Raw genomic sequence first — 56,967 nt, 5'->3', positions numbered from 1 at the left:
ACAAAGCGCTCGTCCTGACTGGCCCCAAAGCGAATCGCCCAAGACTGGTGAATACTAGACTGCAATAATGCGAAATTAGTGTCTGCACTATCAGAGGTCAATACAATGAGCCTATTTGAGAAGACTGTATCAGCATTCACTTTCGCAAATGCTATATGCGTGGTCACTTGTGAAATGGCAAGCACTTTGGTCTTGTTATTAATCGCTTTGTAAAGTGCAGGGGTGTATGACCCATATTGCCACCAGTACTCCTTGCGTCTTTTGGCAATTGAGTATACACCCTCAATCGAATCGCGCATGGGCTTGACTTTGGTTCTGACTACCTCAAGCAATTCTGGCCAAGCTGAGGCCTCATCAAGAGACATCTCGCCAAAACAGATGGCGTATCTCTCGTGACTGACTGACGGGCTCGTAGTTAGCTCCTTGCCGCCAATTAGAGGTTTCAAGACTTGCGCATGCCGGGGGTCTTCTTGTAGCAGGCGCAATGCATCGCTTTGGGTGCCAGCATTCTCCTCGGAATGCTCATCTCTATAAATGAAGCCATCACCGTAAATTACGCAACCTCGAAATGCGGTATCCTGGTTTGATGCCAACTTTTGTGGATCCTGCTCGATAGGTGATGAAAGAAGATAGGAGTTGAAGCTTGCAGGGCACTGTCCGCTGACATTCTTGCAAATATGGACGATGCTAATACTCACGGCCGCGACTCCCGGCCATGGCATCTTCTTGACTGCGCTGTAAATAGCGCCCTGGCTTGTGGTAATTTGCTTGAGCCCGGCTATTCTTGTATCACCTTCCGCGATTGTGCTTGTTGAGATTAGGCCAAGGCAACCATCGGGAGCAAGCAGCTGATATGCGGCTCTAAAGAAGTAGCAAACAAGGTCCACCCCTTTGCCACCTGAGTTTGCGAACCTGCTTCTTAGCCAATCCGGGTAAGTCTCTCCCATGATGGGATATATCTTGTTCCCTCCCAGGAAAGGTGGGTTGCCAACGAACACATCGAAGCCTGGCTGATCTCGCGCGAACACGTCCGGGAAGGCCAGCTGCCAATGCAATGGCTGAATCCCTTTTTCGCCTGAACGCAGTCGCTCCAGGGGCTCGGCGAGTTCTTCCTCCAGTTCCTCTGCTGAACTGTGCTGCAGGGTGGCCTCCAGGTAGAGCTGCCTCAGCTCCTCACGATCCTTTGGCTTCTTGCCGTTGAAGAACGCCGCCACCAGCAGATCACCCACCGTGCGCAGGTAGGCCGTGCTGGCGTTCAGATCCTCCAGAGCCTGGCGCTTCAGGGCGTCGTCGGCATCGTTGCGGCTGTCGGCATGGAACAGGGCAAAGCTGCGCGCTTCCTGCTGGCGCACTTGATCCAGATACTCCACCTGTAGCTCGCGTTGCAGGCTGGCCCCCTTCAGGGCCTTCTCGATCTCGGATCGCTCCATGCCCACCAGGGAGTCGCCGCACTTGAGGGCGTGATCCACGAAAGTGAACGGCGCGTCCTTGCTCAGGCTCACCAGCCACAGGCTGAGCCGCGCCAGGTTCACGGCGAAGGGGTTCTTGTCGACCCCGTAGAGGCAGCTCTGGGCGATCAGGCGGCGGGCATAGATCAGCGGTTCTTCGCCCAGGGCATGGCCACCTGGTTTCAATGCATCCGGCAACCCTTCGCGGGTCCAGGCCTGCTCCAGCAGTTCGGCCAGATAGCGGCAGCTCTCCACCAGGAATGCGCCGGAGCCCATGGCCGGATCGCAGATCTTGAGATCCAGAATCTGGGCGGCCGTGGGCTTGCCGCCGCAGCGCTCCTTCCAGGGGCGCAGTGCCTCCTCCACGATCGGCCGGGTGAGCGCCCGGGGCGTGTAGTGGCTGCCACTGCGCCGCCGCTCTTCGGTAGGCTGGAACACCAGGCTGCCGGCCGCCTGGGGGCCATCGAACAGCTCGCGGTTGATGCGCGGGGCCAGGGCCTCAAGTAGCTCGGCCTCGCTGGCAGCGGCCTTCAGAGCATTGGCCGACTTGGCCGGCAAAGTGGTGGCCGCTTCCTCCTCCAGCCAGGCTTTGCGTCTGGATCCAGGCAGGGCCAGCAAGGCATCCAGATCCACCGCCGTGGTGAGCTGCTTCTTGGCGCCCTGGGGCTTGCTCTTGAGGCCGATGCAACGGCCGGGGATGCAGCGCACCGCATAGCCCATGATTCCTTCGTACACCGAGCCGATCTGCTCCACATCGAGGGCCCGGTAGCTGATGCGCTCACCATTCACGATCAGCAGGTTGCGGAGCAGCGCCAGCACCACGCCATCGCTGATCCAGGGTGTCTCCAGCCAGGGGTGGGCCTCCGGATCGAATAGCTGGCCGTGGCGGGCCGGCAGGTAGTCGGCCGTGGGTCCGCCGCCATCGAACACCAGCCGGCAGAGGCTCATCAGGCCCGCCCAGGCGCCGAAGCGCTGCTCCATCGTGTCGGGGTATTCGGCCTCGTCCTGCTGGAGCTGCTCGAAGGTCCCGCTCACCTTGTAATTCTGTTCGTACACCGCATCGCTGGGCATCAGCGCTTCGTCTTCGGCGTAGAGCAGGAACACCAGCCGCATCAGCACCGTGATCAACCCGCCGTAGAGCTGCTGCGGATCCCGTGTGGGCAGATCCCCCAGGAGTTCGGTGTCCTGCCGCTCGCTCAGCTCATCGGCTTGCTGGAAGCCGCGCAGCAACTCCCACAGCGCCGCCAGCACCTGATCGGCAAGGGCGTTGCTGACCACCGCCTGGAAGCTGCGGCTCTTGCGCAGCACATCCGTGAGGCGGTAGCCGTCGGGGTCGAGGAACACATGGCTCACCCCCAGCAGCAGATCCAGGCCCGCGAACATCAGCCGCCCGCTCACCGCCGCCAGATCGGCCAGGGGGAAGGTGAGGTGGCCGGAGCTTTCGCCCTTGGGGGCCACCACCAGGCGCAACTGGCTGCCGTTGAACAGCAGGCCGGCCTCCACGCCCGTCTCGCGCAGCAGGCGCTCGAAGCGCTCCTGGGCACTGGCGCGCCAGAGGTGATCGCCGTCGCTGAACTTCTGATCGAAGGCCGCGGCCAGGGGCAGCTCCATCACCAGCAACTGGGCACCGTCGCCCGTGGCGGCTGGCACCACGGCCGTGGGGGCAAGGACCTCACCCAGTTCGGGCAGCTCCTTGGTGTGGGTGGCGATGCTCTCTGGATCACGGCTGAGCTGTTCGATCTCCCAGCCCAGGTGCTGCGTGAGCAGATCGGCCAGCTCCCGGAAGCCCCGCTCGCCGTCGCTGTCGCCACCGTTGGGGTCGGCGTCGGCGGCCAACGGTTCCAGCGCTTCGCGGTAGCGCTCCTGGCGTTCGATCAGTTCGCTGCCGCTGCGGGTCACCACCCAGCCGGCCTCTACCATCGCGGCCGGGGCTACCACCAGGCCCACCGGCTGCAGGTAGCCGAGCCACTCCTGGTGTGCCCTCAGCTCGGGGTCGATGGTGGGGGTGCGGCGGGGCATGGTTATCCGCTGATCGGCCAGAGGTACACCAGCCCCGCCGGCTCCAGGCGGTGGGTCACCACGCGGTAGCTGTCCTGGATGCGCCGGGGTTCGCTGCTGAGTTCGGCTTCGATCGTCTCCAGGCGCCGTGCCCAGTGACGCTGATCGGCGGCCAGCTGGCGGCGTTCTTGGCTGGAGAGCTTTTCCAGATCAAGGGCCGGAACATCGATCTGCTCAGCCAGGCCAGGGATGAGGGCCGTGGGATCGGCATCGGCCACCTTTCTGTCGAGCTTGGCCAGCTCTCGGGTGCGTTGGCGCAGGGTGGCGTTGATCCGCTTGCGCTGGGTGCGCAGCACCTCCTTGAGGGCATCGGCCTCTGTGGCAGCGCGTTGGTTGAGCAAGGCGGTGGCCTCCCGCAGCGCCGCTTCCGATTGCTGCTGGAGCAGGGGCAGAAGGGCCTCCACATGCTCCTGGGCCAGTGTCTGAAAGTGGCTGGTGTCCGATACGGGCAAGCGTCCAGTGTCCGCCTCCGCCAGCGCCTCCTGCAGCAGGCCCCAGGTGGCTGCGGGGCTTGATCCCGGTAGCGGCCGTAGCGCCCTCGGGCTGCTGTCGCCGGGATGCCACTCGGCCGCCACGGTGATCAGCTCGTCGTGCAGGCGGGCCGCGCCCTGGCCAAACAGCGACAACCGTCCCAGCACCACCACCTTGGGCTGGGGATCGCGACTCGGCAGCACACAGGCACGGCTCAGTTCATGGTGCAGGAAGCCCTGGCTGAGGAATCGGCTGAGCAGCCGCTGCGACAGCCGGTGCTCCAAATGCAGGTGCACCGCCTCGGCGCTGAGCCGGCCAGGATCGCTGAAGATCACCGGTCGCACCGGATGCTCCTGCCGCCAGTCGTTCAGATAGGCCTTGGCCGGCTTCACACCCCGCAGGCTGTCGAGCGTGTTTGCCCAGCTCTTGTCCCGCGTCTGGGCCACTAGCTCCTCCGGCTTGGCCAGGCGCCAGCAGGGCTGGCCCCGCTCATCGGTGTGGGCCTCCAGGCCCGTCACACCCAGCAGCTCCAGCGAGCAGTTCAGGGCCTGGCGGAAGCGGTCTTTGGCGAAGGCCAGCCAGGTCTTCGATTTGGCCAGCAGCTTCCTCAGGGCAACCTGCTGCTGCTGCAGTTCGGACACCCGACGACTGGCTTCCAGCTCCTGGCGCGCCTTGTTCAGCAAGGCACCGCGCGCGTTGCTCGCTGCGTCCATCCCCTCCAGCTGCCCCTGCAGGGCATCGAGCTGCTCCAGGTCGATTCCGCCCTCAAGGGCCTCATCCACCTGCCGCTGCACCAGCGGTGACAGCGAACCCAGTTCCTGACGGATTACCTCGGTCTTCCGCACCAGCACTTCCATCACCCGGTCCTCCGGGCGGTCCTCCAGCAGGAAGTAGTGGCACCACACCTGAGGCGCCCGCTGCAGCTTGCGGTCGATGCGGCCGTTGCGCTGCTCCAGCTTGCTGGGGTTCCAGGGGATGTCGAAGTGGATTAGATGCCGGCAGTGGTTCTGCAGGTTCACGCCCTCCCGGGCCGCATCGGTGGCGATCAGGATGCGCAGGGGCTCCTGGTCGGGGTCGGCATTGAACTGGGCCTTGAGCCGTTCGCGGTTCTCCTCACTCATGCCACCGCTGAAGCTCGCCACCCGCCGGTCGGTTTCCCTCTCGCCCAGCAGTTGGCTGAGCTGCCGCTCCAGATAGCGCTTCGTATCCACGTAGTCGGTGAAGATCAGCAGCCGGGTGGGCTGCCATTGCAGATCCGCCGTTCCAAGGCCCGGACACAGATGTTGTTTCAGCCATTCCGCCAGCTTCTCGATACGGGGATCGGGGCGGCTGCGATGGGCGGCGGCGATCGTTGCCATCTGCTCCAGCAGCTGCCGATCGCTCTGGTCGGCGGCGAGGGTCTGACGCAGGGCCGAACGGATCTGGGCTTCCTCCAGATTGAGCACCTCGTCGTCGCTGAGTTCCGCCAGGTCGCTGTCGGCGCTGACGCCGCCGTCGAGCAGCTCCAGTTGGGCATCGCGTTGCTGCTGTTGCTTGCTCTCCAGGGTCCGTTGGTGCACCGCCAGGGTGCGGGCGAACGCCTCCACCGAGCTGAGCAGACGCTTCTGCAGGTTGGTAATCACCAGCCGGTCGGCATTCAGCTGGCGCTTGCTGGCACCCTCCGCCAGTAGACGGCGCTCCCGCTGCCGGCGGTACTGCTGCAGTAGCTGCGACAGGACCAGCTCCGGCGTGTCAGCAGCCAGGGAGCCCTTCGGGATGAGGATCGGTTCGACGATCCGCTCGGGGAAGTCCTCGCCGATGCGCCGCAGGTCATCCTTCAGACGGCGCACCAGAACGGCATCCAGGTCGGCCTGATCGAACGGCACCCCACGGGTGAAACGGGCCGGGTCGAGCAGCTCCAGCAGCGCCGTGAAGCTGTTGCTGTGGCCGTTGTGGGGCGTGGCGCTCAGGAAGATGCGGTGCTCGAAACGTGGTGCCAGGTCCCGCAGGCTGCGGGTCAGCCCGGAATCGATCGCATAGCGAAGGCTGTTGCTGGCCGGGGCGGCGTTGTGGGCCTCATCAAGAATCAGCAGGCTCTGCAGCGGCGCTTGGTCCTGATCGCCGCGGCCCTGCTCCAGCCAGTCGATCAGAGGGGCGGCGTAGTCGCTGTTGCGCAGCAGCGCATGGGAGATCAGAAAGCGGCTGCCTGTGCTCCAGGGATTGGTGCCGTAGCCCCGCTCCTGGCGCACCTTGGCCACATAAGCCCGGTCCATCACGGTGAAGGCCAGTCCGAAGCGGTTGGCCATCTCCTCCTGCCACTGGCGCAGCACCGACGGCGGGCAGCTGATCACCACGCGGCGGATCCGCTGGCGCAGCAGCATCTCCCGCAGGATCAGCCCTGCCTCGATCGTCTTGCCCAGTCCCACGTCGTCGGCGATGAACAGGCCGACGCGGGGCATCTGCAGGGCCTTGCGCAGCGGTTCGAGCTGGTAGGCCTTCACGTCGATGCCGGCCCGGTAGGGGGCCTGGAACAGCTCGGGGTCTGTGGCGGTGACGCAGTTCCAGCGCAGGGTGTTGAGGTAGGCCGAGAACTGACGGGGCTGGTCGAAGCCCCGCTGGGCCACCACCTCCCAGCTGCTTTCCCCCAGTAGCTCGAAGTCGATCTCCCGCTCCAGGAACACCGTGAGCCGCTGGCCGATCGCCTGGTCTTCCATGCAGGCCATGGTCACGACCGTGTCGGCTCCGGCCTCCCGGGGCGGTTGCACGTCCTCCACCAGGTAGCGGCGGGTGCGGCAGCGCACCACGGCGCCGGGCTTTAGCCGGGCGCGGGTTCTTGTGGGGGTGACGGTCATCCGAGCCCTGACGACCGGTTCACGGGCTGTGGTTTCGCCGGAGTGGTGGTCACTGGTCAGGTCGAGGTGGAAATGACTATAGGAACGGTCGCAAACTTGTGCTTGGGACGACAGACAGGAAATAGCGCAGAGTTAGCGATGGCAAAAGGGAAGATGGCCCTCCACGATCCTGCCCACGACGGCTCGCTGCGCCTCCTGGTGATTCCGGTGATCAGAGGCCTGGAGCCTGATCGAGCCTGGTCGCATGGTTGTGGTGGAGCGGATTGTTGATGACTGTGTTGTCTCAGCTAAAGCCTTTGGTATTCATTCCGCAGAGGAGTTCTTTCTCTGGAGCGGATGGCAGTCAGCATGTACCACCTGTTGGCTGCTCTGGAAAGAAGGTGGGATTTACAGAAGGTTCAGGTGGGTCCAGGGCCTGGCCTGCCGTGGCACTGCCGCCAGCTCATTGCCTGCCTGCAGCCATTCACCTCCCACACCCGTGGGCTGTTCGGATAGGGGCCCCGGCGGCAATGGGTGCCTTCGATCAGGAACCCATCGCGATCGGCATAGCGCTTGAGCGTGTGGGGGCTGATGCCGAGGGCACGGGCGGCCTGGCTGGTGGGAAGCCAGAGTTCCTCATGGTGGCGGACCATCGGTCTGCTGCTGCATGCATACGCACAACAACGTATGTAGTGACTCCGAAAAGCGGGTCGGGCCCAGCCGGGTTGGTCAGGCTGCCGCGGCCCCGATCTTCTCGAAGGCCGCGTCGATGGTTTCCGCGTCGGTCCAGTTCCCGTAGTGCCGGCAGTGGGTCTGGAGGCTGTGCCCCATCAGGCTGGCGGTCAGCCTGGGGGCGAGCCCTCGCTGATGGGCCCGCAGGGCGTAGCCATGGCGGAGGCCATAGGGCGTCAGGAGTTCGCCTCTGAAGCGGGCCTCGGCCCGCAGCCGCTGCCATGCCGAGCGCCTTTCCAGGAACTGGTGGACAGCCGCTCCGGCCCCCTTGTTGTCGGTGCCGAGCGGCGGGAGTTCCTGGGTCTCCAGGAGGCTGAGCAGGCGGGTGCTTTCGCCCTCCATCGCTTCCGGGTCCAGCCCGCGTACCCGGCGAGGGGGGGTGCTTCCTCGGGCGGTGCGTTTGCGGTATTCCACAACGAGCCAGTTTCCGTCTGCTCGGCAGAACCGCAGCTCTACGGGCCGAAGCCCGAAGCAACCGATCAGTCCGATGGCCAAGCGCCAGCGGGGGTCTGTGATGGAATCCAGTAGGGCCACCAGTTGCCGATCCTTGATCGGAGTGCTGTCCCTGCGCAGGGAATCGGCCGAGCGCCTGCCGATGAAGTCCGCCAAGTCCTCTGGCGGTTTCCAGCGACTGGGTGCCCCTTGTTTCAGGGCAAAGCGCAGCAGCTGCGCGGTGTAGAGGACGCGCAGCTGCCGGCCCTTGCTGCCGGGTTCACCTCCGCAGGTCTGCACCAACCGCTCAAAAAGCTCTTGGGCATCCGCTGGGGCAGGGCTGGCCGCCAGCTCCGCCAAGAAGGCTTGCATCACCGGCTCGTACATCCGCTCGAAGGTGCTGGCCTTCACGGCGCCGCTGCTGAGCTTGAAGGACCGGAAGCCTTCCACCACCAGCTCCCAGTCGATGCGCGGCTGCGTGGCCGGCCCGGGAAGAGCCACCATGCCGGTCCGCTGGAGCAGGGCATGGGCCCGCTTGAGCCCAACCCCTTGCTCCGTCATCGCCGAACGAAGCTGGGCAACCGTCCCGAGCACGGCGGGGATGCACTCTCCGTTCCAGGGGATGGCGAGTGTCTGGGTTTCCCGGGTGCCTTCGGTGCTGCGGTGGCACAGCTGCACGTGGCCCCTCGCCTCCCACACCGTCCAGCCACGCCCGTTGTCCTGTTGGAGGGCGTGCCTAAGGGTGGTGATCCACCTGGGCTGACGGGGCCTTGCCGCTGCCATCGACTGGGGGCGTTTGCAAAATTGTTTGCAAAAACGCTGCCAAAAGCAAGTACCCGTTGGAGCGGACACCGGGCCGTTTGGGCGAGATCCCAGGTGGGGACTGGGAAAAACAAATGGAGCCAAGCGGACTCGAACCGCTGACCCCCTGCATGCCATGCAGGTGCTCTACCAGCTGAGCTATGGCCCCATTGGTGCGCCGGTTGCCCGGTGCTTGAGGAGCTTACAACGTGGTGGTGCGGGCCCCATCCCTTCAGACCTGACGCCAGACCGCCACCAGTCGGCCCTGCACGCTCACCTGGTCGGCGGGCAGGAGGATCGGTGCGTAGGCGGGGTTGGCGGCCTCCAGCCGCACCTGGGCCCCCTGGCGGTGGAAGTGCTTGAGGGTGGTGCCGCTGCCGGGCACCAAGGCGCTCACGATCGTGCCCTCCCGCAGCCTCGAGGGGTCGGCCACGGGCTCCATCAGCACCACGTCGCCATCGGCGATGTGGGCGTCCACCATCGAGTCGCCGTTGACGGTGAGGGCGAACAGGCCGCGGGTGTCGAGCACCGGGGCCAGATCGAGGTGCTCCTGCACGTCGTCGAAGGTCTCCACCAGGCCGCCGGCCGCCACGGCCCCGAGCACCGGGATGCCCGGGCGGCTTTCGCCGAGCAGCTGCAGGGTGCGGGCCTGGCCCTCCTGCCAGGTGATCCAGCCCTTCTGCTGCAGGTGGCGCAGGCGGCTCTGGATCGGCGCCGGGGAGCGCAGCCCCATCGCCTCCATCATCTGGCGGATGGAGGGGCTGTGGCGATGGCTGCCGATGTAGTCGGCGAGCCAGTCATAGAGCTCCCGCTGGGCCTCGGTGAGCTCCTGGTGGGTGGCGACCACGGACAGTACGGATGAACCACTCCCTTTCTGCCATCCCGCGGACGGTTTGTCCAGAGCCGGGCCTGGGCCCGCCGCTGGTGCGCTCAGTCGCCGACGCCCCCCAGCAGGGTGGCCAGCAGGGCCTGCTGCACGTGCAGGCGGTTCTCCGCCTGGTCGAACACCCGGCTGGCGGCCCCCTCGATCACCCCGGCGCTGATCTCCTCGCCGCGGTGGGCGGGGAGACAGTGCAGCACGATCGCCCGTGGGTCGGCCTCGGCCAGCAGGTCCTCGTCGAGGCACCAGCCGGCGAAGGCCTGCTCCCGCTGGGCCTGCTCCTCCTCCTGGCCCATCGAAGCCCACACATCGGTGTAGAGCACGTGGGCCCCCCGGGCCGTGGCCACGGGGTCCTGCAGCACCGTGATCGAGCTCTGTCCGCCGGTGAGGGCCCGGGCCTGCTCCACCACCGCCGGGCTGGGGGCGAAGCCGTCGGGGCTGCCGATGCGCACGTCCATCCCCAGCAGGGCCCCGACGAGCATCAGCGAGTGAGCCATGTTGTTGCCGTCGCCCACGTAGGCCAGGGTGAGGCCGTGCAGGTCGGTGGGGCCATGGCCGAAGCGCTCCTGGATCGTCAGGGCATCGGCCAGGGCCTGGCAGGGGTGCTCCAGGTCGGTGAGGGCGTTGATGACCGGGATCGAGGCCCAGTGGGCGTAGTCGACCAGGTCCTCCTGGGCGAAGGTGCGGATCGCCAGGGCATCGCAGTAGCGGCTCAGCACCCGGGCGGTGTCGGCGATCGGCTCGCCCCGGCCCACCTGGGTGACGGCCGGGTTGAGGTCGATCGTCTGGCCACCCAGCCGGGCCATGGCGACGATGAAGCTCACCCGGGTGCGGGTGGAGGCCTTGGAGAAGATCAGCCCCAGCACCCGGCCGGTCAGATCGATGCGCCGCTCGCCGCCCTTCAGCTGGCGGGCCAGCTCCAGCAGGGCCAGGGTCTGGGGACCGTCGAGGTCGGCCGAGGAGAGCAGATCGCCGCCCCTCAGGGCGGCGAGCGGGGCTGAGGGGGACACCATGGCCCACGTCCCAAAGAACCCTTATGCGAGATCGACCCCCCCCACGTCAAGGGGGACAGGGGCGCAGCCCGTGGCGTGCCGGCTGCGCCGGGCTGGTGTGGGGCAGCAGGATGAACGACTTGGCCGGCCAGGCTCCCGGCGCTTCCCAGCAGGCCAGCTGCGGGTTGGTGCCGCTCAGTTCCTTCATCTGTTCCCGGTTGCCGTGGAACGCCAGCAGCGGCTGCCGCAGGGGCATGGGGTCCGCTGGGTCCCGTTCCTCGAGATCCCGCAGCTGGCCGGGCCGGAAGTAGGTGCCCATCAGGGCATCGGGGCGCCAGCCCGTGCTCCAGCAGCCGCCCTCACAGAGGCCGGTGCTGTTCACGAAGGCCGCCATGCCCCGATAGTTCTCCAGTGGTGCCCGTTTGTCCGCCAGCATCCGCTGGCCGATCTGCAGCTGCAGCAGCAGCACGGCCACCAGCAGAACGGCCAGGGAGCTGCGGCGGAAGCGGCCCAGACCGGCAGCCAGCTCCCAGCCCGTCCCCACCAGATAGGCCACAGCCGGCAGCACCACGATGGTGTACCTGGCCTGGCTTATGGGCCTGATCGGATCGATCACCAGCATCAGCGCCAGGAACAGGCCGATCACGAGCAGCAGGTAGCGGGCCTCCCCCAGGGCCTGGGGCAGTTGGTGGGTCGGCTCCACCAGGAAGCGGCGCAGGTTCCGCCAGGAGCCGAAGGCGCAGCCGATCCCCACCGCCAGTCCGATCAGGCCCAGTTGGGCCAGCTGTCCCTGGTGGAGGTCCAGCAGGGGAAGCAGGCCGCGGCTGAACTGCATCAGGGTGCCGATGATCGGCTCCACCTCGATCCAGTCGATCCGTTCGAACTTGGCGCCCACCGGGCTGACCAGGCCATGGGTGAGGGGCGGCAGCAGCAGCAGCAGCCCCAGGACGGCCGCTTCCCGCCGTCGTCGCAGCACCCGTCCATCGGCGGCGCTCACCGCCAGCACCACCAGCACGAACAGCAGCGAGAAGTAATGCGTCAGCGACAGCAGCACGCAGGCGAGCCGGAATCCCCAGCGCAGGGCGGCCTCGTGGCGTCCTGTTCGCTGACGCAGCAGCAGGGCCGTGCCCAGCATCAGCGTCGACAGCGCCAATGAGAGGGCGTAACTGCGCGCCTCCTGGGCATAGAAGAGAAAGGAGGGGCTGGTGCCCAGGAAGGCCACCGTGGCCAGACGGCGACCGCTGCCGCGCCCGGAACTGCCCAGGGCCGCGGCCCCCAGGCCGAGAGCCGCGATCAGAAAGCTGAGGCTGCGGGTGGCGGTCTCCCCGCCGCCGAAGACCCCGATCCAGAGCTTCAGCAGGACCTGGTAGAGGGGGGGATGGGTGTCGGGGAGCAGCCAGTCGCGGAACAGCATGCCCCAGTCGGCGCTGCTGGCGGCCACCGACCAGATCTCATCGGACCAGTAGGAATAGGCCGTCGTCAGGCCCTGCCCGGCGAACCCGAGGCAGCACAGGATCAGGACGGCGGTCAGAAGCCGCCGGGGAGGCCGCTGGAGCGATCGGGTGGCGGGTGGGGGCGCCGATGGCTCTGTCCCGACCACCATCACATGGCTGAACTGAGACCAGTGCCGGGACATTAGGCCTGATTCCCAGGCCCGTCCCGGCGCCGGCGGCTCAGACGGCGGCTTCTTCGAGCACCGCCGCATCGGGCAGCTGGCTGGAGGCCAGCAGCTGCTTGAGTTCGTCGCCTTCGATCACCTCCTTCTCGAGGATCTTGTGGGAGATGGTCTCCAGCAGCTCGCGGTTGTGGTGCAGGATCGCCAGGGCCCGTTCGTGGGCCCGGTCCACCAGCCCGCGCACCTCCTTGTCGATCTCCAGGGCGGTGGCGTCGCTCACGGCCCGGCGGGGGTTGGAGTTCCCCCCCAGGAAGCGGCTGCCGCCCTGCTTGTCGTAGGCCAGGGGGCCGAGGGTTTCGCTCATGCCGTAGGTGCCGATCATCTGCTCGGCGATGTCGGTGGCCCGCTGCAGGTCGTTGGCGGCGCCGGTGGTGACCTCACCGAAGACCACCTCCTCGGCGGACCGCCCACCCAGCAGGGTGGCGATCTGGCCTTCGAGATCCTCCTTGGAATTGAGGAAGCGCTCCTCGGTGGGCAGCTGCAGGGTGTAGCCGAGAGCCGCCATGCCACGGGGCACGATCGAGATCTTCGCCACCTTGCTGCCGCCGGGCATCAGGTGCCCCACGATCGCGTGGCCCACCTCGTGGTACGCCACCACCTTCTTCTCGTCGGGCTGCAGCACCCGGCTCTTCTTCTCGAGGCCTGCCACCACCCGCTCGATGGCCTCGTTGAGATCCGCCTGCTCCACCGTTTTGCGGTAGGCACGGGCCGCCAGCAGGGCCGCCTCATTCACCAGGTTGGCCAGGTCAGCGCCGGCGAACCCGCTGGTGGCCTGGGCGATCTTGTCCAGATCCACCCCCTCGGCCAGCTTCACCTTCTTGCCGTAGATGTCGAGGATCATCTTGCGGCCGGAGAGGTCGGGACGATCGACCAGGACCTGGCGGTCGAAGCGGCCGGGGCGCAGCAGGGCGGCATCGAGGGTTTCGGGCTGGTTGGTGGCCGCCAGCACGATCACCGGCTTGTCCTGGGCGGTGAAGCCGTCCATCTCGGTGAGCAGCTGGTTGAGGGTCTGCTCCCGCTCGTCGTTGCCACCCACCACGCCCATGGAGCCCGAGCGGCTCTTGCCGATGGCGTCGAGTTCGTCAATGAAGATGATGCACGGGGCCTTCTTCTTGGCCTCCTCGAACAGGTCGCGCACCCGGGCGGCGCCGGCCCCCACGAACAGCTCCACGAATTCGGAGCCCGAAATGATGAAGAAGGGCACGCTGGCCTCACCGGCCACGGCCTTGGAGAGCAGGGTCTTGCCGGTGCCGGGGGGGCCCACCAGCAGCACCCCCTTGGGGATGCGGGCGCCGATGTCCATGTAGCGCTGCGGTGTCTTGAGGAAGTCGACGATCTCGGTGAGCTCGGTCTTGGCTTCGTCGACGCCGGCCACATCGGCGAAGGTGACCCGCGACTCCTCATCGGGCACGTAGACCTTGGCCTTCGACTTTGTGAAGCTCAGGGCCCCCTGGGCGCCGCCGCCCATGCCGCTGCGGCGGGCGAAGAACTGCAACACCAGGATGAAGATCAGCGGCGGCACCACCCAGCTCAGGGCCGTGGTGAGGAAGCTGGGCCGCTTCGGCGGCGCCGCGGCGAACTCGACCCCGTGCTGCTCCAGCCGCTGGGGCAGGTCCATGTCGAAGATCGGCGTGGTGGAGAGCACCGTGGGAGCGCCCTCCTCCGGGGGCTTGGTGAGCTCGTAGCGGATCTGGTCCTGGGTGATGTACGCCCGTTTGACGTTGTCGTCGTTCACCTGGTCGATGAACAGCGAGTAGGGCACCCGCGGCACCTGGGTGGCGGGGTTGGGAAGGAAATTGCTGAACAGCAGCAGCACGCCGAAGCCGATCAGGAGGAGATTGACAATTCCGAACCGCCTTGTGGGGCGGTTGTCGTCCTGACGGATGGCCATGCTGCGCAAAACGGCGTATGGGCCCAAGCTAGGTCTGGTCGCCTCCGGCCGGCCCCCCGCCGGGTCGGGAGAACCGAACGCCCGGCTCCCTTCCAGCGCCTTCCGCCCCCTCGGCCTCCCCGCCCACCATGTGCGGCCGCTACTCCCTCACCACCGCCCTCGACCGGTTGCTGCCGCGTCTGCGGGGCCCCCTGCCCCCGGGGCTGGAGGAGCACTATGCACCCCGCCCCCAGGTGCGGCCGGGCAAGCCGGTGCTGCTGCAGCGCCAGGAGCACGGGCACCCTCAGGTGACCCTCGCTCTCTGGGGGTTCGTGCCGGACTGGGCGCCGGACCCCCTCGCGACCCGCCGTCCCATCAACGCCCGCAGCGAGACGGTGGCGGAGAAGCCCTACTTCCGCGGCGCCTGGCGCCACCGCCGTGCCCTGATCCCCGCCGATGGCTTCTATGAATGGCAGCCGAGATCGGTGGACGGCCACAGTTTCAAGCAGCCGTGGCTGTTCCGCCGCCGCGACCGGCGGCCCTTCTGGCTCGGCGGGCTCTGGGACCGCTGGCTGGGGAAGGACGGCGGGGAGCTCGAGACCTGCGTCGTGCTCACCACCGCCCCCAACGACCTGCTGATGCGGGTGCACGACCGCATGCCGGTGGTCATTCCCGACGGGCTCGAGGAGGCCTGGCTGGAGCCCTCAGGCGGGCCGGCCCTGCGGGCCCTGGAGCCTTTGATGGCCCCCTGGGACCCGGCGCCGTGGGAGGCGGTGAAGCTGGAGAGGAGGCCGCAGGCTGCTCTTCAGCTCGATCTGCTGCCCGCCGCCGCCGCCGACCCCCCGGGCCGCTAGAGAGGGATGGCCCCTGACGCCGGTCCCATGAGCCTCGACCAGCTGGATGCCTTCCTGGCCCACGCCCGCGCCGATGCCGCCCTCGCCGACCGCCTCCACGATCCGGCTGATCCCCCCGACCTTGAGGCCTTTCTGGCCCTGGCCCGCGGCGCCGGTTTTGCCGTGGACGAGGCGGATGTGATCGCCGCCCAGCAGCGGGCCGAGGCCGACCTCACCGACGAGGAGCTGCAGGCCCGGGCCGGAGCCGAGGCGCGCCGCCTGCGGCATTTCATTCCCGGCTGACCGCCATGGCCGAAGCCGTCGCCGCCTACCCCCGCCCGCCGGCGCTGCTGCCCTGCAACCGACACGTGCGGGTGGAGGCCCTGGGTCGGGTGCTATGCGACACCCACCGCAGCCTGCGGGTGCTGGAGACGTACCACCCGCCGGTGTTCTACCTCTGCCCGGAGGATCTGGATCTCACCCTGCTGGAGCCCGCCGCCGGCTCCAGCTTCTGTGAGTGGAAGGGGGTGGCCCGTTACTTCGATCTGGTGGCCCCCGACGATGCGGGGGGAGAGCGCCGCCTTCGGCGGGCCCTCTGGTCGTACCCCTCGCCCACCCCGGCCTTCGAGCCCCTGGCCGGCTGGCTGGCCTGCTACCCGGCCCTGATGGACGGCTGCTGGGTGGACGGGGAGCGGGTGATCCCCCAGCCCGGCGGCTTCTACGGCGGCTGGATCACCTCCGACGTGGAGGGACCCTTCAAGGGCGATCCGGCCCACCCTGGGCTGATCTGAACGGGTGCCTGCCGAGGCCGGGTCGCCTTCAGGTGGCTCCCATTCCAGAAGCAGACGGCGACGGTCGGTCGAGAGGCGGCACCAGTCCGGGATCGAGTATGGGCGGGTTGAGAGGCTCGGTCCGGCGCAGGTCAGTGCCATGAAATTCCGGACGCCTGCACGACAGAGGCGCTGCCGCCATGGCAAAGGTGCCGAAGCCTGACATCGCCAGATTGCGGGCAAGACAACGGGACTGGAAACTTTCGTTGCCGCTTCCTTGCCTCAGCTCTTGATCGGAAACAGCCTCAGGACGGTTGCGAACAGGATGGTGAGTCTCGCCAGCAGTACTGGATGGTCAAGCCTCTTCTGCTCGTGGGGGTGTTCTCTCGAGCAGCCTGGCTTCACCGCCGCCAGGAACGGCCGTCCTTCTGGCCGGGGGGCTCTCGGACCGCTGGCTGGGGAAGAACGGGCGGAAGTCGATTCCGGTGTGGCGCTTATCACCAACCCAACGATGTCCTGCCCGGATCCACGAGCGTTGGCCGGTAGTGATCCCTGATGGGATTGGCTGGAGCCCCCAGATGGGCTGACACTGCGCGCTCTGGAGCTCTTGGAGGACCCTCAAAGGTGATGAAGCTTGAGAGGCTGCTGGAGGAAATTTGACCAGCATGGAAGCCCTCCGATTCCAACAATCAAACTTTCCCTACAATCCCTGTAGTACAGGCTTTCCTCATGTTGGCTTCTCTCCGCAGGCTTGTGCGCACTTCCCCTGTGCTGAGCCTCCGCTTGAGACCAACAATGAGAGCCGTTGCTTCAGTGGTGGATCCAGCCGAATGGATCCTGGTTGCCATTGTTGCTCTTGTCATTCTGTGGTTTGCCTGGATCGAATGGCCCGGCCTCCATAGCGATGCCACATTCTTTGCGCCACCCGTGATCAATGTGGCCACAGGCAAGGGTTGGAGTTTCGGAGGATATCTCCCCTTCTTCGTTCTCAAGGGCAACGATCTTTATGACTTCCACGGCCTTCTGCATATCCTCCTTTATGGTGTGCTGCTGCGTTGCAAGACCTGGGAATCTCTCAGCATCTGGATGGGGGTCGTCAACGCTTTCACTTTTCTCCTCTATTACGCGCTCTATCGGCGCTGTCTGCGAATCAGCGAGATCGGTATTCCATTTCTGGCTGTTCTCTTCGCGATCGTGCCGGTGGTGATCGCCATCGGCCTGCAAGGACGGCCCGAGCAACTGGCTCTTCCCCTGATGGCTCTTCCCCTGCTCCTCCATGGGCGTGTGCAGCCTTACGGAGCATGGCTAAGGGCCTCTGGAGCCATCACAGGTCTTGTGGTTCTTGCCTCTCCGCTCCTGGGTGCGGTTTATGCCGCAGGCCTTATAATTGCAAGCTGGATTCTCGATCCGCAGACCGTATTTCAGCGGCTTTTACATATAGCGATGGCGCTGCTGATTTTGGTTCTGACCGTGGTGCTGGTGATCGGTGCTTTCACGCCTTACGATGCTCTCTCCTGGGCGCTGCGGACAGTCCAGACGGGATCGATGGCCTTCGACTCCCGGAAATTCCTGTTCGGTTTCTGGGCCTATCGGTGGGGATTCACGATCATTGCGCCGCTTTGGAACTTGTTCACGATCTTCGCTCTTGGGGTCTCCGCATGGGCTTTAGCGCGTCTCCGCTACTTCCTTCCATTGGTATTCGGCATGATTGTGATCATGCTGGCGACCCCTCGCATGTTGGATTATGGCTTTCTGCCTTTCCTGCCGCTGGCCTTGTGCGGCCTCTGCTATCGCAATGCCTATATCTCTGTTGCTGATAAATGGCTTCCGGATCAGCGCTTTCTTCTGAAACTTGCTTCCATCTGGTCTCTTCTTTTCGCCTATGTAATGGTGGCCTGGCTTGTTATTTCTATCCATCCAGGTGTCCATTTCCATTCAGCTGCCACCTCCAGGCTTGCTCTTGAACAATGGCTCCCCCGTGAGCTAAGGGAGGATGGTTCTGTCGCTGTAGGATATCAAGGTTTACACAGGCCTAATCCCATCGTGCTTCTTGATCCAAAGATTCACGCTATCGATATTCGTATTCGCCCGGAACAGCGGGTCCAGGCGTCTCGCAGTGAAATGGCTAAGCTCGAAAGATATGAAAATGCTACGGGTGCGAAGGTGGAGTATTATCTATTCCAGCAGAAGTATCCTTTTCTTCGAGCGGATCTCCCCTCGGTTTTAAGTATTGGGGGTCGCGTTTTTCATTTGATTGATGACAACTGGACTGACTCTTATTCTCCTATTGAGAAGCTGGTTCGTCCTCGGGATCTGCCTAACGATTTTCGACTGGCTCTCTTCCGGTCTGTGGACGCAGCCAGGCCAGTGCGCGAGACGGGTGAATGATAGCTTGCTTCCTGTTATTTCTCAGTTGGATAGACAGGATGATTCGCGCGCTCCCCCTGTGGAGTCTCAAGCAGCTCGATGGCTTTCTGTCCACGACCCACACCCTTGCTTGATATCCCATGTGGAAGAACCGCTGGCCGTGCATGTCCACTTGATCTCCCAGCCTTCCTGTTCCTGGGGCCGCTCTTGTCGATTCGATTTGCAGGAGGCCGACGTGATCGCTGCCCTGCAACGGGCAGACGGCAACCTCAGTCATTAGGAAACCCAGGCGCGCACAGGCGAGGAAGCCCGCCTGCTGCCTGCTGAGGCATTACAGGTTGATGCCCACAGCCGAATATGTGGCCGACTACCCCTGCTTACTGGCCCCGGTTCTCTAGCCCTGACGTTCGGCTGGGTTCCAGGGCACCCCGCTGTGCGCAACCCGCACTAGCCTGCGGCTGCTAGGAACTTTCCATCCACCTGTCGATCATCTTATTCGCGAAGATCACGATCTGAGTCTCTTTGTGGCCGTGGCCGGTAAGAGATTGTGTGAATGGCTGGAGCTGGCACGGGTCTTCCATGCTGTTCAGGCACACCGCCCTGGTAGCGAGCTCCGGCGGAGCCGCCAGTTCCCCAGTCGCAGCAGGGCCCGATGCTTGCCCCTACCGGTGGTGGTCTGGATCAATCCACCGCCCCCGGTAAGGACTATCGAACCAGGTGCGCTGGTGAGGGTCGAATGTTCAACGGCGGGTTGTCATCTGCCCTGACAGCTTCCGCTTCAGAGGGTCATGGCCAGCCACTCCATAAGACGATCAATGTCCACTCGGATGTCATTGCTGCCTGGTACGTTCGGGCAGAGCAGAAAGCGGTAGTCGAGGCCATTGATGTCTGCGAGTTGGAAGTATTCAGGCCGTACGCCATGCTGAGCCTGGAACAGCTCCAGTAGATGGCCCCCGCGGGCATGCATCAGGTTCGTGAGGGCCCCGCCGTGGGGGGCGACGATATGGGTGGCGCCGCCGAAGAGGGTGATCTGCTCGGAGAGGGACAGGCGCTCGGCGCGCACGGCCACGAACCCGTGGGGCTCCAGGAGCTGCATCACCGCCTCCTCGTTTGCGATGTTGCGGTTGGGGGCACCGCGACGGGAGAGAAAGAGTCGTGATGGAGCCGATGCTCCCTGCTGAAGCGGAACCGCCTCGCTGAAGCGCCCGGCCAGCCGGCGAATGGCCCACGGGGAGATGGCATCGAAGGGGGCCCGGCCCCCGCGTTGCCAGCGGTGGGCCACCCCGGCGATCAGACGTCGGACCTGGAGACCCCCTCGTCCGGGGGCGCGATGGGGCAGCCGACGATCGGTTGCCACTCCCAGCAATGCGAGCGATTCCTCCTGCCAGGACAGGAGGCTGGTGGGCACGATCACGAGAGTCCGCTCTCCGGAACGGGAGCTGTGATCCTCGGCGGCGATGAGCCTCGGCAGGGCATCGAGAAACCAGTGGAAATAGGCCCCGGACCAGCGTCGGATGTCCACCAGGCTGCAGACCGGGGCGTCGATTCGCTCGGCCCTGGGCAGAAGACTGCGCAGAACCAGCCGCCGCCGCTGGGACACCGGCAGTTCCTTCAGATGCAGGGTCTCCTCGATGATCCTTTTGTCCCTGTCCACCCCCACCAGATCGGGCCCCACCAGCCGAGCGTCGTCGTGCACCCCGTAGGCCTGGGGATCGAGAGTGATCGGCTCGAGGTACTGAGCCAGCCGGCCGGTGGGTTGCTTCCAGGGGTCCTCCAGCCGGTACTGGCAGGTCTCGGGGCCACGGAGTTCAATCCACATCGCTGATCAGAGCGCCGTCCGGGTTCCTGGGATGGCCCAGCAGAGCAGGTCGTCGCCGATCCGGCCGACCTTAGCCAGAGGCCACAGTGATGTGGCATCGAGGCTGGTGTGCCCGAGGTCGCCCAGGGGAGTCCGGGCTGGGTGGCCACCCAGTAGCCGGGGCGCGATCACGGCTGCCACCTGCTGGATGCAGCCTTGGCGCAGCGCGGCCGCCGCCAGTTCCGGACCGCACTCCCAGAGCACCCGATTGCAACCGCGAGCCTCCAGCGCCTCTAGCAGCCTGGCCGGTTCACAGGCCCGCAGTTCCAGGCTTTCCGCCCCGGATCCGGCCAGCCTCCGACGTGCCTCCTGCGGCGCTCCCGGTCCATGGGCCACCAGGGTCGGCGCCCCGGAGGTGTCCCACAGGCGGGCCTTCTCCGGCAGGTCGAGGCTCCGGCTCAGCACCACCCGCAGGGGTTCGGGGCTGCGCTGCCCCCGGCTGGTGAGCAGGGGGTCGTCGGCCCGAACCGTGCCGCCGCCCACGATCACGGCATCGCAGCGGGCACGGAGGCGGTGCACCCAGGCACGGGCCTCCGGGCCACTGATCCACTGGCTGACACCGTTGGGCAGCGCCGTGCGCCCATCCAGGCTCATGGCCCATTTGAGGATCCCCAGGGGTCGGCCGGTGGCGATCCTGTGCAGAAAGGGCCGGTTGAGCCGGCGCGCCTCGGCCTCCCTCACCCCTGCGATCACCTCCAGGCCCGCCGCCCGCAGGCGGGCGCTGCCGCCGCCGGCCACCAGGGGGTTGGGGTCGGCCATGGCCAGCACCACCCGGGCAATGCCGGCGGCGATCACCGCCTCGCAACAGGGGGGTGTGCGGCCGTGGTGGCAGCAGGGTTCCAGGGTCACGACCAGGGTGCCGCCCCGGGCCCGCTCGCCCGCCTGGGCCAGGGCGCCCACCTCCGCATGGGCCTCCCCAGCCCGCGCATGGAATCCCTCCCCCACCAGCGTCCCGTCGGCATCCAGCACCACGGCGCCCACCAGGGGATTGGGGCTGGTGCGGCCTTCGGCGAGGGCGGCCAGCTGCAGGGCCCTGTCCATCCAGCGATGCCAGGGGGATCCGGGGCTCATGGGGCGGGCGCGTCCGGCAGGCGGCGCCATTCGGCCACCACGTAGGGGGGGACCGCCAGCTCGCTGAACACCCTCGGCAGCCGCAGGCGCAGGGGGCGGTTCTGCTCCAGATCGGCCAGCAGCGGCGCCAGGTCGAACTCGGCCGCGGCGGCGCGGTTGTCCCGGGCGAGGGCGGCACTGGCGAGGGTGACGTCCTCCAGGTCCCAGCGCAGCCGACCGCTGCGCACCTCGAGGGCGGTGGGGTGGTCGAGGCGCACCTTGCCGGGGTAGCCGACGATCCGCAGCCGCAACGCTCCCCCCGGCGGCCCTTCCCGGTAGGCCACCACCTGCCAGCTCTGGTCATCGAGGTCGCGCAGGCTCTCCAGGCTGCGCACCACCGGCGTGCCCTCGGCATCCGGGTGGGCGTGGACCTGGGCCAGGGCCGGTGCCGGCGCGATGGCCAGGATCAGGGCCAGCAGGGGGGCCAGCAGCAGCACCTCGATCCGCCCGCAGATCCGCTGGCTCATGGCTGGCGCTCGGCGCCGGGGATCGGCTGCCAGCCGGTGTGGGTCGCCCACAGGGCCCAGATCGCCATGGCCCGCAGGTAGTGGCAGGCGCGGAAGGTGCCGGCCGCGGTGATCGCCTCCGGTGTGCGGAACTGCAGGCCGCCCTCGTACACCTGGCGCACGACGGCACCGGTGATGGCGAAGGCGGTGCTGCTCTGTCCCATCAGCCGGTAGTAAGCGGCCAGGCCGAAGTTGATGCCGGTCCAGACCTCCAGCGGATGGGTTCCCTCGGGATCGAGGGGGGTGCCATCGCGGCGCAGGCCATTGGCCACCCCCAGACGGCCGCCCTCGAAGGACTCAAAGCAGGCCTGACGTATCGCCTTGAGGGAGGAGAGGGCGCGCTCGTCGGCCACCACCGGTGGCAGCGCCAGCAGCCGGGCGTAGAAGTCGCCGCAGAGCTGGTCGGCCATCACCACCGGGGTGCCGCTGCCGGCATCGATGGCGTAGTACTCGCCGTTCCAGAGCAGGGTATCGAAATGGCTTCGGGACTGCTCGAGCCAGCCGCCGAAGCGCCGTTGCTCCTCGGCAGTGTCGAGCCCCAGCTCCAGCTGGAGACGCTGGCCGATGGCCAGGGCCGCCTCCAGGGCAGCGATCCAGAGGGCGCCGCAGTAGGCGCTCACACCCTGCAGGGGCCAGTCGTCGAAGGTCTGGTCCGGGGCACCGCCGTTGTCGGGCAGTCCGTCGTCGTTGACGTCGAACTGCTTGAGGTAGTCGAGGGCGGTCACCGCCGCCGGCCAGCAGTCCGCCAGGAAACGGATGTCCGGTCCGCTGGGGGCCAGGCTGTAGGTGCGCCAGACCTGCAGCACGTAATCGCTGGCCAGGTCCTTCCAGAGGTTGCAGTCCTGGTAGGCGGTGTAGTTGGTGGCGTCGAAGGGGCGCTCGTTCGGGGCCCCGAGGTCGTGGGGGGTGGCGCCGGCCACCTTGCGGGCCGCCTCCACCCGGCCCCGCCCCTGGGTGAAATACCAGCCGATCGGCCGCGGCGTCGGATCGGCGGCCGGGATGGCGCGGGCGAAGCTGCGCAGCACCGCCTTGTCGAGCTCGGGCCACAGCTGCAGCAGGGCGAAGGAGCCGTACAGCCGCACGTCGAGGCTCTCGTACCAGGCGTAGTCGAGGCACTCGAGCACTCCGAAGCGGCCCACCGGATCGCCGGGGCTGGCGGCCGTCCAGAGGCTGCCGCCACTGGCCAGGTCGTAGAGCTCGTTGAGCAACGCCATGCGCAGCGGTTCCGCCAGGTCGTGGCGTTGCACCACCGGCGCCTGCCAGGCCTCGATCGCGGCCTGCCAGTCGCGCCAGTCGGCCAGGGCTTCGCCGGCGATGGCAGCGGCGCTGTCGCCTTCGGCGGAGAAGAAGTCGGTGTAGCGGCGCAGGGCCCGGGTGCCGGTGGCGAAGGCCGTCACGGGCAGGTCCCAGCTGATCACCACAGGAATCTCCAGCGAGGCGCCCGGCTCCAGCCGGAAGCGCACCGCCAGGGCGGCGCTGAGGGGATCGTCGCCGGTGCTGCGGCGGTCGTTGTCACTGTCGGGGATCGAGCCATCGCGGCTGAAGGGTTCCCAGAGTTCCGCCCCGTCACCGCTGGGATCCCAGCGGCTGCAGCGGAACACCTCCACCCCCGGGTGGTTCAGCGCCGCCTCGTCGGGTACCGCCAGGCACCACTGTCCTTCCCCTTCCGCCAGGGGCTGGGTGCGCTCCCCCTCCAGCAGCAGGCCCTTGAGGCCGGCCCCGTCGACCCAGCGGTTGCGCTGCCCCTTGCCGCGGCCGATCGCCGGCACGTAGTTGTGCTCCGGGCTGCCGTCATCCCGGAAGTGGACCTCCGCCGCCGGGTCGGTGTTGGTGAACCAGCCGACGGTGTTGCGCCAGCTCAGCAGCAGCGACAGCTCCAGCGGCTGATTCGTTGGGTTGCTGAACGTCCAGGCGAACACGGCGACCGGGTAGCTGGTGCGGCGGTAGTCGCCGGGGAGGATCGGGCTGAAGGCTTCGCAGCGCACGTCGGCGCTGAACACCGCGGCGTAGTGATGGGAGCTGATCGGGTAGCGCACCGCCACGGTGCCGCTGGGCTGCTCCGGGGTGGCGGCGGGGTACCAGTTCCAGGAGGCCAGCGGCGGGCCGGAGCCGGGGCGGGAATCGTCGGCCTGGGGCGCTGTGGCCAGGGCATGGGCCCGCCGCCCGTCGCCGTCCTGCTCGAAAAGGGCGAACTGGCAGTCGGGCAGCACGCCGAACCAGTGCTCCCCCCCGTCGAGGTGCCAGAGGTTGAAGGCGCCGTCGAGGCCCCGCCCCAGGCAGCCGGCGCCGAAGCCCCCCAGGGGCATGCCGTGGTTGGGGCCGTCGTCGAGGTTGCTGGCGTAGCGCACCGTGTAGGGCTGGCTCCAGCCCTGGCCGAACGGCCGCGACCAGCTGGCCTCGGGGGGCTGCCAGGGACCCCTGCCGCGCCGCAGGTTCTGGAGAGCGGAGAGGCCGAAGGGCACCATGGGGCCAGACGAAGTGGGCCCAGCTTGTCAGAGCTGGCCCCGCAGCGAGGGCCGATCCAGATCGCCATTACCCTGCCTGCAATCGTCGGGGCGGCGTGAATCCTCTGGTGCGGCTTTTCGGCGCGGGCCTCCGGCCGCCACAGCGCTCGAGGGCCTACCGGCCCGAGATCGACGGCCTGCGGGCCGTGGCCGTCATCGCCGTGCTGATCAACCACCTCGATCCCCGCTGGCTGCCGGGGGGCTTCCTCGGGGTGGACATCTTCTTCGTGATCTCGGGCTATGTGGTGACGTCCTCGTTGCTGGCCCGGCGGGACGGCAGCCGCTGGCAGTTCCTGCGCCGCTTCTACGGTCGCCGGGTCCGACGCCTGATGCCGGCGCTGGTGGTGAACATCGCCGTCGTCTCGGCCCTGTTCTCGATGGTCGTCTCACCGATCGATGATTTCTTCACACCGGTGATGCGGACCGGCCTGGCCGCCCTCTTCGGTGTCTCCAATCTCTATCTGCTCCGACAGGGCTCGAATTACTTCGCCACCGACAACCACTTCAACGCCTTCATGCACACCTGGTCGCTGGGTGTGGAGGAGCAGTTCTATCTGGTCTGGCCGGCGCTGCTGCTGCTCTGCGGTCTGGGGGTGGCCGGGGCCGGGGCCGGAGCCCTGCGGCGGCTCAAGGCGGCCAGCCTGCTGCTGCTGGCCCTGTCCCTGGCCCTCTTTCTGGGCCTGAGCCTGGGCGGCAACGCCGAGCGGGCCTTCTTCCTCACCACCGCCCGCTTCTGGGAACTGACGGCGGGTTGCGGCGCCTACCTGCTCCATCGCGGCAGCGGCAGTGCCCGCGACCTGGGCCAGCGGCTGGCCCTGCCCCACTGGCGCCAGCCCCTGGCCACCGTGGCCCTGGTGGCGTTGCTGGCCCTGCTGCTGCTGCCGGAGGCCTGGCGGCTGGGCACCACCCTGGGGATCACGGCGCTGACGGCGCTGCTGCTCTTGCTCGTCCAGCCGGCCGGGGGCATCGGCCGCTGGCTGTGCCATCCCGCCTGCCTGGCCATCGGCATGGTGTCCTACTCGCTCTACCTCTGGCACTGGCCGGTGATCGTGCTGGCCCGCTGGACAGTGGGCTTCAACGCCTTCACCCTGCTGCCGGTGCTGGTGCTGATCACCCTGTGCACGGCCCTCTCCTTCCGGCTCGAGTGCCTGTTCCGCTACGGCCACCCCGCCATCCCCGGCCTGGGTCGCTCCGGCGTTCTCTACCCGGCCATGACCGTGCTGGTCGCCGTCGTCAATGCGGGCCTGCAGGGGCCGCTGCTGGGACGGCTCTACGTGGGTGAGCGCCGCCACACCGTCGGCACCACGGCCAACATGAAGCGCATCGGCGGCACGACCGTCGACACGGTCCACTGCTTCCAGGAGCCCACCGATCCGGTCGTCAGGGGCGATGGGCCCGACCCCTGCCTGGCCCTGGGGCCGAAGGGGAAGGACCTTCCCACCCTCTTCTTCCTGGGGGACAGCCACACCCACGTACTGATTCCCCTGGGGGAGAAGCTGCTGGCCAGCGGCCGCTTCAACGTGGCCTTCATGGCCCGCGGCGGCTGCCCCGTACCCTTCTTCCCCCGCTGGGGGGAGGGCGCCCCGGAGCAGGCCCGCTACCGCCGCTGCCGCCCCTACGCCGACAACGAGGAGCGCCGGGTGCTGGCCCGCCTGCGACCAGGGGACCGGGTCGTGCTGGTGTCGAATCTGGCCGGCCACCTGGAGGGTATCCAGGCGTCGCCCCGCATGAGCATCGAGGCCTCCTACGCCGCCGCCCTGCGCCGGTTCGGTGCCGAGGTGAGCCGCCGTGGGGCGGACGTGGTGGTGTTCGGCCCCCTGCCCACCTTCCCCCAGCTGAAGATCGGCGGTCCGCTCACCCTCTGCCAGACGGAGTGGTTCCGTCCCGCCTGGTCCCTCGGGTCCCAGTGCCAGCCGGTGCTGCGGCCCCGCCGGCAGGAGCTGGCCGCCATCGCCCCGGCCCAGCGCCTGCAGGAGCGCACCATCCGGGATCTGGCCGGCACGCGCCTGTTCAGCCCCTTCGACAGCATCTGCCCGCCGACGCAGTCCGTCTGCTCCAGCGTCCGGGCCGGGACGCCCCTCTACAGCGACGAGACCCACCTCACCAACGCGGGCGCCCTGCTGCTCTATCCGCGCCTGATGGCCTTCCTCGAGGGTCAGTCGGGGGTGGCGCCGCCGCCCAGCTGATCGCTGCCCAGTTCCTGCTCGATCAGGGCATCGAGGGTGACGGCGCTGCGCACCAGCGACTGGTAGCGCTGCACCACGCGACGGTTGCGCTCCAGCCAGCTGCCGGCGTCGCCACTGGCCCCGAGTGGATGGCCGCCCGGGCCTGAGCGGTCGTCATCCAGCAGCTCGAGATCACTCTGGTGGGCCAGCAGGGCGACCACCAGGCTGTGGATCCGCTGGCGTCGATCGCTCATGGGCAGGGGGGTGGGCCGGCACGTCCGGGAGCATCATGGCCAGAAGTGGCACAGGGGCACGGCTGGAGGGTTCGCTGCTGGAGGTGCTGGGCACCGATGCCGCCGGCCTGGCGGGTCTCTCCCGCCCCTGGCAGGACAGGATCCGGCAGGCCAATCTGGTGGCGGCCCCGCGGCGGCTGCTGGCCGACCTTGAGGCCTGGCGCGACGGCGCCCCCGCACCGGAGCTGCTCGCCAGCGACAAGCCCGCCGAATTGCTGCCGCGGCTGGAGCGGGCCCTCGCCGCCGGCCAGCGGGTGGTGGTGCTCGCCAGCGGCGACCCCCTCTGGTTCGGCATCGGCCGCCTGCTGCTCCAGCACCTTCCCGCCGAACGGCTCCGCTTCCATCCGGCCCCCACCTCCCTGCAGCTGGCCTTCGCCCGCCTGGGCCGACCCTGGCAGGACGCCTCCTGGATCAGCCTCCACGGGCGCGATCCCGAGCCGCTGGCGGCCCGGTTGCAGCAGCGGCCCGCCGCCTTGGCAGTACTCACCGATCCGGCCTGCGGCGGTGCCGACGCCGTGCGCCGGATCCTGCGGGCGTCGGGGCTGGAGGCGGCCTATGAGCTCTGGCTGGGGGAACGCCTGGGCCATCCGGCGGAGCGGCTGCAGCGGCTGGCCCCCGCCGACCCCCTGCCGCCCAATCTCGATCCCCTGCACCTGGTGCTGCTGATCGCCGCCGCCCCTGCCGTGCCTCCGCCCGAGGCCCTGCCCCTGTTCGGCCTGGCCGACGGGCTCTGGCTGCAGCACTCCGACCAGCCGGGGCTGATGACCAAGCGGGAGGTGCGCATCCAGCTGCTGGCCGATCTGGAGCTCCCCGAGCGCGGGGTGCTCTGGGACATCGGCGCTGGTGTCGGGTCGGTGGGGCTGGAGGCGTTGCGCCTGCGCCCTGCCCTGGAGCTGTGGGCGCTGGAACGCCGGCCCGGGGCCGCCGCCCTGATCGGCGCCAATGCGGAGCGGCTGGGGGTGCGGCCCGCGGCGGTGCTGGAGGGGGAGGCTCCGGCGGCCCTGGAGTCCCTGCCCGATCCCGACCGGGTGCTGATCGGCGGCGGCGGCCGGGGCCGCGGCGAGGTGCTGCAGGCGGTGCTGGGCCGGCTGCGGCCTGGCGGGGTGGTGGTTCTGCCCCTGGCTACGGTCGAAGCCCTGGCCCAGCTCAGGCCCCAGCTGGAGCAGGCCGGCCTGGGGGTGACCGTCAGCCAGATCCAGGCCTGGCGCGGCGCCCCCCTGGCGGAGGGCACCCGCCTGGCGCCCCTCAATCCGGTGCTGGTGCTGAAGGGGTCGCTCCCGGCAGCGGGGTGATCCGCACCGGGGTGCCCACGGTGATGCCGAGCACGGCGGCCTGGCCGGCGGCCAGTTCCAGCACCCCGTCCACCGGCGTGTCGGGGCCGTAGCTGGGGCAGGGCAGGTTCATGCAGGGGCGGGCGGGACTCTGCAGGGCGATGACCCGACCGTCGCGGATGAACAGCATGTCCAGGGGTTCGGGCGTGCGGTGCATCCAGAACCGGGCCACCGCAGGGGGGACGTAGGGGAACCACATGCCGCGCAGGGGCGGCAGGGGCGGCCGCAGCTGCAGCCCCATGGCGTACTGGCGCTCCCCCCGGGGTACCTCCAGCTGGATGCAACGCACCGGCGGCGGCCCCGCCAGGCACCACTGGGCGGTGATGGGCAGGAACTGGGGCGGGCTCTGGCTCAGGCCCGGCCCGCAGCCGGTCAGCCCGACGACACCGGCGATGGTCAGGCTCCGGAGCAGGGAACGGCTCATGGCAGGGGCCCCACCGGGGGCCGCCCGTCACCGAGGCAGTAGCCCCGCCCCCGCACGGTGTGGATCAGCCGCGGTTCCCCGTCCTGTTCCAGTTTCTGGCGCAGGTAGCGCACGTAGACCTCGATCACGTTGCTGGCGCCCCCGCCCTGGTCGGCCCAGATCTCCTCGAGGATCTGCTCCCGGCTCACCACCGTTCCCTTGTGACGCAGCAGCAGCAGCAGCAGCTGGTACTCCCGGGCCGTCAGGCTGAGCTGGCGCTGACCTCGCCAGCTCTGGCAGGCCACCGGATCGACGCGCAGATCCGCCACCTTCAGCAGGGTGGACACCGGCGTGGGCGCCTGACGCCGGGCAAAGCCGAGGTGCAGCCGCAGCCGGGTGAGCAGGTCGCTCGTGCCCAGGCTGGGTAGCCAGAAATCATCGGCGCCCCACTCCAGGCAGCGGCTGCGACTCTCGACGCTGTCGCTGGTGATGCCGAGCAGCAGCGGGCGGGCGCCCATCCGGCGGCGCAGTTCAGGGATCCGCTCTTCGCTGCCGGGCGACAGGACCGCCGCCGCCGGCAGGTCCTCCCCGGTCTCCTCCAGCACGGTCCGGTAGCCGGAGACCTCCAGCCGCGGCGCCAGGCCGGCGGCCTCCGGGCCCACCAGCAGCACCACGGTCGTTGGCAGGGACGCGGTCACAGGGGGGCGTCGGCGTGGCTGCTGGAGGGCTTGGCCACGTGGGGCAGGCCCCAGCCCAGCTTGTTGCGCAGCACCTGGAAGAACTCATGGTCGGCCAGCCGCACGAAGCGGACGGGGTGCTCGCTGCGCCGCACCAGCACCCGGTCCTCGGGCCAGACGTAACAGCCGGCGCTGCCGTCGACCACCATCATCAGCCGCTCGGGGGTGGCGGGGAACACGGTCACCGGCTCCTGGTCGCTGAACACCAGGGCCCGGGAGGCGAGGGAATGGGCGGCGATCGGCGTCAGCTGCAGCACTGGACAGTCGGGGGTGATCACCGGGCCGCCAGCACTCAGGGCATAGGCCGTGGAGCCGGTGGGGGAGGAGAGGATCACCCCGTCGGCGGCGATGTCCACGGGGGCATGGCGGCCGATGGCGATCTCGAAGTGGCACATGCTGGTGAGCGGCTCCCGGTGCAGGGCCATCTCGTTGAGACAGAGCACCTCCCAGCGCCTCTGCTCGCCCCGCATCACGCTCACCACGAGCATGGAGCGCTCCTCCACGGTCCATTCCCCGGCTACCACCTGGGCCAGGGCCTGGTCCAGGTCCTTGAGGTAGGCCTCGGCCAGGAAACCGAGGTGGCCGGTGTTGATCGTCAGGATCGGCACCCCGATCGGGGCGGTCTGGCGGGCGGCGGAGAGAACGGTGCCGTCCCCCCCCAGCACCAGCGCCAGGGCCATTTCCTCATTGAAGCTGGCGGGCACGCAGGCGGCGTAGCCCCGGGAGCGCAGGTGCTGGTCGGGATTGGCGAAACCCACCACGCCACCGGAGCTGCTGACCCGCGCCACCTCCAGCCCGGCGGCGGTCAGCCGGTTCTCTATCAGGTCGGCGGTGCTGATCGCCAGATCCTTGCCGTCGTTGACGATCAGTCCGACCCGGGGCACCGATCGCGCTCGTGGGGGCCCATCGAGTTTATGGGGGGAGATCAGAACTGCTCCAGGAAGCGCAGATCGCTGTTGAACAGCCTGCGGATGTCGTCGATGCCGTGGCGCACCATGCAGAAGCGCTCCACCCCCAGACCGGCGGCGAAACCGCTCCAGCGCTCCGGATCGATGCTCAGCCCCTCCAGCACTGCCGGATCCACCATGCCGCAGCCCATCACCTCCAGCCAGCGCCCCCGCCACTGCACGTCCACCTCGGCGGAGGGCTCGGTGAAGGGGAAGTAGCTGGCCCGGAAACGCACCGGCAGGTCGCCGAAGAACTGCTGCAGGAAGGTGGTGACCGTGCCGCGCAGGTGGCTGAAATCCAGCCCCTCGTCGAGGGCGAGCACCTCCACCTGGTGGAACACCGGAGAGTGGGTGGCATCCACCGCATCGCGGCGGTACACCCGGCCGGGGGCGATCACCCGCACCGGCGGAGGGTTGGCCTCGAGATGGCGGATCTGCACCGGCGAGGTGTGGGTACGCAGCAGCCGGTCACCCCCCAGATAGAAGGTGTCCTGCATGTCCCGGGCCGGGTGGTGTTCCGGGATGTTGAGGGCGGTGAAGTTGTAGTGGTCGGTCTCGATCTCCGGCCCTTCGGACACCCGGTAGCCGAGGCCGGCGAAGATGTCGACGATCTCCTCGATCGTGCTCTGCAGCGGATGGCGGTGGCCTGGCGGCACGTAACTGCAGGCCGCCGTCACGTCGATCCGCTCCCGCTCCAGCCGCTCCGCCATGGCGGAGCTGCGGACGGCCTCGAGCCGGGCGCCCAGCAGCTGCTGCACCTGGTCCTTGAGGCGGTTGGCCCGCTGGCCCACCAGGGGGCGCTCGTCGCCGGGGAGCCGGCCCATGGCGCCGAGCACCCCGGAGAGGCGCCCTTTCTTGCCCAGCAGGCCCACCCGCAGCTCCTCGAGGGCCGCGGCGTCCTCGGCGGCGGCGATGGCGTCGGCGGCCTCCGCCTCCAGGCGCTCCAGCTGGTCGGTGAGCTGCTGCAGGCTGACGGTGGCGCTCACGGCACGGATCGGGGGGAGAAAGCGACTGTAGGCAGCAGCGTCTAACTTGCCGGCAGTCCCATGTTCAGGGTCGATGGCGCCGCTCCGGATCCTGATCAGCAACGACGACGGGGTCTTCGCCGACGGCATCCAGGCCCTGGCGGCCGAGGCGGCCGGCCGCGGCCACACGGTCACCGTGGTCTGCCCGGACCGAGAACGTTCGGCCACCGGCCATGGACTCACCCTCCAGACGCCGCTGCGGGCGGAGCGGGCCGATGAGCTCTTCGCGGCGGGGGTCACCGCCTGGGCCTGCAGCGGCACCCCCTCCGACTGCGTCAAGCTGGCCCTGTTCCGGTTGCTGGAGCAGCCGCCGGATCTGGTCCTCTCCGGCATCAACCACGGCCCCAACCTGGGCACCGACGTGCTCTATTCCGGCACGGTGTCGGCGGCGATGGAGGGCACGATCGAGGGCCTGCCGGCCCTGGCGGTGAGCAGCGCCGATTTCCACTGGCGTCGCTTCGAGCCGGCGGCGGCCCTGGCCCTCGATGTGGCCGAGCGGATGCTGGCCGGCGGCTGGCCCGAGGGGCTGCTGCTCAATCTCAATGTGCCGCCGCGGCCCGCCGATTCCCTCGCCCCGCTGCGCTGGTGCCGCACGGCGGTGCGACGCTACATCGATCAGTTCGAGAAGCGCACCGATCCCCGCGGCCGCACCTACTACTGGCTGGCCGGCGAGGTGGTCGACGACCTGGAGGGCACCGGTGCCGGTCCGGCTGAATGGCCCACCGATGTGGCCTGGGTGCAGCAGGGGGGATCGTCCCTGACGCCCCTGCAGCCGGAGCTGTTCTGGCGCGGTCCGGTGGAGGCGCTGCCGCCCGTGGAGGCGCTGGGTCGGCGAGATCAGCTCCTGCGGTAGATCCGTTGCAGCAGCCAGAGGCTGATGATCAGGGCGAGCACGTGGGCGAACAGCACCTGGGTGTTGCTGAGCACCGAGAGCATCTCGATCGAGGTGATCGGCAGGCCCACCACCCGACCGCCGCTGCCCGGCGTCGCCTGCAGCTGGGCCCCGAGGAAGCCCGGCACCTGCTGGGAGGCCTGCACGAACAGGCTGCCGGCCAGGGCCTGGTAGCCCACGGAGGCCAGGGTGAGTCCGGCCACATCGGCGACCAGGCCCCGCTTCACCAGGCGGGCGGTCTCCCCCCGGCTGGGGCGCACCGGGCTGGCCAGGGCACGCCCGCAGCGCACCACCAGCCAGGATTGCCACAGACTCCAGAGCAGAACCAGGAACGAGAGGGTGGTGAGGGAAAGGCCGGGGCCCAGCCCCAGGGCGCGGGAGGAGTTGGCCGCCAGCCGTCCGCCGATGTTGTTGAACAGCAGCACCACCACCACCACCACCCCGAGGGCCAGCTGGACCCAGAAGCGCACCCAGCCCGTGCGGCGTAGGGCGTCGGCCATGCGCTGCAGGTCCAGCTGGTCGGCCATGGAGACGGGATCGGTGCTCCCAAACTTGGCATGGGAGGATCCAGCCGGCGAGGGCCGAGGCCGTTGATCCCGCTTCACGACCCCTCCAGCGCCCTGCGCCCCACCGCCGTCGCCCTGGGCAGCTTCGATGGCCTGCATCGGGGGCACCGGCGCGTGATCGCCGCCGTCACCGCGCCCATACCCGCCGGCCAGGACCGGGCTGTGCCCACGGTGGTCAGCTTCTGGCCCCATCCCCGCGAGGTGCTCCATGGCGAGACGCGGCTGCGTCTGGATCTCCCGGAGGAGAAGCTGGAACTGCTTGAACCCCTCGGCATCGAGCAGCTGGTGCTGGTGCCCTTCACCCGCGAGCTCTCGGCGCTGACCCCGGAGCCGTTCGTGCGCCAGGTGCTGGCCGAACGGCTCCAGGCCCGCAGGATTGCGGTGGGCACCAACTTCCGCTTCGGGGTCGATCGCCGCGGGGACGTGGCCGACCTGGCCCGCATCGGCGCCCGCTTCGGCATCGACGTGCAGGTGGTGCCGATGCTGTGGGACGGGGCCGAGCGGGTGAGCAGCAGCCGCATCCGGCGGGCCCTGGCGGCCGGTGACATCGACGAGGCGGCCCGCCTGCTGGAGCGTCCCTACCGCTTCAGCGGCCAGGTGGTGAGCGGCCGAGGCCTGGGGCGCCAGCTGGGCTGGCCCACCGCCAACCTGGCGGTGGACGGGCGCAAGTTCCTGCCGCTGGAAGGGGTCTATGCGGCCCTGGCCTGGCGCGACGGCGGCGAGGGGCCGATGGCAGCGGTGATGAATCTGGGGCCCCAGCCCACCGTGGATCCCCTGGCCCCTTCGGCGGTGGAGGTGCACCTGCTGGAGCGTCGGCTCGAGCTGGCGGGGGCCCGTCTGACCGTGCAGCCCCTGCGGCTGCTGCGCCGCCAGCAGGCGTTCGCCAGCCTCGAGGCCCTCAGCCGGCAGATCCGGCTGGACGCCGATCGAGCCAGAGACCTCTGCCAGACACTCGGACCTGCCTGGGAGGCTTCGACCTAGGGGGCAGGACAGCGGCGCCGATCCTCGGCCCGGCCTTCTGCCGCCCATAGCCTGAGCTCCCGCCGGCAGAAGCCCTCCCATACCCTGGAGGGCTCACCCGCCCCGGTCCGGTGACGCCCCAGCCTCCAGTCCCGTCGCCGCCGGTGTCCGGCCGTGAGCGTGCCACCGCCCAACATGCCGCCACCGAGCGGGCCGCCATCGAGCGGCTGCTCGATGCCAACCTCGACCGGGCCCGGGAGGGGCTGCGGGTGCTGGAGGACTGGGCCCGTTTCGCCCTCGACCGACCCGACCTGGTGGCCCGCACCAAGGACCTGCGCCAGCGCCTGGGGCGGCTGCATCGCATGTCCTACAAGCTGGCCCGGCACACCGCCAGCGACCCGGCCGCGGGCCTGGCCCATCCGGCCCAGGCCGAACGCCGGGACGCCGCCGGCGTCCTGGCCGCCAACGCCGGGCGGGTGCAGGAGGCGCTGCGGGTGCTGGAGGAGTTCGGCCGGCTCGAGGACCCGGAGCTGGCGGCCGAGGCGGCGTCGATCCGCTATGCCCTCTACGACGTGGAGGTGGACCTGCTCCAGGCCGGCCTTGACGGCGAAGGGCGCCGGGCCCTGCTGCGCCGTTGCCATCTGTATCTGGTGACCAGCCCGGTGGACGGCCTGGAGGCCGTGGTGGCCGCCGCCCTGGCGGCGGGGGTGCGACTGGTGCAATACCGCGCCAAACCCGACGCCCCCCTCGATGACAGGAGCCGCTTCGAGCAGGCCAGTGCCCTGTGCCAGCTCTGCCACCGCCATGGCGCCCTGTTCCTGATCAACGACCGCATCGACCTGGCCCTGGCGGTGGGGGCCGACGGCGTCCACCTCGGCCAGGGCGATCTGCCGCCGTCGGTGGCCCGCCGCCTGCTGGGGCCCGACCGCCTGATCGGCCGCAGCACCCACCGGCTCGCGGACCTGCGCCAGGCGGTCGCCGACGGCTGCGACTACGTGGGGGTGGGGCCCGTCAAAGCCACCCCCACCAAGCCTGGCCGCGAGCCGGTGGGGCTGGCCTACGTGAGCCAGGCGGCGGCGGAATCCCCCCTGCCCTTCTTCGCCATCGGCGGTATCGATCCGGGCAACCTGGCCGCCGTGCGCCGTGCCGGGGCGGACCGGGTGGCGGTGGTGCGGGCCATCACGGCCGCCGCCGACCCGGGGGAGGCGGTCGCCGCGCTGCTGGCGGGGCTGGAGGCTGAGGCATGACGGGTGGCATGACCGGTGGCATGACGGGAGACCTGCTGCTTCGGGTCAACGGGGAAGCGCGCCGCTGCCCGGCGGGCCTGTGTCTCGATGCCGTGCTCGTGGCCCTCGGCTACCAGCCGCGCCTGGTGGTGGTGGAGTTCAACGGTGAGATCCTCCCCAGGGATCGCTGGCCCGCCCAGCCTGTGGTGGAATCCGATGTGCTGGAAGTGGTCACCATCGTGGGGGGCGGTTCCTAGATTCCTGCCATCGCAACGTCGTACGTCATGGGTTCCCGCTTGCTCCGGCGCCTGGCCGGTCTGATGGTCGTGCCCGTGTTGGTGGCCGGCCTCGTGATCGCCTCGCCGCCGCCGGCCCATGCCGCCAGCGGTGGCCGCATCGGTGGCGGCAGCTTCCGCTCGGCCCCCTCCATGCCCCGCAGCTATGGCGGCGGTGGTGGCTACGGAGGTGGTGGCTTCAGTGGCGGTGGCTACCGGGGCGGCGGCATCGGCTTTCCCTTCATCGTGCCGATCTTCGGATTCGGTGGCGGCGGCCTGTTCGGTTTCCTGATCCTCATGGCCGTGGCCGGTGTGGTGGTCAACGCCCTGCGTGGCGGCGGCTCTCCGGCCCTCGGGGGCTCGGGCTCCGAGCTGGCCTACAACCCCCGCCCGGACGGGCCGGTCTCGATCGCCCAGATCCAGGTGGGTCTGCTGGCGTCCGCCCGCGATCTCCAGGACGACCTGCGGCGCCTGGCCGGTTCGTCGGATACCTCCAGCAGCTCAGGCCTGCAGCGGGTGCTCCAGGAAACCAGCCTCTCCCTGCTGCGCCATCCGGATCTCTGGGTGTACGCCAGCGGCGAGGTGGGCCAGGTGCCTTTCGCCAGCGCCGAATCCACCTTCAACCGGCTCTCCATGCAGGAGCGCAGCAAGCTGGAGCGGGAACTCACCGCCAACGTGTCCGGCCGCCGCTTCAGCGAGCCGGCGCCGGTCGCCCCCGGCGCCAGCGACGCCGCCAGTGATTTCATCGTCGTCACCCTGCTGGTGGCCAGCCGGCGCAGCCTGGCGATCAAGGGGGCCGGCACCGCCGACGACCTGCGTGATTCGCTCCAGAAGCTCGGTGCCGTCGGTGCGGACGATCTGCTTGCCATCGAGGTGATCTGGCAGCCGGAAGGGGCCGGCGAAGTGCTGACCACCGAGCAGGTGATCACGGCCTACCCCGACCTGCAGCATCTTTGAACCGGCGGCCTTGCCGGCCGGCCGGTCCTCGCCCACACTGCGCCTCAGAAGCCGCAGGCGCCGGTGCCTCCCCATCGGATCAGCTGGATCAACACCCCGGTCCTGCTCGAGGCCATCGAGCGCTACGAGCAGGGGCGCCTGCCCCGCTCCCTCACCCTCTGGCTCCAGACCGTGCTGGAGATTGAGGCGCCGCCATCGGATCCATTGATCCCCGGCGGCTGATCAGCCGGCCACGCCCAGCTGAAGGATCCGCAGGGCCGCCATGGCGGCTCCATAGCCGTTGTCGATGTTCACCACAGTGAGCCCGGGGGCGCAGCTGGCCAGCATGCCCATCAGGGCCGCCTGGCCGCCGACGCTCACCCCGTAGCCCACCGCCACCGGCACGCCGATCACCGGCTGGGGCAGCAGACCGGCCAGCACGGTGGGCAGGGCCCCCTCCATGCCGGCACAGGCGATCAGCACCCGGGCCTGGCGCAGTCCCTCCAGCTGCCCCAGGAGCCGGTGCAGTCCGGCCACGCCCACGTCGAGCACCAGGTCGCTGGCCACTCCGTGGCAGGCCAGGGCCAGGCGAGCCTCGGACGCCACGGTGAGGTCGCTGCTGCCACCGCCGAGCACTGCCACCCGTCCGAGGGCCGGATCGGCCGGTGGTGGGGCGGGCCAGGTGAGGCAGCGGGCCGCCGGATCGTGCCGGGGCGCCGCCTCGGCTCCCAGGGTGCCGATGGACTCCTCCAGCTGGCGCTGCACCGCCGCGGCCTTCTCCGCCGACACCCGGGTCACCAGCGCCAGTTCCCCGGCCCGGCGCATCTCCAGCATGACGGCGGCGATCTGCTCGACGCTCTTGTGCTCGCCCCAGACCGCCTCCACCATGCCGAGCCGGCCCCGGCGGCCCAGGTCGAGCCGGGCGTCCTCGCTCAATGCCCCTCCTCCTCCAGCGGCGGCGTCAGAGCCACCCACTCCAGTTCACCGGCGTGGACCAGGGGAAAGGGGTTGGCGGCCCGGGCCAGACCCCTCTCCCCCGGGTCGTGGGCCAGGGCCCGCCGGGCCGCAGCTTCGAAGCGGACCTGGGCGGCCTTGATCTCGCTGGCCGGGATGGCCAGCCACTGGCGGCGGCTGCGCCAGCGGATCAGCAGCAGGCCCTCCTCCCGTTCCGCATCCCAGAGCAGGTCCCGGCCCAGGAAGCCGTCCTGGCGTTGCAGCCAGGGCCCCCAGCTCTCCTCCTCCGCCAGCAGCCAGGCACCGCGGGCGCCGGCGGGCACCTTCACCCGCAGCTGCTCCACGACCGGCCCCTGGGTCAGGGCACTGACGGCCTGGGCCGAGGCGGGAAGGCCGACCAGCACGATAGTGAACAGGCAGAGGGCGGCGAGCAAGGTAGCGAGCCGCGGCGGTTGACGGGTCACGACCGGTGCAGCAGCGCCACCGCATGGCAGGCGATGCCCTCCTGGCGGCCCGTGGGCCCCAGACCCTCGTTGGTGGTCGCCTTCACCCCCACCTGCTCGGGAGCCAGGCCCATGCGGCCGGCGATCGCTTCCCGCATGGCGGCGATGTGGGGCTTGAGGCGGGGCCGCTCCGCCACCACCACCGTGTCGAGGTTGAGCACCTGCCAGCCCCGCTCCACCACCAGCGCCATCACCTGCTCCAGCAGCACCAGGCTGTCGGCGCCACGCCAGCGCTCCTCCTCCGGCGGGAAGTGGGTGCCGATGTCCCCCAGGCTGAGGGCCCCCAGCAGGGCGTCCATCAGGGCATGCACGAGCACGTCGGCGTCGCTGTGGCCGTCCAGCCCCAGGCCGTCGGGGTGCTCCAGGCGCACGCCGCCCAGGATCAGGGGACGGCCCGGGACGAGCCGGTGGATGTCGTAGCCGTTGCCGATGCGCAGCTGCATGGGGGGCGGTGGGGGCGGATCCAGTGTCGCCGGTCCGGGGCGATGGCGCGTTTCAGGGGGCGTGCTTCAGGTCTCCTGCTGCGCCTGCCACAGGGCCAGCAGGTCGGCGCGGCGCTCGCGGGTGCGGGCCACCTGCTGCTCCAGCCGCCAGCGGGCGATGGCACCGTGGTCGCCGCTGCGCAGCACCTCCGGCACCGCCATGCCGCGGAACTCCGCCGGCCGGGTGTAGTGGGGGTGCTCCAGCAGCAGGCCGCTGTGGCTCTCGGCCTCGAGGCAGTCCGGCGAGCCCACGGTGCCGGGCAGCAGCCGCACCACGCCGCTGATCACCACCAGGGCAGGCAGCTCGCCGCCGGTGAGCACGAAATCCCCCAGGGACACCTCCTCATTCGCCAGGGGCCGGATGCGTTCATCGAAGCCCTCGTAGTGGCCGCAGAGCAGCACCAGCTGGTCGTGCTCCGTCGCCCAGCGGCGCAGGTCGCGCTGGTGCAGGGGCTGGCCCTGGGGGCTCATCAGCAGCACGCGGCGGCGCGGCAGCACCGGGATGGCTTCGAAGGCGGCGTAGACCGGCTCGGGCTTGAGCACCATGCCGGCGCCGCCGCCGTAGGGCACGTCGTCCACTTTGCGGTAGCGATCCGTGGCGTGGTCGCGGGGGTTGTGGGTGTGGACCTCGGCGATGCCGGCGGCGAAGGCGCGGCCGATCACCCCCAGCCCCAGCAGGGGGGTGAAGGCGTCCGGCACCAGACTGACCACATCGAAGCGCATGGGGGTGGCCTCAGCCGGCGGGTCGGCTGACCCGCCGGATCTCGGAGCTGAAGCTGGCCCGGCCTGGTCGGCCGTCGGGGTGGTGCTCCACGCTGCTGCGCAGGCGCAGGTTGGCCTTGGTGAACCAGATCCGTTCCCGCACCGAGGTGCCGGCGCGCTCGCTGGTCAGCTCCAGGCTTCCGTCCGGCCAGAGCTGCCAGCGCCCCGAGCTGGTGGCCCCGTCCGGGGCGCTGCCCTGGAAGCCGCCGTCGGGGCGGAACAGGAGTCGGTGGCGGCCGCTTCCCGGTGGGGTGATCTCCAGTCCTCCGGGCTCGCCGCTTTGCTCAGGGGCCAGGTAGGTGACGCTCAGGTCCCCCCGCTCGGAGCTGTGCCAGCTGACCCCGTCCGCCTCGGCCTCCCGGGACGCCTCCGCCGCCTCCTCGAGGCTGAAGCAGCTGCGCAGGGAGAGCCAGTCGCCGGCGCAGAAGGCCAGGAACGCCGCGATCGTCTCGGGCGGAAAATGAGCGATCGTGTCTGGGCTGGGGGGCTCGGTCGCGCTGGTCACGGCGGGGCGGCGGTAGATCGGGGCCGGTGGACCCGCTTGGGATCTTCGCAAACCCCAAGCTGGCGCATGCGGTTTGCCGGCGTGCTCAGTCGCCCCGGTAGCCCAGCTCGGCCAGTCGGCCCGGATGGCTGCGCCAGTTGGGCACCACCTTGACGAACAGCTCCAGGTACACCGGACCGTCGAACACCTTCTGCATCTGCAGCCGTGCTCCCTGGCCGATGGCCTTGAGCATCTGGCCCCCCTTGCCGATCAGGATGCCCTTCTGACTGCTGCGCTCCACCAGCACGGTGGCGAGCACGGCCGTGCGTTCCTTGCCTTTGACTTTGCCCTCGTCCTCCACGATCCGCTCGATCCGCACCGCCACTGAATGGGGCACCTCCTCCCGGGTGAGGGTCAGCACCTGCTCCCGGATCAGCTCCGCCAGCAGCAGCTGCTCCGGCTGGTCACTGATCGTGTCAGCCGGGTAAAGCAGCGGACCGGGCGGCAGCTCGGCGGCCAGGGCTTCCACCAGGGCCTGGCAGCCGTCACCGTTGAGGGCGCTGCAGGGGTGCAGGGGCCAAGCCACGGGGGGATCGCCACCCTCCGCCAGCAACTCCCGGTAGGTGGCGGCCAGATCCTCGGCGTCGGCGCCGACCCGGTCGCTCTTGTTGAGGGCCACATGCACCGGCACCCGGCTGTGGCGCAGCAGGTCGACGATGAAGCCGTCCCCCCGGCCGGCCGGCTGGCTGGCATCCACCAGCAGCAGCACCACATCGACCTCGCCGATGGCCCCCCGGGCGCTCTGCACCAGACGTTCCCCCAGCAGGTGGTGGGGTTTGTGGATCCCCGGCGTGTCCAGCAGGATCAACTGGGCGGCGGGCGTGGTGAGGATGGCCCGCAGCCGGTTGCGGGTGGTCTGGGCCACGGGGGAGGTGATCGCCACCTTCTGGCCCACCAGCTGGTTGAGCAGGGTGGATTTGCCCACGTTCGGCCGTCCGATCAGGGCCACGAAGCCGGAGCGGAAGGCCGTCCCTTCGCTGCTGCCGTTGTCGGGCTGGGCATCGCCGGGGCTGGCGGTCGGGGCGCTCGGGTCCATAGCCTCAACACTGCCAGCCCGTGGGCCCCGCCGCCCGTCCGCCGCCATGACCGATGACGCCCCGCTGACCGGGACCCCCCTGACCGGGACCCCGCCGGCACCGAGCTTCCCCCAGGCGATGGAGATCGCGGCCCAGTGGATCGGCCTGTGGGAAGCGGGGGAGCTCAGCGATGAGGTGCTGGCCGATCGGGTGGGGGAGCTGGTGGCGAGCCGGGACGGGGCCCGCGGCTTCTTCGTGGTCGGCCTCACCGGCGAGGCGCCCCTGCTCGACCGGCTGCCGGAACCCCTGGTGGCCGCCCTGCGGCAGGCGGGCCCGGGGGTGGTGGATCTCACGGCCCGCAACCTGGCCATGAGCACGGCGATGGTGCTCCACCACCGGCGCTCGGGGGACCGGGACCACCAGGCCGGCTCAGAGCGGGTGCAGCTGCGCAGCACCGAACTGCTGCGCCAGCTGGAGCCGGTCGCCGTGAAGCGGCGGCTGGAAACCCTGCTGGCGGCTGCCGCGGAGGACAGTGGATCCGAGGGAGCGGTGGCGGAGGACAGGGCCTTCCTCAACCGCTGGGGGTACGACGCCGAACAGCGTCAGGCGATCGCCGCCGCCATCGAAGCGGTGGCCGATTGAGCCAGCTCCCAACCCACGCGCCTTGGCCTCAGAACTTGAGGTAGAGAAGCGTCATGGCCTGGAGGGCGTCAAAGGTGACGCCATCGGGCAGGAAGACGTAGTTGACGTTGAACCCCAGGGTCACGTTCTGGGTGATGTTCACATCAACTCCGCCGGTGAGCATGGCGTTGGTCTGTCCCGTCGAATAGGTGTTGGTGGCGATCCCACCCCCCAGGTAGGGGGAGACCATGGAGCGACGGAACAGATCCAGGGTGAGGGGAAGCTGGAAGGAGGTCTGGCCGTTGTAGCGGCCCAGCAGATCCCGGTTACCGAAGATCACGCTGGGCCGCAGGGAGACCGCCAGAGTTTCGTTGAGTTTGTACCCGACCCGACCGGTCAACACCCCGCTGTTGGGCAGATCGCTGCCGAAATTGACGCCACCGCCGATGCCGTAGATGCCGACGTTCTCGATCGGTTTGCCCTGACGCGGCACGATCGCCAGCTCGGCGGGATCGCGGTTGGCCGGAGGCGGGAGATAGTCCGGTGGGAGGGTGGCCGCGTCGGTGACGGGCTCCCAGCCGGCCGCCGCGGGTTCCGCCGCGATGGGAACCCAGGGGGCCGGTGGCGCGGGAAGGGACTGGGCCCGGCCCGCCTCGCCACCGACAGCCAGACAGGCCAGGCCGACCAGGGGGAGGCCGAAGGGGTGGAGCCGGTTGCGTCTCACTGGGGGGACACCACGGCGCCGGAGGGACCGGCCGGGGCCGGGGTGGGGTCGGGGGCGTCCGCCACAGGGGCGAGCGTGGCAGCGGCCGGCGGCGGGGCGATCGGGGCGCTGCTGGCCACCGGCGCGACCCGGACGGGGGAGGGGGTGGCCCTCACCTCAGCCGGGAGCGGCTGGAGGTTGACGACCGTTGGCGTGACGGTCCCGGGGGCCTGGGCCGGCTGGCGGCTGGACCATTCCCGGATGTCCTCGATCACGGCGGGATCATCCGGCTGGCTCAGCACATCGACGCTGCCGTCGGCCTGGATGGCGAGGGGCACCTGGGTGGGCTTGCTGACCCGGGTGGAGGGCACGTGGATGACCCGGGCCTGCTGCAGCTTGGCCGTTTTGGTGGGCGTGGGGGTGGGCAGGGTGCGGATCGCCTGGCGCATCGGTTCCCTCAGGTTCTGGGGCAGGGGAGCCATCGGGTCGCCGCTTCTGGCCCATCGGGCCCGCTCGGCCCGGGCGACCGTGGGCATGGCGGGCCTGCCGAGGTCGTGGATGGTGAGCACGCCACCGAGAAGCTCGGAGTTCGAGAAGTTCCGCTGCAGCAGGGTCTGGGCACTGCCCAGGCCGGTGGTACCCAGGGGGGGGCCATCGATGCGGAAGGAGGCCGGGCCGGCAGGGGCCTTGGCCACGCGCGCCGGCGCGGTGCTGCGGTGGGCGACCACCGGTCGGCGACCGGGATCGGGACGGGCCCGCGAGGAGTTGGAGGGGCCGCTCAGATCGAGACTGCGGGCCAGGGGAGCATCCAGCAAGGAGCCGATCTTGTCGGAGGCCGAGCTGAGCACGTGCCCGGTGGTGGAGCCCAGGTCGTCGAGGGGCGAGGAGGTCTGGGCCACCGGGGCGGCTGCAGGTGCTTCCGGCAGGGAGGCGATGGCTTCGTCGGTGCCCTTGGGATCGGCTGGCTGGGGGATGGCCGTGTCCTTGACCCGCGCCTGCCAGCGGTCGTGGGCATCAATGGCCAGCAACGGCAGCCAGATCGACTGACTCAGCAGGGCCCAGGCGATGGCTTTGGGGCTGATGGTGGGTTCGCGGTACATGGGAGGGCTGAAAAAGCGGTTGTCAGCGGAAGTTGTTGTTGTTGTTGCCGTTGAATGTATCTCGGAAGAAATAATAGGAGCTGGCGGCCTGACTGAGGGGAACGATGACCTGATTGATGACGTCGATGGCTTCGGCGTAGAAGGTGCGATTGACGATGATCGTGTCCCTGTCCCGGAGTGGGGGGTTCAAACCCTTGGAGACGCCGATCCCATCCCTGTAGCTGTAGACCTCACGGGTGGTGGTGCCGTTGCGATTCAGGCGGACAAGTTCGATGTCGTTCTTGTTGGCCCGCCAGTTCTCCGCCCCGCCGGCCCGGAAGATGGCTTCGGCCAGGGGGGTATTGGCGGGCAGGCTCAGGGTGCCGGGGCTGCGGACCTCGCCGATCACCGAGACGGTGATGGTGGCCGGGGCCAGGTTGGTGGATCCGATCTGGAGGATCTCCTCCGGGATCAGATCCTCGGTGCGGGCGACGACGATCGTGTCGCCGTCGAACAGGATCGGGTTCTGGCGCTGGTTGCCGACCTGGAACACCTGGGCCAGGTCGAGCACCGTCTGTTTCTGACTGCCGTCGGGCCCGGCCAGACGCCGGAGCAGGATCTTGCGGATGTCCGCATTCAGGGTGACGCCGCCGGCCGTCTGGATCGCGGAGACCGGCGTGGAATAGGAGGGCAGGGGATAGAGGCCGGGACGGCCCACCTCGCCGATGACGGTCACCTTGACGGGACGGGGCGTGGTGAGGCTGAGGATCAGTTCCGGTCTCACCAGCTGCTTGGCGTAGAGGGAGGTGAGCCAGCGGGTGGCCTGGCCGATGGTCAGGCCGGTGAGCTGCACCGATCCCAGTAACGACATCGTCGAGGTGCCGTCGGGAAGGATGATGACCGGGCCGCCGATGGCTGAGGCGGAGGGGTCGGTGAACGTGAGCTGGAGGCCATCCCCGGGGCCGAGGACGTAAAGATCGTTGTAGACCTCCGTGACCGTGAGTGGCAGGGGAGCAGACGAGGCAGGGCCGGGGAGGGGGGTGGCGCTCACTGCCGCCGGGCCGCGCCATGGGGAATGGGGCGCCGCACCCTGGGGCACCGCGGCCTTCAGCCCCGTCGGGGCCACCAGCACACCGGCCAGGCCCAGCACCCCCACGGCGGAAAGGCGGTGCCGGATCGACCGGCGGACCCGCATCCAGCGGGTTCCGTTGCGGGCTGCTGGTCCCTGATCTGCAGCAGATCCCTGGCGTACAGATGTTTCGGGAAGAATAGCCACCGAAGGACATTAATCGGATTACCACCATAGACGCCCGAGTCAAGGGGCATTCTTTGCGGGTTGCCATTATCATCGGTACAACTTTCCCTGCGGTACATAACGTGACAACGACGGGTGCTCCTCCTGAGACCTTCACGGGTGGAACCGCGCGCCCGTTGTCCCTTCCCGGCACAGGTGGATCTGCCCCCGGCCTGGTGGATCCGTCGTCGCAGAGCCCCCTCAGCCCCATGGGTGAGACCCAGTCCGGCGGCGGCGGCCTCGGAGGCCTCGTGCGCACGGTCAAGCGCCGTCAATCCATCTTCCTGATCACCTTCGCCGTGGTGACCGGGGTCCTGGCGATCAATACCCTGCGGCAGCGCATCTTCTCCCCTGTTTACCAAGGGGGTTTCCAGATGCAGATCAGCAACCCCTTCGACAACCCCGGCAGCGGCGGCGGCGGCGGCGGCGGTTCCGTGGAGACCATCGCCCGCAGTGAGATCAAGACCGATGTGCCCAGCCTCATCGTTCTGATGCGCAGCCCCTTGCTGCTCGGGCCGGTTGCCCAACGCCAGGGGGTGTCGCTAGGGGCCTTGGAGAGCAACCTCTCCATCAACCAGGAGTCGGCCCAGGTTGAGAATGTTCTCAATGTGTCCCTGAGTTGGCCGGATCCGGCCAAGGGCAAGGCCATCCTGCGGCAGCTCGCCAAGGACTACACCGCCTTTTCGCTCACCCAGCGCCAGGCGGCTGTCAACTCCGGTGTGCGTTTCCTCGATGAGCAGGCTCCCGCCATCGAGGAGCGGGTCCAGAAGCTCTCCCAGGAGATGCTCAAGTTCCGGCAACGCAACAATTTCGTTGACCCGGCCACGGCGGCCGGCCAGATCCTTGGGGCCCGTGAAGGGCTCGTCAACCAGCTGCGCACCCTTCAGAACGAACAGGTGCAGCTCGACAGCCAGTTGAAGTCGATCCAGACCGGCAAGCTCCAGTTCACCCCCAGCGGCGCCCCAACCGCCCTTGAGCAGCTTGGTCGCAACAGCGTTCTCGTACCGGGCAGGGGCAACTCCGCAGCCGAGGCCTCCAGCGGCACCAAAACGCCCCTTGACCTCCTCAACCAGTTCGAGCAGGAGTTGGCCACGGCCAAGGGCACCTTCAAGGAGAACTCCCCGATCGTGCAGTCTCTGCTGGCCCGGCGCAACCAGCTGCTGCCCGTGGTGCAGCGGCAGGCTGCCGATGCCGTCAAGGCCCGGCTGCTCGCCAATGTGGCCCAGCAGGATGAGATCAACCGCCAGATCCTTCTGCTGAGCGAGAACTTCCGGAACAATCCTCAGAAGCTGGCGGAGTTCGAGAACATCAACCAGCGGCTTTTGATCGCCAGGGAGCAGTACTCCTCCTACATCCAGGCCAGGGAGCGGTATCGGCTGGAGATGGCCCGTTCCATCTCCCCCTGGGAAGTGATCGGACCCCCGGATTTCGGCAGCAGTCCGGTGGAGCCCAACATCCAGCGCAACCTGCTGCGGGCCATCATGATCGGCCTGCTGGCCGGTCTCGGCGCCGCCATCCTGCGGGAGCGGACGGACAACGTTTTCCACACTCCCATGGAGGTGGAGAAGGACCTGCAGCTGCCTGTGCTGGGTCTGATCCCTTACCTGCCCCTGGAGCCCGGTGTCGACATCGCCACCAGCATCTCCAAGATGTCCTCGAGCGAGCGCTTCGCCATCAAGGAGTCGTTGCGCAGCCTGTTCACCACCTTCCGTCTGCTCCGCGCCGACAACAACATCCGCATGGTGGGGATCACCTCCTCCACCCAGGGGGAGGGCAAGTCCACCGCCGTGGCGGTGTTCTCACGCACCCTCGCCGACCTCGGCCTCAAGGTGCTCGTCATTGACTCCGACATGCGTCTGCCGATGCAGGCCCGTTATCTGGGTGTGGAGCAGGGCGACGGCCTCTCCACGCTGTTGTCGGATTCGACACGCAAACCGACGGATTTCATCCACTCCATCGCCGAGAACATGGATGTGCTGCCCGCCGGCCCCAAGCCGCCCGATCCGGCGAAACTGCTCAACTCCAGCCGCTGCAAGGAGATCATGGAGGAGATCCGCGCCCTCCCCGGCTACGACATCATCATCGTCGATGCGCCCCCCTGTCTGATGCTGGCCGATCCGATCCTGCTCGGGGAGAAGCTGGACGGCATCCTGTTCCTGGTGGGTCTCGGCAAGGTGAGTCGTGAGCTGGCTCCCCAGGCCAGCCGTCGCATCAGGGCCTCGGGGGTGGATGTGCTGGGCATCATCTGCAACCAGGTCAACTTCCCCAGCCGCCTCAATGACTACGGCTACGAATACGGTTATTACTATCACTACGCCTACGCCTCGGCGTCGGGCTACGCCAAGAGTGCCAGCGAGCCATCCACGGGTGGATTCGGCAGCTATGTGCAGCGTTATCGGGACAGCTACATGAAGGGGGCCGCCACCAACTCCTACATCTCGGCCCGTTACAACGAGGGCGAATCCGACGTCAAGACCTACTTCCGGGAGGACGAGGATCAGGCTTCCGTACCGGTCGCCACCAACGGCGGCATTGGTCCCAGCGCCGGCTCCTCCAGCTCCCTGCCCCCCGCCGAGAGCGTCCCCTCCCGCCGCCATCGCCCGTCCCGTGAGGGCGGTGATGGCCCGATGGGCTGGCTGCGCCGGCGTTTCGGCAACAGGGGCTGAGCCCCCGGTTCAGGGGCCCCTCTCCTCTCCAGGGAGGGGGTCCAGCTGACCGGTTCCCCGTTGCTCGCCTGGGGCCTGCCTTGCCGAGAGCAGGCCCTCGAGCATCACCAGGTGGTCATAGATCGGCATGGCCATGGGGTGGCAGCGTCGCACCCAGGCCAGGGCCGCCAGGAGATCGATCCCGCGCAGTCGGGCCGTGAGTCCAACGGCCAGCAGGGGAGAACGCTCATACCCGGCCATGCAGTGCAGATAGACGGGGGCGGCGTCGGTTACGAGCGCTTCCGCCCTCGCCAGGGCCAGGGCCAGTCTGTGGTGCAGCAGCGGCTCCTGGGCTCTGTGGTCGGGCAGGGAGATCCGGTCGCTTCTCCAGCCGGCGGGAATGATCAGGGCGGTTTCCTCCTCCTGGTAGCAGCAGCTGAAGCGACTGCGGATCCCGGCCTCCTCCAGCTGCCGCCAGTGCCTGTCGCTGCGGGGCATGGGACCGATCGCCAGCTGACCGGTGAGCACCCAGCTGCAGGGAAGGGAGCGCTCCGCCATCGGCGGCAGGGGCCGGTCGGCCGGCCTCAGGCCCTTGAGAAACCGCCGCAGGGGGCCCACCATCAGCGCGCCCTCCACGGGTGACGCCCGTTGGCTCTGCTCACGTCCGGGTTCGCAGCACCGGCTCCACCAGGCTCAGCACCTGCTGCCAGAGCCGGTCGGAGGGGGGCTCCCCTTTGGCCCCACGCAGGCTGATCAGGGTGCAGGCGTAGCTGCGATTGGGTTGGAGCCCGATCACGCGCTCGAGGGCGGCCTGCCGGCCGACCGCCAGACGGTCAGCGAGGGTGGTGAGCTGCTCGCGGGTGACCCCGAAGGGCTCCTCCAGGCCGGGGCCGGCCACCAGGCAGGTCTGGAGGGTGGGGCGATCCTGGGCCAGGCCCTGCGCCGTCGGTACCGGTGTGCCGAGCAGGCGACGCTGGCCCACGTTCAGGCTGGCATGGTCCAGGCCGATGGCGCCGGCCTGGAAGTTGAACCGCTGCCGCACCGCTCCCCCCATCAGGGTCAGTTCGAACCCGTCCCGCAGGGGCAGAACCACTGGCTCCGACGTCGCCAGCTCGTAGCTGCGCTTTGCTGGCCAGGGGGGGGTGAGGCTGGGACGGGCTGTCCCCGGCAGCAGCTGGGCTCCGCGCAGGGCCGCCTCCAGCTGCTCAGCCGGCAGGGGACGGGGGGCCGTTGGCCAGCGCGGCAGCAGGATTGCCTGGGTCGCCAGAAGGGCGGCGATGGTGGCGAGCGTGCCGTACCACCGCACCAGCAGGGGCGGCGTGATCACGCTCCCTCCCCCGGTTGCGGCGGTGCGGGCAGGGGGGGAAGTTCCCGCTCCAGCAGCCGCATGTAGACCATGCCGAAGATCAGCACCGCCACCCCGGAAAAGACCAGGGAGCCGGTGCTCTCGTGAAAGAAATCGAACAGCCAGCTCCCCTTGCCGTGGCCGTTGCCGGCGAACACGGCCAGCAGCGCGATGCGGAAGGTGTTGCAGACCAGCCCGATCACCGGTGCCACCAGCACCACCACGGTGCGGCTGGCCCAGGAGCGGATCGGAAAGGCCAGCAGGAAGATGACACCCACGCAGAGAATCTGGGCCATCAGGTCGACCCCGTTGCAGGGGCCCAGCACCCGCACCCCGCCGCCGGGCAGCAGCACGCTGCGGGCGATCACGGTCACATCGAGTCCGAGCACGCTCAGCCAGAGGCCGGAGAGGCGCGCGGTGAGCAGGCTGATGGGGGCTTCCGGCAGGGTTCGCATCAGCAGAGCGAAGGCCGGCAGCAGCATCAGGCAGAGCAGCGGATCGCGGAAACGGCCCAGGCGGGCTGGTTTCTCCGCCATCAGACCCAGGCTGAGGCCGCCGATCGGCGCCAGGGCGAACAGCAGGCCGTCCCAGTGCAGGATCAGGGCCGAGCGGGCCAGAACCCAGATCAGCAGCACGCTGCCGATGACCAGTCCCCAGCCGGCGGGGCTGGGGCGGAGTTCCTCGAACTGGTCCTCCATGCAGATCACCGCCCCTCCCCACACCAGCACGGCGAACACGGTGATGTGCTCGCTCTGGCTGCTCTGGAACACCGCGATGTTCTGGACGGCCACGGCCGCGGCCAGGGCCAGCCAGAGGTTGCGGGGCGTAGGCGGGGGAACGGCCGGGATGGCGGCCCTCCAGGCCGGGGGGATCCGCTGCAGGAAGCTGCTGGAGAGTCGCTCGATGCTGTTGGTCATCGGGCCACAGCGTCGACCAGAGGAGTGGCCGGGACGCCTTCGTCAGGATCGTATTCCGGGACCAGGCGGCGCAGCAGCAGGCTGGTGGTGGCTTCGTCCCAGTGGACGAGCGCCTCATGCAGCTGCTGGATCAATGGACTGAGCTGTTCGCTGTCCCGATGGGGTTCGGTGGCCCTGCGGATCAGCGGGTGCTGGGTGGGCTGGTCGGCGGCACTGATCAGGAGCTCCTCGTAGAGCTTCTCCCCGGGCCGCAGACCGGTGTACTGGATGGCGATGTCGCCGTCGCTGTTGTGCTCGTCGCGCACCCGCAGGCCGGAGAGCTCGATCATCTGGCGGGCCAGGTCGGCGATCCGCACCGGCTCGCCCATGTCAAGCAGGAACAGATCGCCGCCGACGGCCATGCCGGTGGCCTGCAGGACCAGCTGGACGGCCTCCGGGATGGTCATGAAGTAGCGGGTGATGGCCGGATGGGTGACGGTGACCGGCCCGCCTTTGGAGATCTGCTGGTGGAACAGGGGGATCACCGAGCCGGAGGAGCCCAGCACGTTGCCGAACCGGACCATCGAGAGGATCGGGCCACCCGCGCCGATCTCGGCGGCGGCGGCCTGGATCAGCAGTTCGCAGATGCGCTTGCTGGCCCCCATCACATTGGTGGGGCGAACGGCCTTGTCGGTGGAGATCAGGGTGAGCCGGCTCACGCCCGAGGCGCGGCTGGCGGCGATCACGGCCTCGGTGGCTCCGATGTTGTTGGCGATGCCCGCGCAGAGGTTGGCCTCCACCAGGGGAACGTGCTTGTAGGCGGCGGCATGGAAGATCGTGTCGACTCCGTGCTGGCGGCAGACGAGGGTGAGGCGGGCCGCGTCACAGGCATCGCCGAGGACGGCGTGGAGTTCGACCCCGCAGGCTTGGGAGCCCAGCTCCCGCTCGATGGCATAGAGGGCGAATTCATTGCGCTCGACCAGCAGCAGCCGGGAGGCACCCAGGGCCACGACCTGGCGGCACAGTTCGCTGCCGATCGATCCCCCGGCGCCGGTCACCATGACCACCTTGCCCTCGACGCCGGCCTTGAGCAGGACCGGGTCGGGGTTGGAGGGTTCACGGCCGAGCAGATCCTCGATCGCCACCGGCTGCAGGTCGGAGACGATCCTCTGGCCCGTGGCCATCTGGGCCAGGGAGGGGATCGAGAGCACCTCCAGGCCCCGGCGGGTGAGCTGATCCACCAGCAGCCGTTTGCGTCGCCGCGACATGGTCGGCATGGCAAGCAGGACCTTGCGCACCCCGTGGCGTTCGATCAGACGGGGCAGCCGCACGGGCGAGTGGATGGGCATGTTCTGGAGGGTCCGGCCCTGCAGGCCTTCGGCGTCGTCGAGGAAGCCGACGATGCGGAAACGGGGGTCGTTGCGCAGGGCCAGCATCAGCCCCATGCCGGAGGCCCCGGCGCCGTAGATCAGGGTGCCGTCACCCTGGGAGCCACCGGGGGAATGGTTCTCCCGCTGGTCGAGGTGATGGACGAGGACGTCGCGAAGCACGATGCGGCTGGCGATGGCCCCGCCGGTGAACAACAGCCAGTAGAGAATCCAGAAGGAGCGCGGTGGCTGGGCCCCACCGATCAATGTGCTGCTCAGCAGCAGGATCAGCACCATCGCGCCGGAGCGGGGCACCAGGCCGTAGAGGGAGTGGCTGCCGGCATAGCGGGTGAGCCCCCGGTACCAGCCGGAGACCACCAGGACGGGCAGGCCGGTGACGACGGCCAGGGGCAGCAGCAGGATCGTGGAGGGCAGGAAGCCCTTGAGGGTGGTGGCGTCCGGCAGCCGCAGGACGAAGGCCCCGAGATAGGCCGCGACGATCATCAGACCATCGAAGACCACCAGCAGCAGCCGGCGGGCCAGCAGCTGCTTCTGCACGTAACGGAGGAATGAGAGCTGGGGGATCAATCGTTCAGTTCGGCGGTGATCAACGAATCAGGAGATGAAACTGCGAAAAGACAGGTGAAGAAGCGGGAAGGAACCGATATCCGGATGATTCCAGCCGGAGACTTTTCGCCTCGATGATGGGCCTGGGTGTGGTTTCCGGTGCAGGGAAGGACATCCCAGGGAAGGAACGGCTGGAGGGATTGTCGCCGGCTGGGCTGATTGCGACTAGGCAATCCTCCTGAGATTGTCATTCTCACACAGCAATCGTGTGATGGCGGAATGGATCATGGCCCTGGCAATCCCTGCACCTGATGAGGTTACTGCCCGTTCAGGGTGAGAAGGGGACGGCCTGGTGCCGATCGAGCCACAGGCCGAGAGCCAGCTGCAGCAGCAGCAGGCCGAGTTCCAGGGGCAGGCCCCGCAGGAGCAGGGCCGCCCCCAGCAGGGCGGTGCCCCCGATGTAGAGCAGGGCTACACGGCCGTGGGGCCAGCCGGCCTGATGCAGGCGCTGGTAGAGGTGCAGGCGATGGGCCTGGAAGATCGGCTGGCCCGCGGCCAGCCGGCGCAGGACGCAGAGGCAGGCGTCCCCCAGCAGCGGGAAGCCCGCCAGCAGCAGGCCCAGGGCCAGGGCCGGTGTGGCCTGCTGCAGCACCATCCCGGCGATCACCGCCCCGAGGAAGGTGCTGCCCACATCCCCCATGAACACCCGTGCCGGGCTCCAGTTCCAGGCCAGAAAACTCACCAGGGCCCCGATCAGAGGGAGCAGGGCGTCGCCTCCTGCTGGGGCCATGGCCAGCACCGCAACGACGAGCAGCACCGAGGCACAGCCGGCGACGAGCCCATCGAGCCCATCGCTGAAGTTGACGAAGTTGACCACCGCCGTGGCCGCGAACACCGCCACCGGCACCAGCCACCACGGCAGGGCCAGGGGTGTGATCGCCACCAGGGCCCCGGCGGTGGCGATCTGGACGCCATAGCGCCAGGCGGCCGGCAGGTCGAGGCGGTCGTCCAGCAGGCCCACCAGGGCCAGCGGCAGGCAGATCAGGGGAATCCAGGCCGGCCAGCCCGCTCCCGCCAGGGGAGCCAGGCCGCAGCCGACAAGCACGAAGGCCAGGCCCCCGCCCCTGGGGGTGGGTCGCTGATGGGAGCTGCGGGCGTTCGGCTGATCCACCAGCCGGCGCCGCAGCAGGGGCAGCAGCCGGTGCAGCAGCAGCGCCCCGAGGCCGGCGCCCAGCAGCAGGAAGGCCGGGCCGTGCAGGGGGGTCATGGCACCAGGGGCAGCACGGGAAAGGGCTCCGGGGACCCGCCCAGAAGACGGTGGGCCGGCGTGAAGCCGGCCAGATCGGCGCCCATGCGCAGCACCGCCTCGAAGCGCTTCGGGGAGACCAGCAGCAGCGGCGAGGCCAGGGACAGGAACAGACGCGGTGGCAGGGCCAGCAGGCGGCAGTGGCGGGCCCGATCGTCTGGGGCGGTCGCCTCCTGCAGGCGCCGGAGCATGGCCGCATAGGTCAGGGTGTCGTCGCCGCCGAGGGGGAGGTGCACCGGCTGGGAGGGGTCAAAGCCGTCCTCGCCCAGGCGGTCGGCCAGGTGCAGGGCCACGGCGGCCAGCTGGCTGCAGTGGATCGGCTGCCGCAACCCTCCCTGGCCGGGCAGGGGCAGCAGGGGCAGGCGGCGCAGCAGCTGGCGCAGCCGGCTGAGGTTGCGATCACCCAGGGGGCCGGCCTGGCCGTAGATGAGGGTGGGGGCCAGGATCCGCAGGGGGAGGGCGTGGGCAGCGCACGTCTGGGCCAGCGACTCCTCCGCCTGCCGCAGCCGTTGCACCAGATCCCGGTCGAAGCGATTGGCGGCGAAGCGCTTGGTGATCACCGAGGAGGAGGAGCAGGCGACCACCCCCTGCAGCCGGTGGAAGCCGGCCGGGTCGCGGCGGGCCCAGCGGTCCAGCCAGGGGGCGAACGACCAGATCGGGGCAAAGCTCACCAGCAGCCCCGCCGGCACCTCAGCCCCGGCGCTGGTGTCCTCCAGGTCGCAGCGCAGGAACGGCGGTGCTGCGGCGCCGCCGGCCGGGGGCAGCGGTTCCCGTCGGCCCGCCACCACCAGCTCCCGCCCTGCGGCCCGAGCAATCAGGGCCTGACCGCTCGGGCTGGTGGCCCCGAAGAGCGTGATCGGAGCGGGCGTGGGGATGGCCAAGGGGATCAGACGCAGTTGTTGCCGTCAAGGCGCCCGTCCCATCCGGTCAGGCGCCAGAGGGAGGCCCGAAGCTGGTCGCGCCAGAGGCGCAGCTGGGATTCGGGCCGCAGATCACCGGTCTCGGCGTCGGAGCCATCCACCTGCCAGCCGGTGCCCGCATAGACGATCCGGGAGATCGCCAGGGTTCGATCGATGTGGGTCGGGGCTGTCACGATCGTGATGCGGCCCTGCTGGGGCCATTTCTGCAGCAGTCTTGCCAGATGGGTGACCTGGCCCACCGTGTCGCAGCCCGGCAGCAGCCGCACGATCCTGGAGGTGTCCCGGGGCCAGAGCTGGCGGTTCCTGAGATGGGTGGTGGTGATGGCCTGGTACTCGGCGTTGCCCTGCAGCACCAGATAGGCCCCCGGCCGGTCGCGCCAGAGCAGCAGGGCGGACTGGCTGCGCCAGGGATCCTCGATGAAGACGGAGATGACGTCCGGGTCCGGGGCGGAGCCCCTCGGGACGCCCGTGACGGCCTGCCGCAAGGGCCGGGGGGAGGTGCCCCGCTTCCCCTGCCAGGCGGGTGCGAAGAACCAGGCGAGGCTTCCGGCCACGCCCAGGGCAAGGAGCCCCAGCCGGGCCCTGCGGTTCCACCAGAGACGCTGCAGCAGCGAGCCCTCCCTCTGCCGCGGCTTTTTCTTGCGGACCCGTTGCCGCCGCGGTTCCGGTTCGGCCCCTGGTGGCCTCTCCTCCTCGGGCAAGGGAATTGCTGCGCAGGCCTGGCCAAGCTTATCGGTCCCGTCTGGGGGGGGTCTGCCCCTGCCCGGCCCCGGGCCGGCGACTCCAGAGCCGCCGGACGTAGCGCAGGACGAAGGGGAGGCCCCAGAGCCACCCGAAGGCCCGGCGGTAGGCCAGGACAACCTCATGGAGCCGCCGGCCGGTCTGCTGGCCGCTGGCCCCCGCTTCCCCCATGTGGACCAGTTCCAGATCCAGGCCCCGGGCCCTCAGATCCCGGCTGGTGCTGAGGCGCAGGAAATAGTCGAGGTCGGCGGAGAGCCGGAAGGGTTCGGCGTAGTGATCGAGCCGCCGGCGGGCCCCGGGGCCGATCAGGGTGGCCTGGTGGGGGGGGGTGGACCCCAGGAACAGGCTGAGGCGGAAGGCCCTGCAGCTGGAGAAGGCGGTGCGCCGTCCCAGCCGGGTGGCCCCGTCCGGCCCCTTGTCCGCATAGCGGCCGCTGCAGACCACCAGATCCGGCGGCTGGCCCCCGCGGGGGCCCCGCTGCGTCGCCTCCATGGCCTCCTCGAGCACGGTGCGGAAGGGCGCCCAGTCGTCACTGCCCCAGAACAGCAGCCAGTCCTCCGGGGGCGCCTCCCGGAAGCCCTGGTTCATGGCCCCGAAGATGCCGGGGAGCGCAGGATCCTGGGGTTGCCAGCGGAAGCGGTGGTCCCGGTGGCAGAGGGCTTCCAGCCAGGCCCGGTGCTCCGTTCCGCTGGGCCCGTCGATGAACAGCACCTTCCAGTGGGGCCAGCTCTGGCGCTGCAGGGAGTTCACCAGCCGCGGCAGCAGCTGGTGGGAATCGAGGGTGGGCACGATCAGCGTGAGCCCGGCGGCGGCGCCGTCGGGCGGCGTGGTGCCGGTGGCGGGGCCGGGTGGCGGCGTGGCGCTCACCCCTGCCGGCGGATCAGCACGTCGCCGAGCACGAGCAGATCCATGCGGGTGCGCAGGAAACAGTCGAGGGCCTGGGCGGGGGTGCAGACGATCGGTTCGTTCTCATTGAACGAGGTGTTGAGCACCATCGGCACGCCGGTGAGGTCGGCGAAGGCCCGGATCAGGCGGTAGTAGCGGCCGTTATCCGCCGCGTTCACGGTCTGGAGCCGCCCGCTGCCGTCCACGTGGGTGACGGCCGGGATGCGGGGGCGCTGCTCCTCGCGGATCGGGTACACCTGCATCATGAAGGGGACCTCCCCGTCGAGGCTGAACCACTCGCCCACCGCCTCAGCCAGCACCGAAGGGGCGAAGGGGCGGAACGATTCCCGGCGCTTGATCTTGAGGTTGAGGATGTCCTTCATGTCGGCGCGTCGGGGGTCCCCGAGGATCGAGCGGTGGCCCAGCGCCCTGGGTCCCCATTCCATGCGGCCGTCGAACCAGCCGATCACCAGCCCCTCGGCGATCGCGCCAGCCACCTGCTCGCACAGGACCCCCTCCTCCGGCCGCTGCAGGCTGCATCCGGCCTGCTCCAGGGCCTCACGGGTGTCCGCTCTGGCCAGGAGCTCCTCCACTTCGCCGGGGGCCGGCTGGCTGCCCAGGTAGGCATGGCGCATCGGCGTGGAACGGGGCCCGCCCAGACCGTGCCAGACCTCGAGGGCGGCGCCGAGGGCGCCCCCGGCATCGCCGGCGGCCGCCTGGACGTAGACGCGCCGGAAGGGGGTGGCCAGGGTCACCTTGCCGTTGGCCACCGAGTTGGCGCCGCAGCCCCCGGCGATGCAGAGCTGGTCGCTGGGGTGGCTGCGGTGCAGGGCCCGCAGCAGGTGGAAGAAGGCCTCCTCGTACATCGCCTGGGCCGAGCGGGCGATGTCCATGTGGTGCTGCTCCAGCGGCTGATCCGCCCGGCGGGCGGGGCCGAGCAGGGCTTCCAGCTCCTGGCTCCAGTGGCTGCCCACCACCGGGGCACCATGGCTCCATTGGTGGGGCAGCTTCTGGGTGGCATGCAGGAAGTAGCGCAGATCGAGGCGGTAGGTGCCGTCCTCCTGCAGTTGCACGATGCGGCGCATCGCCTCCATCCGGGTGGGCTGGCCGTAGGGCGCCAGTCCCATCACCTTGTATTCGTCGCCGTAGTTGGGGAAGCCCAGGTACTGGGTGATCGCCGTGTAGAAGGCGCCGAGGGAATGGGGAAACCAGATCTGGCGATCGAGGCTGAGCTGGGTTCCCTGGCCATGGCCCCACGCGCCGCTGGCGAAGTCGCCGAAGCCGTCCACGGAGATCACCGCCGCCTCCTCGAAGGGGGAGGCGAAGAAGGCCGAGGCCAGGTGGGCCCGGTGGTGCTCCACGAAGTGCAGCTGGGCCCTGATCGCGGCCCCGGGGAAGGCCTGGGCCAGCTGCTGGCCCAGATCGGCCCGTTCCCGCTTGTTGCGCCAGCGGGCGACCAGGAAGCGGGGATCGGGACGGTGCCCCAGGGTGTAGGCCACCTTGCGCCAGCGGTGGGCCCCCGGCTGGGAATTGATGGCGACGTGGTCGAGGTCGGCCGGCCCGACGCCGGCATCGGCCAGGCACCAGGCGATGGCCTGGCTGGGGAAGCCGGCCCAGTGCTTGATGCGGCGGAAGCGTTCCTCCTCGGCCGCGGCGACGATCACCCCGTCTCGCACCAGGGCAGCGGCCGCATCGGCGTGGAAGGCATTGATGCCCAGAATGAGCGTCATGGAGCTGGGGAACCGGACGGCGGGTGGAGGACGGGCTGGACGGAAGCGGCCCCGCGATCGGGGGTGGGCGGAACCCTGTCCGGGCCAGAGGCGCTGGGGCCGTCCCGATGGTCCCCACCATCCTGTCGGGCTCGACATCCCCGCTCGGACGGCCGGATCAAGGGATGGACCGGATCAAGGGATGGAGATGGGCACTGGATGACACCGCGGAGACGACGTCCGCCGGCGGCGAGATTCTAGGCGACCTTTCTGGAGCCATCCCGACCATCGCGGGCGGCCACGCCGGGAACCGGCTCATGGGCGGGGCGCCGGCGAAAGGCTGAGGCCGAGGTGCGCCTGCAGCCAGTGCTGGAGCACCATCAGGCTCCAGCGCCTGTACCAGGGCGCCAGATCGATCCCCCGGGGTGTCGAGGGCAGCCGCAGGGCCAGGGGCGACGCCGGGTCGTCCAGCCAGAGCTGAAACGGGAAGCGGAACCCCTGCTTGGGGCGGTTCAGGAACCAGTCGGGCAGCTCCGGCACGCTGCGGGCCAGCAGCTGCTTGCCCTCCGCCAGCCGCAGGGCGGCGGGGATCGGAGCCAGCCGGCGCTGCAGCTGGGCGTCCACCAGGGGCAGGCGCAGCTCCAGCCCGGCGGCCATCGCCATGACGTCGCTGTCCGGCAGCAGCTGGTTGCGGAGGTAGCGGGTGCCCTCCAGCCAGGCCACCCCTTCGCGGCCCCCCGGCGCTGCGCCGTTGC

51 protein-coding genes and 1 tRNA gene (2 of these 52 cut by a window edge) are annotated in these 56,967 nt (G+C 69.2%); 14 read left to right on the top strand and 38 right to left on the bottom strand.

The window, feature by feature from the left end:
* The 9 genes from CYAGR_RS05995 to ftsH form a co-directional block, all read right to left on the bottom strand.
* Positions 1–3,467: the 5' portion of an Eco57I restriction-modification methylase domain-containing protein gene (locus tag CYAGR_RS05995; protein WP_015108895.1), read on the bottom strand. Its footprint begins 709 nt before the window's first position; 3,467 of the gene's 4,176 nt are visible here — the first part of the coding sequence; its start codon is at positions 3,465–3,467; its stop codon lies off the left edge, out of view.
* Positions 3,468–3,469: 2 nt separating this feature from the next.
* A complete protein-coding gene (drmD, locus tag CYAGR_RS05990) occupies positions 3,470–6,808 on the bottom strand; it encodes a DISARM system SNF2-like helicase DrmD (protein WP_015108894.1) in 3,339 nt (1,112 codons plus the stop codon).
* 398 nt (positions 6,809–7,206) lie between these two features.
* On the bottom strand, positions 7,207–7,440 hold the full coding sequence (locus tag CYAGR_RS05985; RefSeq protein WP_015108893.1) for a MerR family transcriptional regulator: 234 nt from the start codon (positions 7,438–7,440) through the stop codon (positions 7,207–7,209).
* A 76-nt stretch (positions 7,441–7,516) separates the two neighbouring features.
* A complete protein-coding gene (locus tag CYAGR_RS05980; RefSeq protein ID WP_156818400.1) occupies positions 7,517–8,650 on the bottom strand; it encodes a site-specific integrase in 1,134 nt (377 codons plus the stop codon).
* A gap of 198 nt (positions 8,651–8,848) precedes the next feature.
* Positions 8,849–8,921, bottom strand: a tRNA-Ala gene (locus tag CYAGR_RS05975).
* A 63-nt stretch (positions 8,922–8,984) separates the two neighbouring features.
* Positions 8,985–9,599 carry a transcriptional repressor LexA gene (lexA, locus tag CYAGR_RS05970; protein ID WP_015108891.1) on the bottom strand — a complete coding sequence of 205 codons (615 nt, stop codon included), beginning with the start codon at positions 9,597–9,599 and terminating at the stop codon, positions 8,985–8,987.
* 83 nt (positions 9,600–9,682) lie between these two features.
* Positions 9,683–10,645: an ornithine carbamoyltransferase gene (argF, locus tag CYAGR_RS05965; protein ID WP_015108890.1), complete on the bottom strand. Its 963-nt coding sequence runs from the start codon at positions 10,643–10,645 to the stop codon at positions 9,683–9,685.
* 46 nt (positions 10,646–10,691) lie between these two features.
* On the bottom strand, positions 10,692–12,227 hold the full coding sequence (locus tag CYAGR_RS05960) for a hypothetical protein (RefSeq protein WP_172637153.1): 1,536 nt from the start codon (positions 12,225–12,227) through the stop codon (positions 10,692–10,694).
* A 70-nt stretch (positions 12,228–12,297) separates the two neighbouring features.
* Positions 12,298–14,190, bottom strand: coding sequence for an ATP-dependent zinc metalloprotease FtsH (ftsH, locus tag CYAGR_RS05955; RefSeq protein WP_015108888.1), 1,893 nt, complete (start codon positions 14,188–14,190; stop codon positions 12,298–12,300).
* 128 nt (positions 14,191–14,318) lie between these two features.
* Here ftsH and CYAGR_RS05950 point away from each other — a divergent pair, with 128 nt between their 5' ends.
* The 4 genes from CYAGR_RS05950 (at position 14,319) to CYAGR_RS18180 (ending at position 18,160) form a co-directional block, all read left to right on the top strand.
* Positions 14,319–15,023: an SOS response-associated peptidase gene (locus tag CYAGR_RS05950; RefSeq protein ID WP_015108887.1), complete on the top strand. Its 705-nt coding sequence runs from the start codon at positions 14,319–14,321 to the stop codon at positions 15,021–15,023.
* Positions 15,024–15,050: 27 nt separating this feature from the next.
* The gene (locus CYAGR_RS05945; RefSeq protein WP_015108886.1) at positions 15,051–15,305 is read left to right on the top strand and encodes a Nif11-like leader peptide family RiPP precursor; all 255 of its coding nucleotides are present in this window, start codon (positions 15,051–15,053) and stop codon (positions 15,303–15,305) included.
* Between the two features lie 5 nt (positions 15,306–15,310).
* Positions 15,311–15,793, top strand: a complete 483-nt coding sequence (locus tag CYAGR_RS05940) for a DUF427 domain-containing protein (protein WP_015108885.1) — start codon at positions 15,311–15,313, stop codon at positions 15,791–15,793.
* A 795-nt stretch (positions 15,794–16,588) separates the two neighbouring features.
* Positions 16,589–18,160 carry a hypothetical protein gene (locus CYAGR_RS18180; protein ID WP_156818398.1) on the top strand — a complete coding sequence of 524 codons (1,572 nt, stop codon included), beginning with the start codon at positions 16,589–16,591 and terminating at the stop codon, positions 18,158–18,160.
* Positions 18,161–18,917: 757 nt separating this feature from the next.
* On the opposite strand, the gene CYAGR_RS05935 is transcribed toward CYAGR_RS18180, so the two are convergent.
* From CYAGR_RS05935 to CYAGR_RS05920, 4 genes are read right to left on the bottom strand one after another with little or no spacing between them, the layout of a single operon-like run.
* Positions 18,918–19,958: a glycosyltransferase family 61 protein gene (locus CYAGR_RS05935; protein ID WP_015108882.1), complete on the bottom strand. Its 1,041-nt coding sequence runs from the start codon at positions 19,956–19,958 to the stop codon at positions 18,918–18,920.
* Between the two features lie 6 nt (positions 19,959–19,964).
* Positions 19,965–21,068: a bifunctional diaminohydroxyphosphoribosylaminopyrimidine deaminase/5-amino-6-(5-phosphoribosylamino)uracil reductase RibD gene (gene ribD, locus CYAGR_RS05930; RefSeq protein ID WP_043326641.1), complete on the bottom strand. Its 1,104-nt coding sequence runs from the start codon at positions 21,066–21,068 to the stop codon at positions 19,965–19,967.
* Positions 21,065–21,574 carry a DUF3122 domain-containing protein gene (locus tag CYAGR_RS05925; protein ID WP_015108880.1) on the bottom strand — a complete coding sequence of 170 codons (510 nt, stop codon included), beginning with the start codon at positions 21,572–21,574 and terminating at the stop codon, positions 21,065–21,067. Before CYAGR_RS05925 ends, ribD begins: the two co-directional genes overlap by 4 nt.
* Positions 21,571–24,078, bottom strand: coding sequence for a GH116 family glycosyl hydrolase (locus CYAGR_RS05920; RefSeq protein WP_015108879.1), 2,508 nt, complete (start codon positions 24,076–24,078; stop codon positions 21,571–21,573). The genes CYAGR_RS05925 and CYAGR_RS05920 overlap by 4 nt, the downstream gene beginning before the upstream one ends.
* Positions 24,079–24,185: 107 nt before the next feature.
* Between CYAGR_RS05920 and CYAGR_RS05915 the strand changes: the two genes are divergently transcribed.
* Positions 24,186–26,303 carry an acyltransferase family protein gene (locus tag CYAGR_RS05915; protein WP_172637152.1) on the top strand — a complete coding sequence of 706 codons (2,118 nt, stop codon included), beginning with the start codon at positions 24,186–24,188 and terminating at the stop codon, positions 26,301–26,303.
* Here CYAGR_RS05915 and CYAGR_RS05910 read toward each other — a convergent pair.
* Positions 26,273–26,536: a hypothetical protein gene (locus CYAGR_RS05910; protein ID WP_015108877.1), complete on the bottom strand. Its 264-nt coding sequence runs from the start codon at positions 26,534–26,536 to the stop codon at positions 26,273–26,275. The two genes, CYAGR_RS05915 and CYAGR_RS05910, sit on opposite strands and share 31 nt — an antisense overlap.
* 35 nt (positions 26,537–26,571) lie before the next feature.
* Between CYAGR_RS05910 and CYAGR_RS05905 the strand changes: the two genes are divergently transcribed.
* Positions 26,572–27,867, top strand: coding sequence for a bifunctional cobalt-precorrin-7 (C(5))-methyltransferase/cobalt-precorrin-6B (C(15))-methyltransferase (locus tag CYAGR_RS05905; protein WP_015108876.1), 1,296 nt, complete (start codon positions 26,572–26,574; stop codon positions 27,865–27,867).
* Here the strand turns inward: CYAGR_RS05905 and CYAGR_RS05900 are convergent.
* Genes CYAGR_RS05900 through CYAGR_RS05885 form a run of 4 tightly spaced genes read right to left on the bottom strand, consistent with a single transcriptional unit; the run spans position 27,821 to position 30,979 of the window.
* Positions 27,821–28,330, bottom strand: a complete 510-nt coding sequence (locus CYAGR_RS05900; protein ID WP_015108875.1) for a DUF192 domain-containing protein — start codon at positions 28,328–28,330, stop codon at positions 27,821–27,823. The genes CYAGR_RS05905 and CYAGR_RS05900 overlap by 47 nt on opposite strands.
* Complete coding sequence (locus tag CYAGR_RS05895) at positions 28,327–29,007, bottom strand: winged helix-turn-helix transcriptional regulator (RefSeq protein WP_015108874.1); 681 nt, start codon at positions 29,005–29,007, stop codon at positions 28,327–28,329. Before CYAGR_RS05895 ends, CYAGR_RS05900 begins: the two co-directional genes overlap by 4 nt.
* Positions 29,004–29,930, bottom strand: coding sequence for an NAD(+) kinase (locus tag CYAGR_RS05890; RefSeq protein ID WP_015108873.1), 927 nt, complete (start codon positions 29,928–29,930; stop codon positions 29,004–29,006). Before CYAGR_RS05890 ends, CYAGR_RS05895 begins: the two co-directional genes overlap by 4 nt.
* A gap of 41 nt (positions 29,931–29,971) precedes the next feature.
* Entirely contained in the window at positions 29,972–30,979 is a 1,008-nt protein-coding gene (locus CYAGR_RS05885) for a phenylalanine--tRNA ligase subunit alpha (RefSeq protein ID WP_015108872.1), read from the bottom strand.
* A 73-nt stretch (positions 30,980–31,052) separates the two neighbouring features.
* On the opposite strand from CYAGR_RS05885, the gene surE reads away from it, so the two are divergent.
* Entirely contained in the window at positions 31,053–31,871 is an 819-nt protein-coding gene (surE, locus tag CYAGR_RS05880; protein ID WP_015108871.1) for a 5'/3'-nucleotidase SurE, read from the top strand.
* Here the strand turns inward: surE and CYAGR_RS05875 are convergent.
* Entirely contained in the window at positions 31,856–32,437 is a 582-nt protein-coding gene (locus CYAGR_RS05875) for a DUF3611 family protein (RefSeq protein ID WP_015108870.1), read from the bottom strand. The genes surE and CYAGR_RS05875 overlap by 16 nt on opposite strands.
* A gap of 63 nt (positions 32,438–32,500) precedes the next feature.
* On the opposite strand from CYAGR_RS05875, the gene CYAGR_RS05870 reads away from it, so the two are divergent.
* The 5 genes from CYAGR_RS05870 to CYAGR_RS18700 all read left to right on the top strand — a co-directional run bounded on the left by CYAGR_RS05870 (position 32,501) and on the right by CYAGR_RS18700 (position 36,116).
* Positions 32,501–33,457 (top strand): bifunctional riboflavin kinase/FAD synthetase, encoded by a 957-nt coding sequence (locus CYAGR_RS05870; protein WP_015108869.1) that lies wholly within the window; start codon positions 32,501–32,503, stop codon positions 33,455–33,457.
* 143 nt (positions 33,458–33,600) lie between these two features.
* Positions 33,601–34,683, top strand: coding sequence for a thiamine phosphate synthase (locus tag CYAGR_RS05865; RefSeq protein ID WP_015108868.1), 1,083 nt, complete (start codon positions 33,601–33,603; stop codon positions 34,681–34,683).
* A 20-nt stretch (positions 34,684–34,703) separates the two neighbouring features.
* Positions 34,704–34,919, top strand: coding sequence for a sulfur carrier protein ThiS (thiS, locus tag CYAGR_RS05860; RefSeq protein WP_043326633.1), 216 nt, complete (start codon positions 34,704–34,706; stop codon positions 34,917–34,919).
* 27 nt (positions 34,920–34,946) lie between these two features.
* On the top strand, positions 34,947–35,894 hold the full coding sequence (locus CYAGR_RS05855) for a DUF1517 domain-containing protein (RefSeq protein ID WP_015108866.1): 948 nt from the start codon (positions 34,947–34,949) through the stop codon (positions 35,892–35,894).
* A gap of 63 nt (positions 35,895–35,957) precedes the next feature.
* The gene (locus CYAGR_RS18700) at positions 35,958–36,116 is read left to right on the top strand and encodes a hypothetical protein (RefSeq protein WP_015108865.1); all 159 of its coding nucleotides are present in this window, start codon (positions 35,958–35,960) and stop codon (positions 36,114–36,116) included.
* Here CYAGR_RS18700 and larB read toward each other — a convergent pair whose 3' ends face one another.
* The 6 genes from larB to era form a co-directional block, all read right to left on the bottom strand.
* Positions 36,117–36,761: a nickel pincer cofactor biosynthesis protein LarB gene (gene larB / locus CYAGR_RS05850; protein WP_051017206.1), complete on the bottom strand. Its 645-nt coding sequence runs from the start codon at positions 36,759–36,761 to the stop codon at positions 36,117–36,119. It abuts the gene before it with no gap.
* Positions 36,762–36,805: 44 nt separating this feature from the next.
* Positions 36,806–37,291, bottom strand: coding sequence for a TIGR03792 family protein (locus CYAGR_RS05845; protein ID WP_245552619.1), 486 nt, complete (start codon positions 37,289–37,291; stop codon positions 36,806–36,808).
* Entirely contained in the window at positions 37,288–37,773 is a 486-nt protein-coding gene (ispF, locus tag CYAGR_RS05840; RefSeq protein ID WP_015108862.1) for a 2-C-methyl-D-erythritol 2,4-cyclodiphosphate synthase, read from the bottom strand. The genes CYAGR_RS05845 and ispF overlap by 4 nt, the downstream gene beginning before the upstream one ends.
* Before the next feature lie 66 nt (positions 37,774–37,839).
* The gene (trmD, locus tag CYAGR_RS05835; RefSeq protein ID WP_015108861.1) at positions 37,840–38,535 is read right to left on the bottom strand and encodes a tRNA (guanosine(37)-N1)-methyltransferase TrmD; all 696 of its coding nucleotides are present in this window, start codon (positions 38,533–38,535) and stop codon (positions 37,840–37,842) included.
* 10 nt (positions 38,536–38,545) lie between these two features.
* Positions 38,546–39,079, bottom strand: a complete 534-nt coding sequence (locus CYAGR_RS05830) for a phycobiliprotein lyase (protein WP_015108860.1) — start codon at positions 39,077–39,079, stop codon at positions 38,546–38,548.
* Positions 39,080–39,164: 85 nt separating this feature from the next.
* Positions 39,165–40,154 carry a GTPase Era gene (era, locus tag CYAGR_RS05825; protein WP_015108859.1) on the bottom strand — a complete coding sequence of 330 codons (990 nt, stop codon included), beginning with the start codon at positions 40,152–40,154 and terminating at the stop codon, positions 39,165–39,167.
* Positions 40,155–40,200: 46 nt separating this feature from the next.
* Here era and CYAGR_RS05820 point away from each other — a divergent pair, with 46 nt between their 5' ends.
* Positions 40,201–40,776, top strand: coding sequence for a hypothetical protein (locus CYAGR_RS05820; RefSeq protein ID WP_015108858.1), 576 nt, complete (start codon positions 40,201–40,203; stop codon positions 40,774–40,776).
* Positions 40,777–40,804: 28 nt separating this feature from the next.
* Here the strand turns inward: CYAGR_RS05820 and CYAGR_RS05815 are convergent, their stop codons facing one another.
* Genes CYAGR_RS05815 through CYAGR_RS05805 form a run of 3 tightly spaced genes read right to left on the bottom strand, consistent with a single transcriptional unit; the run spans position 40,805 to position 43,732 of the window.
* A complete protein-coding gene (locus CYAGR_RS05815; protein ID WP_015108857.1) occupies positions 40,805–41,479 on the bottom strand; it encodes an outer membrane beta-barrel protein in 675 nt (224 codons plus the stop codon).
* Complete coding sequence (locus tag CYAGR_RS05810) at positions 41,476–42,558, bottom strand: hypothetical protein (protein WP_015108856.1); 1,083 nt, start codon at positions 42,556–42,558, stop codon at positions 41,476–41,478. Before CYAGR_RS05810 ends, CYAGR_RS05815 begins: the two co-directional genes overlap by 4 nt.
* A 22-nt stretch (positions 42,559–42,580) precedes the next feature.
* Complete coding sequence (locus CYAGR_RS05805; RefSeq protein WP_015108855.1) at positions 42,581–43,732, bottom strand: SLBB domain-containing protein; 1,152 nt, start codon at positions 43,730–43,732, stop codon at positions 42,581–42,583.
* Positions 43,733–44,040: 308 nt separating this feature from the next.
* On the opposite strand from CYAGR_RS05805, the gene CYAGR_RS05800 reads away from it, so the two are divergent.
* Positions 44,041–46,497, top strand: a complete 2,457-nt coding sequence (locus tag CYAGR_RS05800; RefSeq protein WP_015108854.1) for a GumC family protein — start codon at positions 44,041–44,043, stop codon at positions 46,495–46,497.
* 9 nt (positions 46,498–46,506) lie between these two features.
* Here the strand turns inward: CYAGR_RS05800 and CYAGR_RS18835 are convergent, their stop codons facing one another.
* The 10 genes from CYAGR_RS18835 to asnB form a co-directional block, all read right to left on the bottom strand.
* Complete coding sequence (locus tag CYAGR_RS18835) at positions 46,507–47,112, bottom strand: protein-tyrosine phosphatase family protein (RefSeq protein ID WP_071881554.1); 606 nt, start codon at positions 47,110–47,112, stop codon at positions 46,507–46,509.
* A gap of 22 nt (positions 47,113–47,134) precedes the next feature.
* Positions 47,135–47,803: a hypothetical protein gene (locus CYAGR_RS05785; protein ID WP_015108852.1), complete on the bottom strand. Its 669-nt coding sequence runs from the start codon at positions 47,801–47,803 to the stop codon at positions 47,135–47,137.
* Complete coding sequence (locus tag CYAGR_RS05780; RefSeq protein ID WP_015108851.1) at positions 47,800–48,738, bottom strand: exosortase/archaeosortase family protein; 939 nt, start codon at positions 48,736–48,738, stop codon at positions 47,800–47,802. Before CYAGR_RS05780 ends, CYAGR_RS05785 begins: the two co-directional genes overlap by 4 nt.
* Complete coding sequence (locus CYAGR_RS05775; RefSeq protein ID WP_015108850.1) at positions 48,735–50,672, bottom strand: polysaccharide biosynthesis protein; 1,938 nt, start codon at positions 50,670–50,672, stop codon at positions 48,735–48,737. The genes CYAGR_RS05780 and CYAGR_RS05775 overlap by 4 nt, the downstream gene beginning before the upstream one ends.
* Positions 50,673–50,979: 307 nt before the next feature.
* Entirely contained in the window at positions 50,980–51,918 is a 939-nt protein-coding gene (locus CYAGR_RS05770) for an MraY family glycosyltransferase (protein ID WP_015108849.1), read from the bottom strand.
* The gene (locus tag CYAGR_RS16400; protein ID WP_015108848.1) at positions 51,915–52,838 is read right to left on the bottom strand and encodes an SDR family oxidoreductase; all 924 of its coding nucleotides are present in this window, start codon (positions 52,836–52,838) and stop codon (positions 51,915–51,917) included. Before CYAGR_RS16400 ends, CYAGR_RS05770 begins: the two co-directional genes overlap by 4 nt.
* A 5-nt stretch (positions 52,839–52,843) precedes the next feature.
* Entirely contained in the window at positions 52,844–53,578 is a 735-nt protein-coding gene (locus tag CYAGR_RS05760) for a hypothetical protein (protein WP_015108847.1), read from the bottom strand.
* A 28-nt stretch (positions 53,579–53,606) separates the two neighbouring features.
* Positions 53,607–54,485 (bottom strand): glycosyltransferase, encoded by an 879-nt coding sequence (locus CYAGR_RS05755; RefSeq protein ID WP_015108846.1) that lies wholly within the window; start codon positions 54,483–54,485, stop codon positions 53,607–53,609.
* Complete coding sequence (locus CYAGR_RS05750) at positions 54,482–56,233, bottom strand: carbamoyltransferase family protein (protein WP_015108845.1); 1,752 nt, start codon at positions 56,231–56,233, stop codon at positions 54,482–54,484. The genes CYAGR_RS05755 and CYAGR_RS05750 overlap by 4 nt, the downstream gene beginning before the upstream one ends.
* A gap of 294 nt (positions 56,234–56,527) precedes the next feature.
* Positions 56,528–56,967, bottom strand: partial view of an asparagine synthase (glutamine-hydrolyzing) gene (gene asnB, locus CYAGR_RS05745; protein WP_015108844.1) — the end only. The gene runs 1,381 nt beyond the window's last position; only the last 440 of its 1,821 coding nucleotides appear in the window; the start codon falls outside the window, past its right edge; the stop codon is at positions 56,528–56,530.

It is taken from the genome of Cyanobium gracile PCC 6307, from assembly GCF_000316515.1.
In the GTDB taxonomy this organism is placed as follows: Bacteria; Cyanobacteriota; Cyanobacteriia; order PCC-6307; family Cyanobiaceae; genus Cyanobium; species Cyanobium gracile.
The sequence above is the reverse complement of the archived record's forward strand: the minus strand, read 5'-3'. Positions and strand labels throughout refer to the sequence as shown.

Bases quoted from the DNA above. Each gene is read 5' to 3' on its own strand.
- drmD (WP_015108894.1), bottom strand. From the start codon at position 6,808: ATGACCGTCACCCCCACAAGAACCCGCGCCCGGCTAAAGCCCGGCGCC.
- CYAGR_RS05985 (WP_015108893.1), bottom strand. From the start codon at position 7,440: ATGGTCCGCCACCATGAGGAACTCTGGCTTCCCACCAGCCAGGCCGCC.
- argF (WP_015108890.1), bottom strand. From the start codon at position 10,645: ATGGTGTCCCCCTCAGCCCCGCTCGCCGCCCTGAGGGGCGGCGATCTG.
- CYAGR_RS05960 (WP_172637153.1), bottom strand. From the start codon at position 12,227: ATGGTGGTCGGGACAGAGCCATCGGCGCCCCCACCCGCCACCCGATCG.
- ftsH (WP_015108888.1), bottom strand. From the start codon at position 14,190: ATGGCCATCCGTCAGGACGACAACCGCCCCACAAGGCGGTTCGGAATT.
- CYAGR_RS05950 (WP_015108887.1), top strand. From the start codon at position 14,319: ATGTGCGGCCGCTACTCCCTCACCACCGCCCTCGACCGGTTGCTGCCG.
- CYAGR_RS05945 (WP_015108886.1), top strand. From the start codon at position 15,051: ATGAGCCTCGACCAGCTGGATGCCTTCCTGGCCCACGCCCGCGCCGAT.
- CYAGR_RS05940 (WP_015108885.1), top strand. From the start codon at position 15,311: ATGGCCGAAGCCGTCGCCGCCTACCCCCGCCCGCCGGCGCTGCTGCCC.
- CYAGR_RS05935 (WP_015108882.1), bottom strand. From the start codon at position 19,958: ATGTGGATTGAACTCCGTGGCCCCGAGACCTGCCAGTACCGGCTGGAG.
- ribD (WP_043326641.1), bottom strand. From the start codon at position 21,068: ATGAGCCCCGGATCCCCCTGGCATCGCTGGATGGACAGGGCCCTGCAG.
- CYAGR_RS05925 (WP_015108880.1), bottom strand. From the start codon at position 21,574: ATGAGCCAGCGGATCTGCGGGCGGATCGAGGTGCTGCTGCTGGCCCCC.
- CYAGR_RS05920 (WP_015108879.1), bottom strand. From the start codon at position 24,078: ATGGTGCCCTTCGGCCTCTCCGCTCTCCAGAACCTGCGGCGCGGCAGG.
- CYAGR_RS05910 (WP_015108877.1), bottom strand. From the start codon at position 26,536: ATGAGCGATCGACGCCAGCGGATCCACAGCCTGGTGGTCGCCCTGCTG.
- CYAGR_RS05905 (WP_015108876.1), top strand. From the start codon at position 26,572: ATGGCCAGAAGTGGCACAGGGGCACGGCTGGAGGGTTCGCTGCTGGAG.
- CYAGR_RS05900 (WP_015108875.1), bottom strand. From the start codon at position 28,330: ATGAGCCGTTCCCTGCTCCGGAGCCTGACCATCGCCGGTGTCGTCGGG.
- surE (WP_015108871.1), top strand. From the start codon at position 31,053: ATGGCGCCGCTCCGGATCCTGATCAGCAACGACGACGGGGTCTTCGCC.
- CYAGR_RS05875 (WP_015108870.1), bottom strand. From the start codon at position 32,437: ATGGCCGACCAGCTGGACCTGCAGCGCATGGCCGACGCCCTACGCCGC.
- thiS (WP_043326633.1), top strand. From the start codon at position 34,704: ATGACGGGAGACCTGCTGCTTCGGGTCAACGGGGAAGCGCGCCGCTGC.
- CYAGR_RS05855 (WP_015108866.1), top strand. From the start codon at position 34,947: ATGGGTTCCCGCTTGCTCCGGCGCCTGGCCGGTCTGATGGTCGTGCCC.
- larB (WP_051017206.1), bottom strand. From the start codon at position 36,761: ATGGTGGAGGCGGTCTGGGGCGAGCACAAGAGCGTCGAGCAGATCGCC.
- ispF (WP_015108862.1), bottom strand. From the start codon at position 37,773: ATGCAGCTGCGCATCGGCAACGGCTACGACATCCACCGGCTCGTCCCG.
- trmD (WP_015108861.1), bottom strand. From the start codon at position 38,535: ATGCGCTTCGATGTGGTCAGTCTGGTGCCGGACGCCTTCACCCCCCTG.
- era (WP_015108859.1), bottom strand. From the start codon at position 40,154: ATGGACCCGAGCGCCCCGACCGCCAGCCCCGGCGATGCCCAGCCCGAC.
- CYAGR_RS05820 (WP_015108858.1), top strand. From the start codon at position 40,201: ATGACCGATGACGCCCCGCTGACCGGGACCCCCCTGACCGGGACCCCG.
- CYAGR_RS05810 (WP_015108856.1), bottom strand. From the start codon at position 42,558: ATGTACCGCGAACCCACCATCAGCCCCAAAGCCATCGCCTGGGCCCTG.
- CYAGR_RS05805 (WP_015108855.1), bottom strand. From the start codon at position 43,732: ATGCGGGTCCGCCGGTCGATCCGGCACCGCCTTTCCGCCGTGGGGGTG.
- CYAGR_RS05800 (WP_015108854.1), top strand. From the start codon at position 44,041: ATGGGTGAGACCCAGTCCGGCGGCGGCGGCCTCGGAGGCCTCGTGCGC.
- CYAGR_RS05780 (WP_015108851.1), bottom strand. From the start codon at position 48,738: ATGACCAACAGCATCGAGCGACTCTCCAGCAGCTTCCTGCAGCGGATC.
- CYAGR_RS05770 (WP_015108849.1), bottom strand. From the start codon at position 51,918: ATGACCCCCCTGCACGGCCCGGCCTTCCTGCTGCTGGGCGCCGGCCTC.
- CYAGR_RS05750 (WP_015108845.1), bottom strand. From the start codon at position 56,233: ATGACGCTCATTCTGGGCATCAATGCCTTCCACGCCGATGCGGCCGCT.